Here is a 55,287-nt window from a genome sequence, read left to right as displayed (position 1 = left end):
AACTGGAGCGGGCTGACCTTGGCGACGGTGGCCAGGAGCAGCGGGTAGACGCCGAACAGCACGATGGCGCAGCCGATGTAGACGTCGGCGGTGAACGTCGCGTACTTGCCGATGAGGTCCCAGCCGTAGTCGGCGATGGCGTAGCCGATGAGGCCGACGGTGCCGATCGGGGCCAGCCGGATGACCCACCACAGGGCCTTCTGGAGCAGCTCCAGGACCGCCTGGCTGAGGGTGAGGATCGGCTTGGCCTTCTCGCCGAGCTTGAGCGCGGCGACACCGGCGACGGCGGCCATGAAGACGATCTGGAGCACGTTCAGCTCGGTGAACGGCGTGATCACGCTGTCCGGGACGATGCCGGTCAGGAAGTCGATCCAGCTGCCCTTGGTCTCGGAGAGCTTGCCGTCCTTCGGCGTGAGGCCGGTGCCGGAGCCCGGGTTGGTGACCAGGCCGATCGTGAGGCCGATGGCGACCGCGATCAGCGAGGTGATCATGAACCAGAGCAGGGTGCGGGTCGCCAGCCGGGCGGCGTTGTTGACCTGGCGCAGGTTCGTGATCGACACGAGGATCGCGAAGAAGACCAGCGGGGCGACGGCCAGCTTCAGCAGCTGGACGAAGAGCGAGCCGATCTCGTCGAGGGTGGTGACGAGCCAGCCGAGCTCCTGGCTGCGGGCCAGCCAGCCGAGCAGCACACCGAGCACCAGACCGGCGACGATCTGGGCCCAGAACGGGACCTTGGGTATGCGGAAACCGGGGCCGGAGCCGGTGGACGGCTGCTCGGCCTCGGGGGTGGCGGACGCGGGATTCGCGGACACGGACACACTCCAGTTAAGGACGCATCGGGACGCACGGATGCAGTCCGTGCGGTCGTGCGGTGGAACGGGGACGGGGTCGCGGCGCCCGCGTCGAGGGCGGCGCCGCTGCATGATGCCGTATCAGACCTTGCGGCAACAGACCGCGGACATACAGCGGCAGAGATCGACATGCAGGCGCGCCACGAGCGGGATGCTCGCGGCATGGCGGATGCGCACAGCTGTCTTCATGTCGAATACGTTAACACTTGAACTTTGAGAACCTCAAAGCTTTTCTTTGGCTCACGGGCGGCCCTGCAGCCGGTGCACCTGGCCGGAAAACGCCGAGAACCCCGTACCGGAGCGGCTTGCTCCGGTACGGGGTCCGGCGGAAGAGAAGGAGACGCGCGGCACGCGTGTGAGGAACCTTACTGAACGACGTCCTCACGGGTGCGGTTGGCGTCGAGGCGCGCCTTGGTCCGGTCGACCGTGGAGACGATCTGCTCGGACAGCTCGTCGCGCTGCCTGCGCAGCAGCACATAGCTGAGCGGGGCGGAGAGGACGAGGCCGAGGAGGATCACCCAGACCACGTTGGAGCCGCCGAGCCCTGCGGGGATCAGCCCGAAGTGGACGGCCACGCCGGCGACGAAGAAGCAGCCGACGAAGATCAACAGGCGCAACGCGGTGTACCGGATCATCGCGCTCGGCTTGGCAGCGGACACGGCTGGCCTCTCTTCCCATGGACTCTCGGCACGCTTCTGCCCGTCCAGTGAAGCATGGCCCGAATTCTCTCGGTTCAGGGGGTTGCCGGGGCTCCCAGCGGAAGCAGCATGATGATGTCGTCGCGGTCGTCGCCGGGCGAGACCCGGATGGCGTCCGGAACGCGGCCGACCTCCTTGTAGCCGCAGGCGGTGTAGAAGCGGTCGGCGCCGGTGCCGCCCCGGCAGGTGAGCCGGATGGCCTCGATGCCCTCGATGGAGCGCGCGGCGTCGGCGGCGGCCGCCATGAGGTCGCGACCGTACCCCTGACCCTGGAGGCGGGGGTGGACCATCACCGTGTAGAGCATCAGCCAGTGCTGGAGCAGCCGGTGGTCGTTGAGGCTGAGGAAGGCGGTGGCGGCGACGGAGCCGTCCTCGTCCCGGCCGACCAGCAGCCGGACCCGGCCGCGCTCCATGGCGGCGAGGTGCTTGAGCAGGTCGGGCCGGGTCTCCTCGGGCGTGACGGGCGCGACGAAGCCGACGGCCCCGCCCGCGTTGGTGACGTCCGCCCACAGCGTGGTGATGCCGTCGCGGAGGGCAGGGGTGAACGAGGGGTCCAGCTCAAATGTAAGTGCCATAATGCGAGAGTAACTATTACCCGCCGACCGGCTCAACCCTGTCCGGAACATGAGAAAGCCCCGGCCGGGGACGGCGGCCGGGGCTCACACGGGACACGGGAAGCGCGTCAGACGCGCATCGGCTGCGGCGACTCGCGCCGGTCCGCCTCCGGACCCGGGTACTCGCGCAGGATCTCGTACCGGGTGTTCCGCTCGACCGGCCGGAAACCGGCGTCGCGGATCAGGTCCAGCAGATCCTCGCGGCCGAGCTTGTTCGGCGTACCGAAGTCGTCCGCGTCGTGCGTGATCTTGTACTCGACGACCGAGCCGTCCATGTCGTCCGCGCCGTGCTGCAGCGCGAGCTGGGCGGTCTGCACCCCGTGCATCACCCAGAACACCTTGACGTGCGGCACGTTGTCGAAGAGCAGCCGGGAGACCGCGAAGGTCTTCAGCGCCTCGGCGCCGGTCGCCATCGTGGTGCGCGCCTGGAGCTTGTTGCGGACCTTGCCGTCCTTCATGTCCACGAAGTCGTGCTGGTAGCGCAGCGGGATGAAGACCTGGAAGCCGCCGGTCTCGTCCTGCATCTCCCGCAGCCGCAGCACGTGGTCGACGCGGTGACGGGGCTCCTCGATGTGCCCGTACAGCATCGTCGCGGGGGTCTTGAGCCCCTTCTCGTGCGCGAGGCGGTGGATGCGCGACCAGTCCTCCCAGTGGGTGCGGTGGTCGACGATGTGCTGGCGGACCTCCCAGTCGAAGATCTCCGCGCCGCCGCCGGTCAGCGATTCGAGACCGGCCTCGATCAGCTCGTCGAGGATCTCGGAGGCCGAGAGGCCGGAGATCGTCTCGAAGTGGTGGATCTCCGTCGCCGTGAACGCCTTCAGCGCCACGTCCGGCAGGGCTTCCTTCAGCGCGCTGAGCGAGCGCGGGTAGTAGCGCCACGGGAGGGTCGGGTGGAGTCCGTTGACGATGTGGAGCTCGGTGAGGTTCTCGTTCTCCATCGCCTTGGCGAGCCGGACGGCCTCCTCGATGCGCATCGTGTACGCGTCCTTCTCGCCCGGCTTGCGCTGGAACGAGCAGTACGCGCACGAGGCGGTGCACACGTTCGTCATGTTGAGGTGGCGGTTGACGTTGAAGTGCACCACGTCGCCGTTCTTGCGCGTACGCACCTCGTGCGCAAGACCGCCCAGCCACGCCAGGTCGTCGGACTCGTAGAGGGCGACCCCGTCCTCGCGGGTCAGCCGCTCGCCGGCCCGGACCTTCTCCTCCAGCTCGCGCTTGAGTCCCGCGTCCACTAGGCCGCCTCCCATTTCTCCGTGTATCAGACTCCGACCAACCGTACTCCCCCACCCTTCGGGCGGGAGGGGCCCCCTTTACGGCGCTTCGCGCCTACGCCTCTTCCGGAAGCTCTCCGACCCGGTTCTCCCACTTGGTGGAGAGCACGATCGTGGTCCGGGTCCGGGAGACGCCCTTCGTACCGCTGAGGCGGCGGATCGTCTTCTCCAGGCCGTCCACGTCACCGACGCGCACCTTGAGCATGTACGAGTCGTCGCCCGCGATGAACCAGCAGTCCTCGATCTCCGCGAGGTCCTTCAGCCGGCGCGCAACGTCCTCGTGGTCCGCCGCGTCCGAGAGCGAGATCCCGATCAGCGCGGTCACCCCGAGGCCGAGCGAAGCGGAGTCGACGGTGGCGCGGTAGCCGGTGATGACCCCGGCGGTTTCCAGCCGGTTGATGCGGTCGGTGACGCTGGGCCCGGAGAGCCCCACGAGCCGCCCCAGCTCGGCGTACGAGGCCCTGCCGTTCTCTCTGAGGGCCTGGATGAGCTGCCTGTCCACCGCGTCCATATGACTGAAACCTTCCATTGTTCAGCAGTACCGCGAGTTTACGTGTAGAATCTAAGGCACGCAGGGTCGACACCCTGCAAATCTTCTAGAACATCCAAGAAACGCTTTCGAATCTTCAGGAGTGAACTTCACCGTGTACACGATCGAGATGGCCTACGCCCGGATGCGCGAGCTGCAGGACCTGGCCAACCGCTCGCGTGCCCACCAGCCCGCCGCCGCCCACCGCGTCGACAAGACCCGCACCCCGCGCGCGCACAAGAAGCGCTGACCAGCGGCCTAGCGGTCCTGCGGACCCCGGGAGCCACCGAGCTCTCCTTCCCACCGGCGGTACAAGCGGTGCGGCACACCTGCCGCGTCCAGCACCCGCCCCGCGACGAAATCCACCAGGTCCTGGATGTGCGTCGCACCCGCGTAGAACGCCGGAGAGGCGGGCAGCACGACCGCGCCCGCCTCGTCCAGGGCCACCATCTGCTTCAGCGTCTGGCCGCTCAGCGGGGTCTCGCGCACCGCGACGACGAGCGGGCGGCGCTCCTTGAGCGTCACGCTCGCGGCCCGCTGGAGCAGATCCTTCGACAGACCGAGCGCCACTCCGGCCACACAGGCCGTCGAGGCCGGCACGATCAGCATCCCCTTCGCCGGATACGACCCGGAGGACGGCCCGGCGGCCAGATCACCGGCCGGCCAATGGCGTACGCGCTCCAGCTCCGCGTCGCCCACCGCGAACGCGTCCGGCTTCCCGTCGGCGCCACGATCCAGCCAACCGCGCAGATCCTCGCGCCAGTGCCCGTCCCGGAACGCGATGCCGGTCTCGTCCAGCAGGGTGAGCCGCGAGGCCCGGCTCACCACCAGGTCCACGCTCTCACCGGCCGCCAGGAGCCCGCGCAGAACGGCGGCCGCGAACGGGGTACCCGAAGCACCGGACACCCCGACAATCCAAGGCCGCCGCTGCTGATGAGTCACTGAAGTCCTGGATTCCACACCTGCGAGCCTATCCGGCACGCCCCCGCACCCGGCACCCGGAACCGGGCAGGCGCCCCGGACGTTCTCCGGGTGACGGGCAACCCGGGGGCAGGGGCAGACCATGGGCGATTACTGGACCACCGACCGCACCGCGGACAACGGCACCACCGGCAGCGCGCGGGCCCTGACCGCAGGGCTCCTGATGGCGGGCTGGGTGGCCCTCCTGTGGATCCTCGAAGGCATCGACACGGCCTCGGGCCACGCCCTGGACACGTACGGCATCAGCCCGCGCGAGCTCTCCGAGCTGCGGGACGTGGTGCCCGCCGCCTTCCTGCACAGCGGCTGGGAGCACGTGGCCTCCAACAGCGTCCCGCTGCTGGTCCTCGGCTTCATCACCGCCCTCGCGGGGCTGCGCAGGTTCGCCGCCGTCGTCGTGACGATCATCCTCGCCAGCGGTCTCGGCGTCTGGCTGACCGCCCCGGCGAACACGATCACGCTCGGCGCGTCCGGCGTGGTCTTCGGGCTGCTCGGCTATCTGCTGGTCCGCGGTTTCGTGGACCGCCGGCCCCGGGACGTCCTCATAGGCATCGGCGTCGCCGTGGTCTACGGCTCGCTGCTGTGGGGCGTCCTGCCCACCCAGTCGGGCGTCAGCTGGCAGGGGCACCTGTTCGGGCTGATCGGCGGGGTGGCGGCGGCGTTCCTCTTCCGCCGGCCGTCCACGCGTCGAGGCCCGGACAACCTGGTCACGGTCTGACCCCTGATCCGCCCGGGACTCCGGTCCTCGCGGGGATCACGGAGTCAGGCCGCGCGACAGCAGATCCAGCAGCGCGCAGGCGAACAGCGCGATGCCGATGAAGCCGTTCACCGAGAAGAACGCCCGGTTCAGCCGGGACAGATCGTGCGGCCGCACCACACGGTGCTCATAGACGAACGCCACCGCGACGACCGTCATACCGATCCAGTAGAAGACCTCGGCGTCCGTCGCCAGCCCGAACCACACCAGCAGCCCGGTCGTGACCGCGTGGCACACCCGCGCGCCCCACAGCGCGGCCGGAATGCCGAAGCGCGCCGGGAAGGAGAACACCCCGTGGGCCCGGTCCGCAGCCACGTCCTGGCAGGCGAAGATCAGGTCGAAGCCGCCGATCCAGATGCCCACGGCGAGCCCGAGGATCACCGCGTCCCACGACCAGCTGCCGGTCACCGCGAGCCAGGCGCCGACCGGGCCGATGGCCTGCGCCAGGCCCAGGATCGCGTGCGGGAAGTTCGTGAACCGCTTGCCGTACGGGTAGACCACCATCGGCACGACGGCCAGCGGTGCGAGGGCCAGGCACAGCGGGTTGAGCAGGGCCGCCGCGCCCAGGAAGACCGCCAGCGCGACGATCGCGCCGGTCCACGCGGACCGCACCGACACCGCGCCGGTCACCAGCTCGCGGCCGGCGGTGCGCGGGTTCCGGGCGTCGATCTCCCGGTCGATGATCCGGTTGGCGGCCATCGCGAAGGTCCGCAGCCCCACCATCGCCAGCGTGACGAGGAGCAGGACGCCCCAGTGGATGGTGCCGTCCAGCAGGAACATCGCGGTCAGCGCGGCGATGTACGCGAAGGGCAGCGCGAAGACCGAGTGTTCGATCATCACGAGCCGCAGGAAGGCCTTGACCTTGCTGCTGGAGGGTGCGGGGCCCTGGACGGACGCCGCTTCTGCCGCACTGCTCACAGCCCGTATTCCTTCCACCGGCGGTCGACCTTCGCCGCCGTCTCCGGATCGGAGACGACCATCTCCGGCCAGCCCCCGTCCCGCGTGTAGCCCTCCGTGGGCAGCTTCTTCGTGGCGTCGATGCCGGCCTTGCCGCCCCAGAACTGCTGGTACGAGGCGTGGTCCAGGTGATCGACGGGCCCCTCGGTGACCACCAGGTCGCGGGCGTAGTCGGTGTTGCCGAGCGCCCGCCAGGCGACCTCGTGCAGATCGTGGACGTCGCAGTCGGAGTCGACGACCACGATCAGCTTGGTCAGCGACATCATGTGCGCGCCCCAGATCGCGCTCATCACCTTCTGGGCGTGCTTCGGGTACTTCTTGTCGATCGAGACGATCGCGCAGTTGTGGAAGCCGCCCGACTCCGGCAGGTGGTAGTCCACGATGTCCGGCACGATGATCTTCAGCAGCGGCAGGAAGAACCGTTCCGTGGCCCGGCCCAGCGGCCCGTCCTCGGTCGGCGGGCGGCCCACCACGATGGACTGGAGCAGCGGCCGCTTCCGCATGGTGACGCAGTCGATGGTCAGTGCGGGGAACGGTTCCTGCGGGGTGTAGAAGCCGGTGTGGTCCCCGAACGGGCCCTCCGGCAGCATCTCGCCCGGCTCCAGCCAGCCCTCGATGACGACCTCCGCCTGCGCGGGAACCTGGAGCGGCACGGTCTTGCAGTCGACCATCTCGATCCGCTTGCCCTGGATGAACCCGGCGAACAGATACTCGTCGATGTCTCCGGGCAGCGGCGCGGTGGAGGCGTACGTCACGGCGGGCGGTGCGCCGAAGGCGATGGCGACGGGCAGCCGCTCACCGCGCCGCGCCGCGACCTGGTAGTGGTTGGCGCTGTCCTTGTGGATCTGCCAGTGCATCCCGATGGTGCGCTTGTCGTGGCGCTGGAGCCGGTAGAGGCCCAGGTTCCGGACGCCGTTCTCGGGGTGCTTGGTGTGGGTGAGGCCGAGGTTGAAGAACGAGCCGCCGTCCTCGGGCCAGGTGAACAGCGCGGGCAGCTTGTCCAGGTCGACGTCGTCGCCGGTCAGCACCACTTCCTGGACGGGCGCGTCGCCGGACTTCACCTTCTTCGGCGGCACGTGCACCATCGAGCCGAGCTTCCCGAAGGCCTCCCGTACGCCGACGAAGCCCTGCGGCAGCTCCGGCTTGAGGAGCCCGCCGATCTTGTCGCTGATGTCGCTGTACGACGTGAGGCCCAGGGCTTTCAGGAGCCGCCGGTCGGTACCGAAGACGTTCATGGCCAGGGGCATCGAGGACCCCTTGACGTTCTCGAACAGCAGGGCGGGGCCGCCGGCCTTGTTGACCCGGTCGACGATCTCACCGACCTCCAGGTGGGGGTCGACCTCGACCTTGACGCGCTTGAGATCACCATCGCGCTCAAGAGCCCGGAGCAGGGAGCGAAGATCGTCGTAAGCCATGCCGTCCAGTTTGTCATCCCCGCCCCCGCGGCCCCGCCGGGGCTCCCCCGTCCCGCGCCCCGGTTCCTTCATGCCGAGCCGGTACCCTGGCCGCGATACGGGGCAATCGTCCCGCCCGCCGCCACTTCCTGGGGGACGCACCATGAGAGCCCTGATGTTCATCGTGCCGCTGGCTCTGACGATCTACGCGTTCATCGACTGCCTGAACACCTCGGAAGAGGACACCAAGCACCTGCCGAAGATCGCCTGGGTCTTCATCATCCTGCTGTTCTGGATCGTCGGCCCGGTCGTCTGGCTCATCGCGGGCAAGGTCCGCCACACCACGGCCGAAGGCGCCGGGCCCTCCTCGTGGCAGCGCAACAGGCGGCAGCAGTGGGTGGCCCCGGACGACAACCCGGACTTCCTGAAGTCCCTCAAGGACAACCGGAAGCCCGAGGCGGAGGCCGAGGAGGAGCCGGGCCGTCGCGACGGCGGCACGGGCCCCGACGACAAGACCCCGCCCACGTCCTGACGGCGCACCACCCCATGCGAAAGGCTCCCCGGACGGGATTCCGTCCGGGGAGCCTTCGCGTCGTGCCCGGGTCGCTCAGACTCCCGCGTAGGAGTGCAGGCCGGAGACGAAGATGTTCACGCCGTAGTAGTTGAACAGCCAGCAGGCGAAGGCGACGAGCGCCAGGTAGGCGGCCTTGCGGCCCTTCCAGCCGGCGGTGGCGCGGGCGTGCAAATAGGCGGCGTAGGCGACCCAGGTGATGAAGGACCAGACCTCCTTGGGGTCCCAGCCCCAGTACCGGCCCCAGGCGTCGCCCGCCCAGATCGCGCCCGCGATGATCGTGAACGTCCACAGCGGGAAGACGGCCGCGTTGATCCGGTACGCGAACTTGTCCAGCGAGGACGCCGAGGGCAGCCGCTCCAGGACGGAAGAGGCGAACTTCCCGGGCTCGCCGCCGGACGCGAGCTTGTTCTCGTAGCTGTCGCGGAAGAGGTAGAGGACCGTGCCGACCGCGCCGAGGTAGAAGACGGCGCCGCAGATGATCGCGGTCGAGACGTGGATCCACAGCCAGTACGAGTGCAGCGCGGGCACCAGCTGGTCGCTGTCGGTGTAGAGCGTCGTGACCGCGATGCCGAGGTCGAGCAGGACCGTGGTGACCAGCGGCAGCCCGATCCAGCGGACGTTCTTCTTCAGCGCGAGCAGCACCAGGTAGGAGCCGACCGCCACCGTGGAGAAGGTGATGGAGAACTCGTACATGTTGGCCCAGGGGGCGCGCTGCACGGACAGGGCGCGGGTGACGACCCCGCCCGCCTCGACGAGGAACGCCACCACGGTCAGCGAGACCGCGATCCGGCCCCACAGGTCGCCCTTGAACGTGCCGCCGGCCGCGCCCGGGCCGTCGGGCACATCACGCGTACCGGCGGCGGAGCGCGTGACGACCTCGGGCCGCTCCAGCACGGCGGTGCCGCCGGCCTGGGTCTTCACCACCGGGGCGGTGGCGGAGGCGGCCGTTCCGGAGGCGGACAGTGCGGCGGCCGTACGGCCGACCTTGCTGCGGCTGCCGAGGACCCACTCCGCGATGTGCGCGAAGAAGGCCAGGGTGTAGACGGCCATCGACGAATAGATCAGCACATTGCTGGTGTGCGCCAGGCTCTCGTTGGTTGCGGCGGCGAGATTCACTTCTCAGCCCCTTCGGCAGGTGCTTCGGCAGGGTGTACGGGCCGGCTCCCGGCCTCGTTGGTGGCATCGGGTCCGTCCGTGGACGTGGACGCGGACGCCGCAGGTTTCTCCGGCGCGACCGGCGCGGTGGTGACGAGAGCGGCCGCGAGGTCGCCCAGTTCCTCGGGGAGCTTCGCGGACTCGCTGCGGCCCAGGCCCGCCATCTCCACGACCGTGACGCCGTCGGCGCCCCGGACCGCCCGCACCCACACGCGGCGGCGCTGGATGAACAGCGATCCGGCGAGTCCGGCGATGGCGGCGACGGCTCCGGCGAGCGCCCAGCCGGTGCCCGGCTGCTGCGAGATCTGGAAGCTGGCCCACTCCTCGACGCCGTCGAAGGTGATCGATCCGGCGCCGTCGGGCAGATCCAGCTTCTCGCCGGGCATCAGCATCTTCTTGAGCAGCTCGCCGTCCTTGTCCTTGAACTCCTTCATCTTGGACGTGTCGAGCTGGTAGACGTTCTGCGCCAGCCCGGAGTCGACGCCGAGGGAGCCCTGGTAGGCGCTGAGCGCCAGCACCGGGAAGTCCAGACCGGGGAACTGCGAGAACATCTGGCCCTTGCCGTGACCGGCGAAGGTCGGCACGAAGAACGCCTTGAAGCCCAGCTGGGTCTTGACGCCCTTCTTGTCCTTGTAGCCGTCCATCACCTTGATCGCGCCGGACGAGGTGATGTTGTTGTCGATCGGCAGCAGCGGCACGGCGGACTTCGAGACGACCTTGCCCGAGCCGTCCCGGACGGTGACGACGGGCGCGTAACCGTGGGCGATCAGATAGACCTTGGTGCCGTCCACGACGAGCGGTTCGTTGACCTTGATGACGCCCTTGCGCTCCGCCCCGTCGGCCCCCTCGGTGTACGTCACCCGGGCCTCGAAGGTGCGCGGGGTGCCGCGCTGCGGGCCGCTCTTCTCGTACGTACCGACGAAGTCGTCCAGCACGAAGCTGAACGGGGCCAGCGAGTCGGAGTCGTAGAGCGAGCCCGACCTGAAGTCGTCGTACTGGGTGAGCGTGTTGGAGAAGCCGTCACCCTCGACGACCAGCTTGCCGCCCTCGGACTTGAAGAGCTGCCCGGAGGCGAAGGCGATCAGCATCACGATCAGGGCGATGTGGAAGACCAGGTTCCCGGCCTCGCGGAGGTAGCCCTTCTCGGCGGCGACCGCGTCGTCCACCTCGTGCGTACGGAAGCGGCGCTTGCGCAGCACGGCGAGGGCCGCCTCGCGGACCTTCTCGGGCTCGGCCTCGGTGCGCCAGGTGGTGTGGGCGGGCAGCCGCGTCAGCCGCTTCGGCGCGCCCGGCGGGCGGCTGCGCAGCTGGCCGACGAACTGGCCGGTGCGCGGCACGATGCAGCCGATGAGCGAGACGAACAGCAGGATGTAGATCGCGGAGAACCACACCGAGCTGTAGACGTCGAAGAGCTGGAGCTTCTCGTAGACCGGGGTGAGGGTGGTGTGCTGGTCCTTGAAGGCCTGCACCTTCATGTCGTCGACGCTGTTCTGCGGGATCAGCGACCCCGGGATCGCGCCGAGGGAGAGCAGGAACAGCAGGATCAGCGCCACCCGCATCGAGGTGAGCTGCCGCCAGAACCAGCGGATCCAGCCGATCACGCCCATCGCGGGCACGGCCGCCCCGGTGTCGGGGCGCTCCTCGCGGGGTGCGGTGGAGAGCCGGTCGCCGGCCGCGCCGTGGGCGGAGCCCTGCGCCGACTCGTCCGCGCGCAGCCGCGTCCCGGTGCTGTTCGCCTTGCTCATTGGACTCAGATCCCTACAACGAAGCCGCTGGACCAGCTCTGCATGTGCTGCATGAGCGTGGCCCACGCACCGGTCAGCAGCAGGATTCCGGTCACGATCATCATGCCGCCGCCGATCCGCATCACCCATGCGTAGTGGCGCTTGACCCAGCCGAACGCGCCGAGCGCCTTGCGGAAGGCGACAGCGGCCAGGACGAACGGGACACCGAGTCCGAGACAGTACGCGACGGTCAGTATCGCGCCACGTCCGGCGGTGGCGCTCTCGGTCGACAGCGCCAGTACCGAGGCGAGGGTCGGGCCGATGCACGGCGTCCAGCCGATCCCGAAGAGCGCGCCGAGCAGCGGCGCGCCGGCCAGTCCGGCCGCCGGCCGCTTGTGGAGGCGGAACTCGCGCTGCGTCACGCCCGGCAGGAGCCCCATGAAGAAGACGCCCATGAGGATCATCAGCACGCCGAGGACCTTGTTGAGCACCTCGGCGTGCATCTGGAGCTCTTGGCCGAAGTAGCCGAAGAGCGCGCCGGTGGAGGCGAAGACCACGGTGAAGCCGAGGACGAACAGCGAGGCGCCCGCCACCACCCGGCCCCGGCGCGCGTCGGCCAGGTCGGTGCCGCTGACTCCGGTGACGTAACTGAGGTAGCCGGGGACGAGGGGCAGGACGCAGGGGGAGAAGAAGGAGATGAGACCGGCCAGCAGGGCGAGCGGCAGAGCGACCAGCAGGGCCCCGCTCAGGACGGTGTCGTTGTACGCGGCCAGCGTGACGGTCTCGTGGTGGGCGGCGAGCAGGGTCACCGGATCACTTCTCCGCGATGATCGGGTCGATCATCTTGCGCAGCTCGTCCGCGTTCAGCGCCTGGAGCGTGCGGGCCGCGATCTTCCCGTCCCGGTCGATGACCACGGTGGACGGGATGGCCTGCGGGTTCAGGGTGCCCTTGGGGAAGCGCAGGATGAGCTTGCCGATCGGGTCGTAGAAGCTGGGGTACTTCACCCCGTAGTCCTTCTCGAAGTTGATCGCCTTGTCCCGCTCGGGGTCCCGGGTGTTTATCCCGACGAACTGGACGCCCTGATCCTTCGTCTCCTCGGAGACCTTCGCGAAGTACTTCGCCTCCAGGCGGCAGGGGCCGCACCAGGAGCCCCAGGCGTTGAGCACGACGACCTTGCCCTTGTAGTCCGCGACGTCGAGCGGCTTGCCGTCCAGCCCCTCACCGTCGAGCTTCGGCGCGGCCACCCGGTCCGCCTTCGCGACCGTGGAGATGCCGCCGCTGCCGGTGATGAAGTTGGTGTTGCCGCCGCCCCCGGCCTTGTTGCCGCCGCCGCACGCGGACAGCGTCAGGGCACCGGCCACAGCGGTGGCGGCGAGCAGGGTGAAGCGGCGTCGGGACGCGCGGCCAAAGCTCATGTGAAAAGTTTCGCATGGCAGTTTCCGGGCCTTGCCGCGCCCCCCTCGCTGCCCGTAAAGCCCCTTGTCAAGCCTGATTAAAGAAGGAGTTCCAGCCGCCCGCGGGCGCCTGCCCGACGTCCAGCGTGCGGAGCTTGGCGAGAACGGCGGGATCCTGTGCGTCGAGCCAGTCGACGTACTGCCGGAACGAGACGAGGCGCACGTCGTCCTTGTCCGCCACCTTCTTGATCACTTCTTCCACGGCGTCCATATAGATGCCGCCGTTCCACTCCTCGAAGTGGTTGCCGATGTAGAACGGCGCACGATTCGAGTCGTAGGCGCGCTGGAAACCGGCGAGATAGGCGTCGGTCGCCTGCTTGCGCCAGCCCGGATAACGCGAGGGCATGCCCTTGGTCGAATTCTGCGACTGGTTGGCGAGGATGTTGTAGTCCATCGAGAGCACCTCGAAGGAGTGCCCCGGGAACGGCATCGCCTGCAGCGGCAGATCCCAGACGCCGCCGCGCTTCACGGGCCAGGTCTGACGGCCGCCGGGCGAGCTGGCGTCGTAGCGCCAGCCCAGCTTGCTCGCGGTCGGCAGGAGATTGTCCTGGCCGAGCAGACAGGGGGTGCGGCCGCCGACCAGTTCCTTGCGATAGTCGAACGGGAGCGGGTCCTCGTTCTCCCAGCCGGTGTTGGTCCGCCATTCCGTGACGAAGGACACAGCCTGATTGATCTCGCTGTGCCATTGGGCCGGAGTCCAGCGCTCCACGGATCCGGAACCGCCGCAGAAATGCCCGTTGAAGTGGGTGCCGATCTCATGGCCGTCCAGCCATGCCTGGCGCACGTACTTCAGCGTGTCCTTGACGTGGCCGTCGGTGAGATAGCCGATGTCGGAGGCGCCGCGGGGGTTGTTCGGCGGACGGTAGAGGGATTTCTTCGACTCGGGCAGCAGATAGATCCCGGAGAGGAAGAACGTCATCGCCGCGTCGTGTTCCTTGGCGAGTTCGAGAAAGCGCGGGAAGAGCCCGTTGCCGACCTCGCCCGCACCGTCCCAGGAAAAGATCACGAACTGCGGGGGCTTCTGGCCGGGTTCGAGCGGGACGGGTGCCGGCGGCTGGTGGGGCTGCTTGCCGGTGTCGGCGGTCGAGCCGTCACCGATCAGCCGGACCTTGTTCTTCGGCGAGCCGTTTCCGCTTCCGTTGCCGCCGGTCCCGGCGTCGCCCTTGCCGCCCTGTCCGGACCCTCCGTCGCCGGAGGAGCCCGAGGCGCCACAGCCGGCGAGTCCGATCGCGGCTGCGGCCCCGAGACCCGCCCCGAGCAGGCCCCTTCGATTGATGTCGCGCATACCGTCCCCATCTGCGGTCGTTTTATCTCAAGCCCATACAAACTACTGAAGGGTTAGATGAGGCGCGTAACACGTCGGTTCCGTGCATTTGGGGACTTTCTTTACGCTTTACCTTGCCGGCCGACGGCCGATCTTGGCGCTACGTCCGTACGGTGTTCGCACGCCCTTACGAGCAACTCTGCTGAGGGACGCGCGGACGGCCCTCCGCAGTTCTGCCGTCGGCCGGCGGATCGCCGGCCGACGGGTCGGATTCCCTGAAACCTCGAACTCATGCGCGGGCGTGAAGACCGCCCGCCGGCCGTTCCTGCCGGAAGGTCTCCACCAGGGCGTCGGCCAGGAGTCCCTGCCAGCAGGCGTGGTCGCGGCCGCCGTTGTGGACGGTGCGGAGGACCCGGTGCCCCCGGGCGCGCAACACCGCGACGAGGGCCTCACCGTGCTCGGCGGCCGCGGCCCCGTCGTGCAGGCCGAGGCCGAGATGGACGACGGGCCGGGCGCCCGCGCCGCCGCCCGTACGCGGCCCGAAGCCGCCCGTGGGCAGCTTCCCGCCGTCCGAACGCCGCTCCCCGCCGTCCGAACGCCGCTCCCCGCCGGGCGACCGTCCCGGCGACGGCGACCGGACGAGCACCCGGCCGAAGCGTTCGGGCCGGGTGAGACCGGCGTACAGCGCCGCCGCACCGCCGGACCCCTGGCCGGAGACGGCGGTACGGTCCGCGTCGGCGGTCAGCGGCCACCGGGCGCGCGCCCAGGGCAGCGTTCACCGCTGCCGCAGTGATCACGACGGCCACCGCCGCCGCCCGCACGACCGGGCCCGATGGGACGCCGTCCCGCCCACCTGAGGTCAACTTAGCTTAGCCTAAGCTAACTAAAAGGGAGCTTGGCTTTCCATGATCCGGCCAGACTCTGACGGCCCGGCACATCGCCCTCGTACCAAGGGGACGGGACCGGCCGCCGTTGCTTCGGCGGCCGGTCCCGTCATGTCCCGCATGTTCGTTTCAACGGCCACGGCCGCTGCTGGAGCTACGGCTGCGGCTATGCGCCGAACGCCTTGGACTGCCCCGGCTTCCCCTTCACCGGCTTGGCCCCGGCCAGCAGGTGCGCGGGCACCAGGTCCCGGGCCGGTTCCGAGTAGCCGACCGAGACGATCGTGTCGCCCCGGTAGGTGAAGGTGGTCAGCGAGGCCAGCGTGCACTGCCGCTTGCGCGGGTCGTGCCAGAGGCGACGACGCTCCACGAAGGAGCGCAGGATCCAGATCGGCAGCTGGTGGCTGACACAGACCGCCTCGTGCCCGCGCGCCGCGTCCCGGGCGGCGTCGATCGCGCCCATCATCCGCACGACCTGCTCGACGTACGGCTCGCCCCAGGACGGCTTGAACGGGTTGGTGAGGTGCTTCCAGTTGTCCGGCTTGCGCAGCGCGCCGTCGCCGACGCCGAAGGTCTTGCCCTCGAAGACGTTGGCGGCCTCGATCAGCCGGGCGTCGGTGGCCAGGTCCAGGCCGTGTGCCTTGGCGATGGGCGCGGCCGTCTCCTGGGCGCGCTCCAGCGGGGAGGCGACGACATGGGCGATGTCGCGCTTCTCCAGGTGCTCGGCGACCCGGTCGGCCATCTGCCGGCCGAGGTCGGAGAGGTGGTAGCCGGGGCGGCGGCCGTAGAGCACACCGTCCGGGTTGTGGACCTCGCCGTGCCGGACCACGTGCACCACGGTCAGCTGCTCGTCGCGGTCGACGCTTTCGGGGCCGGTGTTCTTCCCGCTCATGCGGTGGCCTCCGATGCGGCGCGGGCGGCGGCGGGCAGGGCGGCCGCGATGCGCTCGATCGCCCGCTCGTCGTGGGCCGTGGAGACGAACCAGGACTCGAACGCCGAGGGCGGCAGATAGACGCCCTGCTCCAGCATGGAGTGGAAGAACGCGGTGAAGCGGAAGACGTCCTGCTTCTTGGCGTCGTCGTAGTCGCGCACCGGCTGATCGGTGAAGAAGACCGAGAACATGTTGCTCGCGGCGGACACGGTGTGCGCGACGCCCTCCTTGGCGAGCGCCGCGCCCACCAGGGAGCGCAGCTCGGCGGAGACCGCGTCGATCTTCGCGTACGCCGCGTCGTCCAGCAGCCGCAGCTGGGCGAGCCCGGCGGCGGTGGCGACCGGGTTACCGGAGAGGGTGCCCGCCTGGTAGACCGGGCCGGCCGGGGCCAGGTGCGCCATCACGTCGCCGCGACCGCCGAAGGCCGCGGCGGGGAAGCCGCCGCCCATCACCTTGCCGAAGGTCATCAGGTCGGGCCGGACGCCGTCGACGCCGTACCAGCCGGCCTTCGACGTACGGAAGCCCGTCATGACCTCGTCGGAGATGTACAGGGCGCCGTTGGCGGCGCACAGCTCCTTGAGCCCGGCGTTGAAGCCGTCCGCGGGCGGGACGACGCCCATGTTGCCGGGCGAGGCCTCGGTGATCACGCAGGCGATCTCGCCCGGGTGCGCGGCGAACGCGGCGCGGACCGCGTCCAGGTCGTTGTACGGCAGCACGACGGTGTCGCCGGCCGTGGCGCCCGTGACGCCCGGGGTGTCGGGCAGCCCGAAGGTGGCCACGCCCGAACCGGCGGCGGCGAGCAGCGCGTCCACGTGCCCGTGGTAGCAGCCGGCGAACTTCACGACCTTGGCCCGGCCCGTGAAACCGCGGGCCAGCCGGATCGCCGACATGGTCGCCTCGGTGCCCGAGGAGACCAGGCGGACCTGCTCGACGGGCTCGATCCGCGCCACGATCTCCTCGGCGAGCGCGACCTCGCCCTCACCCGGCGTACCGAAGGAGGTACCCCGGGAGACCGCCTCCTGGACGGCGGCGATGACCTCGGGGTGGGAGTGGCCGAGAATCATCGGCCCCCACGAGCACACGAGGTCGACATATTCACGGCCGTCGGCGTCGGTGAGGTACGGACCGGTGCCGGACACCATGAACCGGGGCGTACCGCCCACGGCCCGGAAGGCACGCACGGGTGAGTTCACGCCGCCGGGCGTCACGACGGACGCCCGGTCGAACAGCGACTGCGAAACTGGGGCTTCGTATGAATACGCCACTTTGGTCCTGATCTGCGATTCGGGTATCGGGAGGCCGGGCCGGAAATCAACGCTCAATCCCGGCCACCGGTGAGCAGGGAGCGCGCTTCCCTCGTATCACGAAAGAGCGTCGGCACCCTCACGTCTGCGAAACTGGGGCGACATAGGGAAAGCTCACACATGCCATGGTGTCAGAGGCACGGACGGTCTTGCGGACAGGTGTTTCACCGCACGCCCGCGGGGGAGGTCACTGACACGATGATCGGGTTGCGCGGCGGGGGCTGTGTCTCCTAAGAAGTAGTCGGGTGGATGAGATATGCATCGCGGTGGCGGAGTGGGCGAAGGGACCGACGGCCTGGGGCCCGAGCCTGCCCGGCGAGGGCGGCACCGGCGCAGGGCCGAGCGCGCCCAGAGCAGGGGCGCGGAGAGCACGCCGCCCCCCGGGACCAGGAGCGGGGGCGGGATGGGCGTGACGTACAAGTACTTCGGCGCCCCGGACGGCGCCACCGCCGCCCGTGTGCCCATCTCGATGCGCCCGGAGGAGCTCGGCGGTGACGAGCTGGGCATGGGCGGCATGTTCACCAAGATCAAGCCGGAGACCGTGGCCGCCATGGTCCTGACCGGAATCCAGGGCATACCCCTGCACAAGGTCCCCCCGCTGGAACTGGTCGTCCTCCACCCCGACTACGCCGTGGTCAAGCTCCCGATGACCGTCGTCGACCCGCTGCGCGGCGTCGGCGAGGAGTCGGTCGGCGCGGCGGCCTTCATCTGGTCCACGGTCCCCGACCGCGGCGGCCCGCGCGACGCCTTCAACGTCTACCAGCTGCTCCACGAGTGGCAGGACTTCTCCCACCGCCTGCACGACGCGGGGCACCAGGCGTACTGCCTGGTGTGGCCCTGACACGGCGTCCTCGGAGGCCCGAATCCGGCCGTACAGCCGGTCGAAGCGTTCAGACAGGCGCTCCCACGTGCAGGTATTCGGTCGGATCGAGCCATGTACCACGGCGAGTTTGGCCGAAGCCGGTCTTCAGTGCCACCACCTCGCGCGCCGATGCACAGGACACCGACCATCGAGGAGGTCCGCCGTGGGCGACGTTCTGCTGGCCCTGTCCATCCCCGTGCTCGTCTTCGGCGGCGGCATCTACGCGGCCTGCGACTGCTGGTGGCGCCGCAGGCACCCGGCGCCACCGTCCCCGTACACCCACCGGGCCGCCCGGCTGGCGGAGCAGGACATGCTGGTCCTGGCCGCGGACATCGTCGACGACGCGTACGCCGCCCTCGGCCCCCTCTACGACGCCCCGGCCATCACCCCGTGCCCCGCCGGACCGCCCGCCGGGCTCGCCGGACCGCCCGCCGGGTTCAGCCCCCGCTCGTCCCGGCCGGACGCCAGCCCGGATCGCGCCCCGTCACCGCCAGCAGCCGCTCGAAGGCGCTAGCCCCCTCACGCACCGGGAACGGCTCGCCGAACACCTTCATCGCGCGGGCCTGCGGGGCCATCGCCGCGAGCCCGGGGCCCACCTCGTCGAGCACGCTCTGGTCCGGCTCGAAGTCCGTGCCGGTCGCCCGCGCCAGGTCCCAGGCGTGCACGGTCAGGTCGCCGAGCACCATGAGCCCCACCGTCCGGGCCGGCAGCCCCATCTGCCCGGTCGTGCCCTCCTCGGCGCCCGGCGCGTCCCACGCCGCCACCAGCCGGTCGGTCTCCTCGGCGAACCCGGCCCGCCAGTCGCCCGTCACGAACTCCGGCTCCTGGCCGAAGTCCACCTCCTCGCGGGCCGCGAGCGCCTGGAAGTTCACCACCACCAGGAACAGGTGGTTCAGCAGCGCCCGTACGTCGTACTCGGCGCACGGCGTAGGGTCGCCCAGCCGGCTCTCGTCGATGCCCCGGACCACGGGCAGCGCCCGGGCCGCGGCGGCTTCCAGCAGTTCACTGATCTTCTGCGTCATGCCGTCCAGCCTGCGCCCGCGCCCGCCCCATGTCTTGAACAAACACGACAGGCACGCGCGGGACCCGCCGCCTAGGATCGTGGTCATGGCCGCCGGACCCCGCCGCGACACCCGGGGCATCGTCGACGCCCCGGACCTCTTCGCCCACGTACGCTTCCGCCGCCGCGAGCCCGCCGCCGCGCTGCGCCCGTACCTGGAGCACTACTGGCTGATCGACTGGGACCTCGCCGAGCCGTACGCCGCCCATGTCGTCCCGCATCCGTCGGTGAACCTGGTCCTCCAGCGCTACGAGGCCGGGGCGACCGCCGAGGAGCGGTCCGGGTACGCCGAGGTCGCGGGCGTCGACCCGGGGCTCTTCACCCGGAAGCTGGCCGGGCGCGGGCGGGTCTGCGGGGTGCAGTTCCGGCCCGGCGGCTTCCGTCCGTTCGCGCCGGAGCACGACGTATGCGACCTCACCGGACGCCGGGTTCCCGCCGCCGGGGTGCTGCGGTCGCCGCCGCCCGTCGACGCGGTCCTGGGCCCGGACGACGAGGACGCGCGGGTCGCGGCGCTGGACGCCTTCCTGCTGGGCCTGGAGCCCCGCCCCGACCCCCGGGCGACGCTGGCGATGACCGCCGTCGACCGGGCGCGCACCGACCGCACGGTGCGCCGGGCCGACCGGCTCGCCCAGGACACGGGGCTCTCCGCCCGCTCCCTGCAACGGCTCTTCGCCGCGTACGTCGGCGTCGGCCCCAAGTGGGTCATCCTCCGCTACCGCATCCACGAGGCGCTGGAGCGCGCCGGATCCGACCCGGCCGTCGACTGGGCCCGGCTCGCGACGGACCTCGGCTACAGCGACCAGGCCCATCTGGTGCGGGACTTCACCGCGACGGTCGGCGTCCCCCCGACCGCGTTCGCCCCGCGCTGACGGCGCGCGGTCGCGCACCCGCACGCCCCCCGGGCCCGCGCCCGCCCCCTGCCACATACCTGGCCGCCCGTCCCGCCCCGGTGGCATCCTGGCCGGGTGAACGGACCCGAGATCACCCTCGAAGTAGCGTCTGAGCTGCGGCTCTTCGTCCCGCACGACCGCCGTGGCGGGCCCACGCCCCTCGTCACGGACGGCTCCTCGACCCTCGGCCATGTCATCGAGTCCCTCGGCGTCCCGCTCACCGAGGCCGGAACGCTGCTGGTGAACGGCGGCCCGGTGGCCCGCTCGCATGTGCCGGGCCCCGGCGAGCACGTCGAGGTGCGTGCCGTGGAACGCCCGCAGCGGGTGCCCGGCGCGCCTCTGCGCTTCCTCCTCGACGTCCATCTCGGCACACTGGCGCGCCGGTTGCGGCTCCTGGGCGTCGACGCGGCGTACGAGAGCGAGGACATCGGCGACCCCGCCCTGGCCACCCTCTCGGCACGGGAGCGGCGCGTCCTGCTCTCCCGGGACCGCGGGCTGCTGCGCCGCCGCGAGATCTGGGCGGGCGCATACGTCTACAGCGACCGCCCCAAGGAGCAACTCCGCGACGTCCTCCGCCGGTTCGCTCCGGTTCTGGACCCGTGGACCCGCTGCACCGCGTGCAACGGCACACTGACCGGGGCCACCAAGGACTCCGTGAGCGCACTGCTGGAGCACGGCACGCAGCAGGCGTACGACGTGTTCGCCCAGTGCACGGAGTGCGACCGGGTGTACTGGCGCGGCGCCCATCACGGCCACCTGGAGACGATCGTGTCCGAGGCGGTCCGCGAGTTCGGGGGCGCGGCGGCGTAGCGGCATGACCGCGTGACGGCGAAGGCCCGCCACACTGAAGACGCCGGAAGGCGTCAGAAGGCGTACGGGTCACCCGTCGAAGGCGCCAGCACCGTGTGCGTGTCGTTCCCGGTGTCCGCGTCGCGCGCCCCGCCGCTCCACACCGTGTCGACCCGCACGACCACCTCGGCCGGGCGGCCGGCCAGCCGCAGGTCCAGCGCGGTCCGCCGGGTCTGCCCGCCCTTGGCCAGCGCGCCCGTCCCGCACAGCACCGCCGCCCTGCCGCCCCACAGGCAGCCCGGCGGAAGCTGCTGCCGCACGGCCAGCGGCTCGGAGAACCGCAGCCGCACCGTCGAGGCGGACACGTCGACGGGCCCCCGGTTCGCGGTCCGCAGCCGGATCTCCAGCTGGTCGCTCCAGAAGGCGACGTGCCCGTGATGGGCGATGTCCGCCTTGGACGCCTCGGACGCGGCGGACACGGCAGGCGCGGCGGGCCCGGCAGGGGCGACGGGTGCAGCCGGGGCCGCGGGCTCGGCGGCGAAGGTGACGGGGTCGGTGTCCGCCACCACCGCCGGCCGCGGCGCCGGCATCCGCGCCGGCACCGCCGTCGCGGCCGGCACGGTCGTCGCCGCGGCCACGGCGACGGCGACGGACAGCGGCATCAACAGTCTTCGGCTCAGCATCAGCATGCCCGGAACATACCGACCACCCCGATTAGTCCGATGAACGTACCGCCCTGACGCGCTCTCCCCCACCCGCACAGCCCACGGCCGCCCCGCGCGCCCGGCCGCCCCGCGACGCCTGCCTATCCTTTCCCCGTACCCGATCAGCTGTCCGAGGAGATCGCCATGGCCGCCACCCCCATCGCCGTCATCACCGGCGCGAGCAGCGGCATCGGCGCCGCGACCGCCCGTACGCTGGCCGCCGCCGGCTTCCGGGTCGTGCTGACCGCCCGCCGCAAGGACCGCATCGAGGCGCTCGCCGCCGAGCTCACCGAGGCCGGTCTCCAGGCGACGGCCTACGCGCTGGACGTCACCGACCGGGCGGCGGTCGACGAGTTCGCCACCGCGTTCCGCTCCCTGGCCGTCCTCGTCAACAACGCGGGCGGGGCGCTCGGGGCCGACCCGGTCGCGACCGGCGACCCCGCCGACTGGCGCCAGATGTACGAGACCAACGTCATCGGCACCCTCAACGTCACCCAGGCCCTGCTGCCCGCCCTCACCGCGAGCGGCGACGGCACGATCGTGATCCTCTCCTCGACCGCGGCGCTGTCCTCGTACGAGGGCGGCGGCGGTTACGTGGCGGCCAAGCACGGCGAACACGTCCTGGCCGAAACCCTGCGCCTGGAGATCGTCGGCACCCCGGTCCGCGTCATCGAGGTGGCCCCCGGCATGGTCAGGACCGAGGAGTTCGCCACCACCCGCTTCCGCGGCGACGCCGAGAAGGCCGCCAAGGTCTACGCGGGCGTCGACGCCCCGCTGACCGCCGAGGACGTGGCCGACACGATCGGCTGGGCCGTCACCCGCCCCAGCCACGTCAACATCGACCTCCTGGTGGTCCGCCCGCGCGCCCAGGCCTCCAACACGAAGGTCCACCGCACCCCGTGAGCGAAGGGCCCGGGACCGGCGTACCGGTCCCGGGCCCCCGCCGAACGGGCCTCAGCCCACCGTGAACGTCGTCAGGACCGCCGCGTGGTCCGTGGGCCACACGTTGCCCGCCTGGTCCGGGACCGGCTTCGGGTCGCCGTCGACGAAGGACACCGACTCCTTCACGGTCAGCTTGCCGCCCGCGTAGTCGATGAAGTCGATCCGGTCCTGCGGCTCGTCGACGCCCGTGGAGCCCTCGTGCTTCGGGTAGACCGGCGACCAGGTGGTGCCGGGCACCGCCGCCGGGTCCGGGTTGGCCTCCCGGAAGGAGTCCTTCAGACCGGCGCCCTCGAAGATCTTGGTGACGGGCCAGTCGACCTGTCCGTAACCGCAGTGGCTGTCCTTGGTCGCCTCGGTCCAGTCCAGGTGCGAGGGCGTGTTGAAGTCGCCGACGAGCAGCACCGGCGTCTCGTCCGCGGCGGCGATCTTCGGCACGAGGTCCTTGGCGATGGCCTCGGCCTGCGGGGTGCGCCCGGACTGCGCCTCCCGCAGGAAGATCTCCTCGACCGGCATCTCGTCGAAGCAGGCGTCGTACGGGCCGTACGGGTCGTAGCCGAGGTGCGCCGTCCAGAGTTCGACCTCCTGGCCGGTGGCCTCGTCGATCCGGATGCGGACGCCCGCCGCCGCCTGGCTGGTCTCCACCTCCGAGCTGAACGGGAAGCGGCTGATGATGCCCAGGTCGGCATCGGACTGCCAGTGGTCCCAGCCCAGCTCCTCCGCCAGCTCCTTCGCGGAGTGCCCGGAGGTCTCCTGGAGTCCGACCACATCGGGCCGGTGCTTCTCGATCACGGCGATCTGCTTGGCCAGACCGTCGTCGACCTTGGCCCCGCCGTGCCACAGGTTCAGGGTCATGACGCGCAGCTCGCCCGCGGCGGCCGGCCTGCCGGGCTTCGTGGCCTCGTCGGGCCCGCCCGCCGGGCCGGCGACCGCCACGGCCGCGGTCGCGGCGAGGGCGACGGCCGCTCCGGTGGCGGACAGGAACACACGGCGCTTGGCACTCACTGTTTGCTCACTCCTTCACTTACACCTTCGGGGACGGGACGACGGCGCGCTCGGCGACGAGCACGGGGTTCTCGTGCGGGGTGATCGTGCAGCGTGCTCCCGGCGCCAGTGCGGTCGCCTCCCAGCTGGGCAGGTCGGCCTTGCACCCGACGCCGGAGTCGGTGGTGAGGTGCAGCCGGGTGGTGGGCCCGAGGAAGGTCGCCACCCGTACGGTCGCGGGGGTGCCCGCCGTGTCGTCGGCGGCGCCGACCGCCAGCCCCTCGGGGCGCAGCAGTACGTCGACCTCCGCGCCGGCGGCGGGGGTCGCGCCGTGGATGGGCAGCCGCCGCCCGAACAGCTCGACGATCCCGCCGTCCCGCACGGTGCCCGGCAGCCGGTTCATGGTCCCGACGAACTCGGCGACGAAAGGCGTGGCCGGGCGGTCGTACAACTCACCGGGCGCGGCGCACTGTTCGAGCCGGCCGTCCTTCATCACGGCGACGCGGTCCGCCATGGACAGCGCCTCCTCCTGGTCATGGGTGACGAAGACGGTGGTGATGCCGAGGTCCAGCTGGATGCGCCGGATCTCCTCGCGCAGATTCAGCCGCACCTTGGCGTCCAGCGCGGACAGCGGCTCGTCCAGGAGCAGCACCTTGGGCGAGATCGCCAGCGCGCGGGCGAGCGCCACACGCTGCTGCTGGCCGCCGGACAGCTGGTGCGGGTAGTGGCCCTCGCGGCCGGGCAGGCCGACCAGCTCCAGCAGCTCCCCCGCCCGCCGCTTGCGCTCCGCGGCGCCCCGGCCCCGTACCCGCAGGCCGTACGCGATGTTCTCGGCGGCCGTCATGTTCGGGAAGAGGCTGTACGACTGGAAGACCATGCCGATGTCACGGCGGTGGGCCGGTACGGAGGTGACGTCCTGGCCGTCCATCAGCAGTTCGCCGCCGTCGGCGCTCTCGAACCCGGCGATGATGCGCAGCGCGGTGGTCTTGCCGCAGCCGGACGGGCCCAGCAGGGCCACCATCTCGCCCGGGGCGATGTCCAGATCGAGTCCGTCGAGAGCGACCGTGGAGCCGAACTTCCGGCGCAGTTGCTTGAGTTGCACGGGGACGGTCATGACACGGTCTTCTTTCGGTTCTCGCGGACGGAGCCCGGGCGCGTACGACGGCGGCTGCGGCCACCGGCCAGGGTGGTGAGCAGGAGCAGCAGCCCCCAGGTGATCAGCAGGCTGAGCATCGCGGCCGCCACCGACAGCTGGGCCTCGGAGTCCTTGATCTCCACCATCCACACGGAGAACGGGCGGTAGGAGAGCACGGAGGCGACGGTGTACTCGCCGAGCACCATGGCCAGGCTGAGCACGGCCCCGCCCACCACGGCGGTCCGCAGGTTCGGCACGATCACCTGCCACAGCGTCTGCAGGCGGGACGCGCCCAGGCTGCGGGCGGCCTCGACGAGGGTGCGCAGGTCGACGGCGCGCAGCCCGGCGTCCAGCGAGCGGTACAGGAACGGCAGGGACATGACCGTGTAGACGAGCACGAGGATCAGCGGGAAGTCCTCGTCCCGGAGGACCTGGAAGGTCATGTACAGGGGCGTGTCGGCCAGGTCCTGTTCCCAGGACAGCACCGTGGTGACGCCCGCGACCAACGCGATCGGCGGCACGACCAGCGGCATCATGCAGAGGATCTCGACGATCCGGCGCAGCCTCGGCAGATAGAGCGAGATCGCGACCAGCGTCGGCACCATCAGCAGCAGTCCGCAGACGATGGTGGCCAGCCCCAGACGTACCGAGAGCATCAGGCTGGTGGTCAGCCCCTCGGTGCCGAGCCCCTTGGTGTACGCGTCGAAGCTGATGCCCTCGACCTCGTTGACGCTGAACCAGACCGAGGCCCCGATCGGGACCAGGAAATACAGCGCGGCGAGCGGCAGGACGACGCCCCGCGAGGTGAACTTCATCCGAGCCATCGGGTGCTCCTGCGCTGCAGCGGTATCTGTACGGCCATCACGAGCAGCGCGATCACGACCATGTTGAGGCTCATGGCGAGAGCGAGGTTCTCCTGGCCCACCAGGACGTTGCCGTTGAGGGCGTTGGCGATCTGGATGGTGATCAGCGGCTGCGAGGAGCCGACCATCACGGCGGCGGTGGCGTGCGAGGCGAACGCCGTGCCGAACATCAGCACCGCGCCGCCGAGCAGCGACGGGGTCAGCACCGGGATGCCGACGTGCCGCCAGTACTGCCCCCGGGTCGCCCCGCAGGACGCGGCGGCCTCCTGCCACTGGGAGCGCAGACCGTCCAGCGCGGGCAGGACGGTCACCACCATCAGCGGCACCATGAAGTAGAGGTAGGCCAGCACCAGGCCGGTGAAGCTGTAGAGGCTGAAGCCCGTCCGGTCCAGGTGGAGCAGCTGGGTCACCGTGCCGGTGGTGCCGAGCGTCGCGATGAAGGCGAAGGCGAGCGGCGCACCGGAGAAGTTGGCGAGCACCCCGCTGGCCGAGACGACGACGCCCCGCAGCGCCGGGCGCGGGGAGCTGACGACGGCCTGCGCGATCAGGGTGCCGATCACGGTCGCCAGCAGCGCGGTCACGAGCGAGAGTTCGACGCTGCCGGTGAGCCCGGTCGCGTACGCCCCCGACAGCGATCCGCCGACGTTCTCCGTGGAGAACCGGCCCTCACCGCTCACCGGGTCGACGACGGTGAACGCCCCGTACACCATGGTCCCGGCGGGCAGCCCGAAGCACACCGCGAGAAACGCGAAGAAGGGAACGACGACGGGCCACCGGTGCCGCCGCGCGCCACGGCGGCGGCCACCGCCGTCCCGTACCGGAGGCGCGGAGCCGGCGGGGGCGGCCGGGCCCGCCGCGGGCGCGGAGGCCGCCAGGACGGCGGCTCCGCTGCCCGCGGGGGGAGGTGCGGTCTTGTCGGCCATGCTCAGCTGACCGCCTTGCCCCAGCCCTGCACGACCGTCTCCTTGGCCTTGGCCTCCTGCTCCGCGGTCGGCTCCTTCGGCGTTCCGTGGACCTCGGGAATCTTGGCCAGGGCGGCGTTGTCGGCGGTGCCGTCCTTCTTCATCGCGTCCAGAAGCGCCGGGCGGGAGAAGCCCTTGAGCCAGATGTTCTGGCCCTCGGGGCTGTAGATGAACTCCAGCCACAGACGGGCGGCGGCCGGGTGCGGGGCGTACTTGTTGACGCCCTGGTTGTAGTAGCGCGAGTACAGACCGTCGGAGGGCACCGCGACCTGCCAGTCGACGCCCTTGGCCGCCAGCTTCTGGCCGTACCCCAGGTTGAGGTAGTCCCAGTCGATCGAGATCGGCGTCTCGCCCTGCTGGATGGTGGCGAGCGTCGACTTCGCGGGCACGAAGTTGCCCTTCTTCTTCAGCTGCTGGAAGAAGTCGAGACCGGGCTGCGCGTCGTCCAGGGAACCGCCGTTGGCCAGCGAAGCGGCGATGACCGCGGCCAGTGCGGAGCCGGACTCGGTCGGGTCGCCGTTGAGGGCGACCTTGTTCCGGTACTCGGGCTTGAGGAGGTCCGCGAACGTCTCGGGGCAGTTCTTCACGGCCTTGGCGTCACAGCCGATGGACATGAAGCCGCCGTAGTTGTTCATGAAGGAGGCGTCCGGCTGCTTCTGCGCGTCCGGGATGTCGTCCCAGCCCTTGACCTTGTACGGCGCGAGGAGGTCCTGCTTCTTGGCCTCCTGCATGTACGAGGTGCCCAGGTCCAGCGCGTCGACGGCCCGGTCCTGGCCCTTGCGCTTGGCTGCGGCGTTCAGCGCGCCCTGGCTGCTGCCGCCCGGATCCTCGTTGTTGACCTCGATGGCGTACTTCTTCTCGAAGGCCGCGATCATCTCGCCGTAGTTGGCCCAGTCCGGCGCGAGGGCGTAGACGTTGAGCTTGCCCTCCTTCTCCGCCGCCGCGACGAGCTTCTCCATGCCGCCGAGAGCCGCGGCCGACTCCGCCTTCGCGGCCTTGCTGTTCTTCGCACCTTCGTCGTCGGGTGCGGAGCCACAGCCGGTGGCCACCAGCGCGGTGAGGCCGGCGAGGGCCGCGGCGGTCAGGACGCGGCGGGGATGATGTGCCTTCACGATGCGTACTCCTGGGTCTGCGGCGAGCCACCTGTATGGACAAGCCATCGTCAGTAAGCCAGGTGAAGCTAGCAGCCAAGTGAGCGGCGGGTAAAGCTTTGTGGAGGTAAAAAGTGCAGGTCAGAAGCGTTATCAAGACGTAGGTTTACCTACTCCCAAACCGGTTAGACGCAGGGTTCGCACTTCGCGCCCCACCGCCCACGGAACGTCGATTGCGCGCAGTTCCAAGATGCGTCGCACCCCGTGCGGATGACATGATCGTCCCTGCTCACCCGGACCGCGCCGCGCGTCCGGCGCACCCCACGGAAGCCCCAAGGAGAGACGTGACCCGACGGCACCAGCAGATCGCCGAGGAGCTGCGCCGCGCCATCGCCGAAGGCATCCATCCCGTGGGCTCCGAGCTGCCGTCCGAGTCCGAACTCGCCCTGGCCCACGGCGTGTCCCGGGGCACCCTCCGCCAGGCCTTCGGCACGCTCCAGTCGGAGGGCCTGATCGGCTCCCGGCAGGGCGCCCGCCGGACCGTCCTGTCCACCACACCCAGCCAGAGCTTCACCGAGCTGCGCAGCTTCGCCGAGTGGGCCAGGGCCGGCGACCGCACCCCCGGCGGCCTGGTGCTCCGCTCCCGCCGGGGAAAGGCCACCGAGGCACAGGCCGCCCTGCTCCAACTCCCGCCCGGCGACCCGGTCCTGCACATTCTGCGGGTACGCACCCTGGACGGCGAACCCGCCCTCCTGGAGCGCACGGTGTACGCCGGGTGGGCGGCGGCCGCCGTCGAACGGCTGCCGGACGACTGCGAGTCGGTCACCCGGAGCCTGTACGAGGAGGCCGGCATCGTCATGAGCAACGGCGAGCACCACCTGGACGCGGTCGCCGCGGGCACCACGGACGCCCGCGAGCTGGGCGTCCGGCGCGGCTCCCCGCTGCTGCGGGTGCGCCGCACCACGACCACCTCCGAGGGCCGCCCCGTGGAGACCTCGGAGGACCGCTACCGGCCCGGCTCGGTCGTCTTCACCGTCCGCAACTCGGTACAGGCCAACCCCCTGGTCCGCACCGCCGCCGACTGACCCGCCACCGGCCCGCCCCACCCCGGACCGGCAGGCCGCCCCCGGCCTGCCGGACATCCCCGTCCGGCCGAACACCCCCCTCACCCCCCTTCCGCCGGCGGTCCGCCCCGGCGCAGCCCACCCCCAGGAACAGCGAGCCCCGTATGCCTCCGCTCCCCCGCCCCGCCGCCCTGCTGTGCGACATGGACGGCACCCTCGTCGACACCGAGCACGCCTGGCTGGACACCGTCGCCGGGTTCCTGCGGACACAGGGCTCCCCGGCCGGCACCGGCACCCTCGCCCCGTTCGCGGGCGCGCCGGTGGCCGACGCGGCGGCCCGGCTCGTACGCGACGGCCTCACCGCCCTGTCGGAGCCGGAGACGGCCGCCCGGCTCGACCAGGAGTTCACCGCACGGGTCGCGGCCGGAGTGGCCGTCCAGCCGGGCGCCCTCCGCCTCCTGGACCGGGCGCGCGCCCTCGGCGTACCGACGGCCCTGGTCACCGCGTCCGAGCGGCACGTGGCCGACCTGGTCCTCGAAACCCTGGGCCGCCACCGGTTCGACACCTCGGTCGCCTCGGGCGAGACCGCACGCGGAAAGCCGCACCCCGACCCGTACCTGGCCGCCGCCGCCGCGCTCGGCGTGGCCCCGCAGGACTGCCTGGCCGTCGAGGACACCCCCACGGGCGCCGCCGCGGCGCTGGCCGCGGGGTGCCGCCTGCTCGCCGTCCCGTCGGTGCCCGGCATCGAACCGGGCCCGCGCACGGTCCTGGTCACCTCGCTCACGGAGGCGGACCTGGCGGGCGCGGCGTAAGGAGTACGGGGCCCGGCCGCGCGTGCCGGGAAGGACGGGAAGGGCCCGTCGTACCGGCCGGAAAGTCCCCACGCAGAGGAGTGCCGCGATGAAGCTGGTGGTGCAGGAGTTCCTGACGCTCGACAGCGTCTCCCAGGGCCCGGGGACGCCGGACGAGGACACCAGCGACGGGTTCACCCGGGGCGGCTGGTTCGTGCCGCACCTGGACGAGGCGTTCGAGGCCCTGGCCGCCGAAGGGCCGGCCGAGGCGGACGCGTTCCTCTTCGGCCGCCGCACCTACGAGGACTCCGCCCGGGACCGCCCCCGGGCGACCGGCCGGCGGACGACCCTGGCCGGCGTCTCCGCCCACGTCTTCACGGTGGCGGGAACGCCGGACCACGCGACGTACGGGGGCGGGGCGTAGCGGGGTCCGGCTTCCCGCGGCTGAGCACGACACCCCGAAGACGCTCCGCCCGGCGCGTAAGCGTCCCGGTAGGCCGGTGAGGGGCGCGCCGCCATCGGCGGCGACGCCCCTCACTCAGCCCTTGATGCAGATGACCTGCTTGAGCTTCGCGACGACCTCGACCAGGTCCCGCTGCTGCTCCATCACCTGCTCGATCGGCTTGTACGCGGCCGGGATCTCGTCCAGGACGCCGGAGTCCTTGCGGCACTCCACGCCGCGCGTCTGCTCCTCCAGGTCACGCACCGTGAAGCGGCGCTTGGCCGCGTTCCGGCTCATCCGGCGACCGGCTCCGTGGGACGCCGAGTTGAACGCCTTCTCGTTGCCGAGGCCCTTCACGATGTACGAACTGGTGCCCATCGAGCCGGGGATGATGCCGAACTCGCCGGAACCGGCGCGGATCGCTCCCTTGCGGGTGACCAGCAGGTCCGCTCCGTCGTACCGCTCCTCCGCCACGTAGTTGTGGTGGCAGGAGATCTCCTGCTCGAAGGCCGGCCTCGCCTTCTTGAACTCCTTGCGGACCACGTCCTTGAAGAGCGCCATCATGATCGCGCGGTTGTACTTGGCGTACTCCTGCGCCCAGTACAGATCGTTCCGGTAGGCGGCCATCTGCGGGGTGTCCGCGACGAAGACGGCAAGGTCCCGGTCGACGAGGCTCTGGTTGTGCGGCAGCTTCTGGGCGATGCCGATGTGGTGCTCGGCGAGTTCCTTGCCGATGTTGCGGGAGCCCGAGTGCAGCATCAGCCACACCGCGCCATCGCTGTCGAGACAGAACTCGATCATGTGGTTGCCCGAGCCCAGCGTTCCCATCTGCTTCGTGGCACGTTCCTGACGGAATTTGACCGCGTCGGCGATCCCCCCGAACCGCCCCCAGAAGTCGTCCCATCCCGCCGTCGGGAACCCGTGCAGCTTCCCCGGGTCCACCACGTCGCCGTGCATGCCCCGGCCCACCGGAATCGCCTGCTCGATCTTGGAGCGCAGCCGTGACAGGTCGCCGGGAAGATCGTTCGCGGTGAGGGACGTCCTGACTGCGGACATCCCGCAGCCGATGTCCACCCCGACCGCGGCCGGGCACACCGCGCCCTGCATCGCGATCACCGACCCGACCGTCGCCCCCTTGCCGAAGTGGACGTCCGGCATGACGGCGAGACCCCTGATCCACGGCAGCGTGGAGACGTTGCGCAGCTGCTGCATCGCCCCGTCCTCGACCGACGCGGGGTCCGCCCACATCCGGATGGGAACCTTCGCTCCCGGTACCTCCACGTACGACATAACTCCTCGATTCCCCCGAAAAGACTGAAAGCGCAAAACCGGTGCCAAGGTCGGCAAACCTGTCGGCCGACCGGCATTCACAGCGGCGCGTGCGATACACATTGTGTCCATCGGCCGCCTTCGAGCGGCAACCCGTTTTCCGTACCGAAGGGAGCCTGGGACGGTGCGACACATGGCGTACGTACCCGGCGTCGCGCTTCTCGCAGCGCTCGTCGTCGGCTGCAGCGCCGACGCCGACAGCAGCGCGAACGGCGCCGACAGCAAGGCGGGCAGCCCGACCGTCACCCCCGCTCCTCCCGGCAAGTACCGGACACTGCCCGCACCTTGCCGTGCCGTGCCGCGCTCCACGCTGAAGGACCTGCTGCCCGGCGCCGCGGAACTGCCCGGGGACCAGCAGGAGAAGGTGTTCCGGGGCACGGCGGCCGTCACGTACGACACCGACCGCAAGGTCGGCTGCAGCTGGAAGTCCGACGCGCCGAACGCCACGCGGAGCCTTTCCATCGACTTCGAGCGCGTCGTCTCCTACGACCCGGCGGTCAGCGACGACGACCGGGCCGACACGGTGTACGCGAAGAAGGAGAAGGCCGCCGGACTGTCGTCCTCGACGCCCCCCGGGCCGGACGCGGAGAAGAACTCCGGAACCCCGGACGAGAAGGATGAGGAGGGGGAGAAGGGCGAGGGCGACAAGGGCAAGGGGAAGGGCATCGCCTCCTCGGGGCCCTCGTCCACCGCCTCGCCCTCCAAGCCCCCCGGCGGAGGCGGCAGCGCGAGCAGCGGCGGCGGGCCGGACGACCTCCTCCCGTCGCGCATCCTCGACAACCTCGGAGATGCCGCATTTCTGCACGATCTGCCCAAACGGTCAGGTTCCACCGCACAGAACCACACGGTGAGCGTGGTATTCCGCACATCGAACGTGGTCGTGACCGTCCGGTACGCCGAGCAGCCGGCCCTCGTCACCCAGGAGCCCGACGGCGCGGAACTCCAGGAGAAGGCCCAGGCACTGGCCCGGAAGCTGGCCGAGACGCTCAGCGAGTAGACCCCGTCCGACGGGGCCCCGACCGGCCGGATTCCGGCCTTCGGGGGCTCCCGGCGGCGGCACATGCCGGCCGCCGCCCGTCGTACCGTGGCTGTCCGGAAGACGTACCGACCCGCGACCGAGCCCGCCCGTACACCGCACGAACCGAGACCTCCCGCACCGAGAGCTCCGTGCCATCCGAGTGAAGGAACCATGCACCGATCCGCCCCGCGCCTGTCCCGCATCCTCGCCTGCGCCGCCGTTCCGGTGATGCTCGTAGCCGGCGGCTGCTCGTCGGACTCCGGCTCCGACGGCAAGAAGAACGCGGGCTCCTCGTCGTCCGGCTCCCCCAGCACCAAGCCCTCGGAGCCCACCGTCGAGGCGGCGAAGTTCGCCGACCTGCCCGACCCGTGCGGCTCGATCGCCAAGAAGACGATCGAGGACCTGGTGCCCTCGGCCAAGAAGAAGAACGGCACGGCCGGCCGGTCCAACGACCTGGCGGCCAGGAGCAGCTGCTCCTGGAACGGCCTGGACGACAAGGGCGTCAAGGGCTCGCAGTACCGCTGGCTGGACGTCGGCTTCACCCGGTTCGACTCGGACCAGTCGCTGGGCAGCGGCGCCAAGCGCGCCACCGAGGACTACGCGAAGCAGATCACCAAGACGAAGGCCACCGAGGGCGCCGAGAAGCTCGCCGCGAAGCCCGCCGCCGGCATCGGCGAGGAGGCCACCCTCGTCACCTACGGCCTCAGCAAGACGGACGAGGACTTCGCGTACGCCACCGTCGTGGCGCGTACGGGCAATGTCGTCGTCACCCTGACGTACAACGGCGCGGGCTACGCGGGCGCGAAGACCCCCTCCTCCGCGGACATCGTCAAGGGCGCCCAGAAGGCCGCGAAGGAAGCGGTCGCTGCGGTCGCCGACACCGCCGGGGACGCCAAGGGCACGCCGCCGGCGAAGGGCGACGAGAAGGACGACGCCAAGGACGGCAAGAAGGAGACGGCCAAGGGCACGTCCACGTCGAAGTCGAAGTCGAAGTCGAGCTGACGCCGGCGCGCGAACACGCCGACACCCGCTCCCAGCACCGCTTCTCCGGAACCCGGTCCTCCCCGAGGGCCGGGTTCCGCGCGTTCGGCATGCCCCGGCGGCATGTGCCTGTCACCTTCCTGCCAACCCTCTCCCGGTTCCGTTCCGGGCCCCGCGAACGCCGTTACGCTCCACGGCGAACCCCGAGGAAAGGCAAGGGAATTGCGCAATCGAATCGCACTCGCCGCAGCGCTCACGACCGGCCTGTTCGCGCTCACCGCCACCGCCGCGACCACCGCCACCGCGGCTCCGGCCGAACAGCGGGCCACGGCTTCGGGCGACGCCCGCGCGTGCGCGGACGTGAAGCTGTCCGGCGCCCTGCCCGTACCGCCCGAGGGCATGGCCGTGCGGCAGGACGTCTCCATCGGCCCCGACTGCGAGCCGGTGCTCGGCCCCGCACGGCTGGTGGCGAAGGCCGGCCCGGCCGCGAACGCGCGGACGGCCGCTGCCGCCGCCCAGGGCGACCGTCAGGTCCGCAGCTGGTCCGAGATGTACGACTGTTGCAACATCCGGATGACCGGGCTCTACACGACCTCCGACTGGAGCTCCGACGGCACGGCGGTCACCGCCTCGTCCACCGACGCGACCCAGCAGTGGAACCGTGAGCCGTGGAACGCGGGCTGGTCGCTGAAGTCCTCGGGCAAGTCCGCCGGCTGCGTGGCGAATTGCGCGGTCTCCACCCATGTGGCCGACGCCTCGTTCACGTACAAGGGGATCTTCGACCCGACGGGCAACGTGTACGCGAACACGCACCGCTCCACCGTGGCCCTCAAGGCCGACGGGACCGCGTCCTGCGAGTTCGAGGTCGACCTGAAGAACACGTTCATCGGCTGGAACTGGCAGCGCGGCTGCGAGTGACCCTCCGGCGGTGGCGGCCCCCCCCTCGCCGCCACCGCCAAAAGCCCGCACCGGACCAGGAAACAGCCCCACAACTCCGCCCCGCGCAACGAAACTCGCACGCATGTGCCAGGCTGTGCCATCGCCGGGCGTCTCAGGCCTGGCCGAAAATCAAGGCCGGGCGCATACGCCGGGTCCGGGCAGCAGAGGTCGGGGAGGGGATCGCGCGTGGCCGCGATGCAGCTGACACGCACGCACCGCATACTCATCGGGGTCGTCGTCGCGGGTGCGGTGGTCATCGCCGCGATCGGGTTCGCGGGTTCCTACGCCGCCGTGCGCGAGCTGGCGGAGGAGAAGGGCTTCGGGTCGTTCTCCCTGGTCTTCCCGATCGGCATCGACGCGGGCATCTGCGTCCTGCTCGCGCTGGACCTCCTGCTCACCTGGATGCGGATCCCGTTCCCGATGCTGCGCCAGACGGCGTGGCTGCTGACGGCGGCGACGATCGCGTTCAACGGCGCGGCCTCCTGGCCCGACCCGCTGGGCACCGCGATGCACGCGGTGATCCCGGTGCTGTTCGTCGTCTCCGTCGAGGCCGCCCGGCACGCGGTGGGCCGGATCGCGGACATCACGGCGGACAAGCACATGGAGGGCGTCCGCCTCACCCGCTGGCTGCTCTCGCCGATCCCGACGTTCAAGCTGTGGCGGCGGATGAAGCTGTGGGAGCTGCGCAGTTACGAGCAGGTCATCAAGCTCGAACAGGACCGGCTGATCTACCAGGCCCGCCTCCAGGCCCGTTTCGGCCGCAGCTGGCGGCGCAAGGCCCCGGTCGAGTCGATGATGCCGCTGCGGCTGGCGAAGTACGGCGTACCGCTCTCCGAGACCGGCCCGGCCGGGCTGGCCGCCGCCGGGATCGAACCGGCCCTGCTGCCGCCGGTGCCCGTCGAGGCCGACCGCCCGAAGGCCGAGCTGGCGTACGGGCCCCAGCAGGACCACCGGGGCCAGGAGCACCCGGGCCACCAGGAGCACCAGGGGCACGGGCCTCAGCAGCCGCTGGGCCAGGACCTGGCCCAACCCCACCCCCAGCAGCAACAGCCCCACCCCGGCTCGCTGCAGCAGCAGGTTCCGCCGGGCCCGCCCACCCACGACAGCCCCTGGTTCGCCGCCCAGAAGCTGCCGGACAACGTCCACGAGAGCGCGTACGACCCGCAGTACGTCGAGGGGCTCGAACCCACCCCGGTCCAGATCCCCGCGGGCCCCGGCCGCACCCGTCCGCTGGGTGACGTCGGCACCATCGGCGCGGTCCCGCACCCCCGCCACGAGGAGCCGTCGCCGGAGCTGCCCCAGGTTCCGGCCCCCGAGGAGGCCCCGCAGGTGGAGGAGTGGCCCATGGAGGACACCGACTTCGCGCGGGAGGCGTACGAGGTGTTCAGCGACTACACCGACGAGCAGGGGCAGCACCCGTCCCTGGAGGTCCTGGACATCCATCTGGCCGATACGCGCAACGTCCGCCACCCGCGCTCCACGCAGCTGCTCCAGCAGCTGATGCCGCAGTTCAGGGACGCGTACGCGCAGCAGGCGACCGCCGACCAGCCCGCCTGAGGCGCGGACGTCCAGCACGTCGGCGTACGGCACGCGGAACGGCACGCGAAAGGGCCGTCGCCCGGGAGGGATTCCCGGGCGGCGGCCCTGCGTCGTGCGTGTCCCGTTACGCGCCCAGCAGCCTGCGCACCCGGTCCGCCCCCACCGCGAGCAGCAGCGTGGGCAGCCGCGGGCCCGTGTCGCGGCTGACGAGCAGCCGGTAGAGCAGGGCGAAGAAGGACCGCTGGGCGGCCTTCAGCTCGGGCGTCGGCTTGGCGTCCGGCTCCAGGCCCGCCAGCACCTTCGGCACGCCGTAGACGAGCGTGGTGAGGCCGTCCAGCGACCAGTGCGTGTCCAGGCCCTCCAGGAGGAGGCGCAGCGACTCGCGGCCCTGGTCGTCGAGCGAGCCCAGCAGCTCCTTGTCGGGCTCGTCCCGGACGATGGTGCGGGCCTCGGCCGGGACCTGGGTGGTGATCCAGTTCTCGGCGCGGTCCAGGCGCGGGCGCGCCTCGTCCAGCGAGGTCAGCGGGTTGTCCGGGTCCAGCTCGCTGAGGATGCGCAGCGTCTGGTCCTCGGCTCCGGCGGTGATGTCGGCGACCGAGGCGAGCGTCCGGTACGGCAGCGGGTGCGGGGTGCTCGGAAGCTCCCCGGCGGCCGTGCGGACGGCACGGGAGTGCGCGGCGGCGTCGGCGGGCAGCACCGTGCCGTCGGCGACCTTGCGGCCCAGCGAGTCCCACTCGTCGTACAGCCGCTGGATCTCCTGGTCGAAGGCGATCTTGAACGACTGGTTGGGCCTGCGGCGGGCGTAGAGCCAGCGCAGCAGCGGCGCCTCCATGATCTTCAGCGCGTCGGCCGGGGTGGGCACTCCGCCCTTGCTGGAGGACATCTTGGCCATGCCGGAGATGCCGACGAAGGCGTACATGGGCCCGATGGGCTGCACGCCGTCGAAGACCTCGCGGACGATCTGGCCGCCGACGACGAAGGAGGAGCCGGGCGAGGAGTGGTCGACGCCGCTGGGCTCGAAGATCACGCCCTCGTAGGCCCAGCGCATCGGCCAGTCGACCTTCCACACCAGCTTGCCGCGGTTGAACTCGCTGAGGCGGACCGTCTCGGCGTAGCCGCACGCCGAGCAGGTGTAGTTCAGCTCGGTGGTGTCGTCGTCGTAGGCGGTGACGACGGTGAGGTCCTTCTCGCAGTTGCCACAGTAGGGCTTGTACGGGAAGTAGCCGGCGCTGTTGCCGCTGCCGTCGTCCTCGTCGGCGGCGCCGGAGCCCTCGGCGGCCTCCAGCTCGGCCTCGTCGACCTTCTTCTGCTGCTGCGGCTTCTTGCCGCCCTTGCCCTGGGCCGCCGGGTCCTTCTTGGTCCGGTAGCGGTCGAGGACGGCGTCGATGTCGGCGCGGTGCTTCATCGCGTGCAGGATCTGCTCGCGATAGGTCCCGGCGGTGTACTGCTCCGTCTGGCTGATGCCGTCGTACTCGACGCCCAGCTCGTCCAGAGCCGCCGTCATGGCGGCCTTGAAGTGCTCGGCCCAGTTCGGGTACGAGGAGCCGGCCGGGGCGGGCACCGAGGTCAGCGGCTTGCCGATGTGCTCGGCCCAGGTCTCGTCCACACCCGGGACGCCGTTCGGCACCTTGCGGTAGCGGTCGTAGTCGTCCCAGGAGATCAGGTGGCGCACGGTGTGTCCGCGGCGGCGGATCTCGTCGGCGACCAGGTGCGGGGTCATGACCTCGCGGAGGTTGCCGAGGTGGATCGGGCCGGACGGGGAGAGCCCGGAGGCGACGACGACCGGTTTGCCAGGCGCACGACGCTCCGATTCGGCGATGACATCGTCCGCGAAGCGGGAGACCCAGTCGGTCTCGGTGCTGGTCTGACTCTCGGCCACGGTCGGCACGTCCTTCTCTCGTCTGTCGTTTCCCGATGGGGTACGGACCATTCTCCCAGCTACCACCCGCAGCGCGAAAACGGCTTTACGCCCCATGGGATACTGGGCAGATCCCTTGCACTTCTACGGAAACGGCAGCCGGACATGGCCTCGGTCCCTTCCCTCGCTTCCACGCTCCAGCAGCAGCTGGCGGACGCCCTGACGGCAGCTCTGCCGGATGCCGGCACCGCGGACCCGCTGCTGCGCCGAAGCGACCGGGCCGATTTCCAGGCCAACGGCATCCTCGCGCTCGCCAAGAAGCTCAAGGGCAACCCCCGCGAGCTGGCCGCCCAGGTCACCGCCGCCCTTCCGGCGGGTGAGCTGATCAAGGACATCGAGGTCTCCGGGCCCGGCTTCCTCAACATCACGCTCGCGGACCGGGCGATCGTCGAGACGCTGGCCGCCCGGGCCGCCGACACCGAGGGCCGGCTCGGCGTGCCGCTGAAGGCCGAGGCCGGCACCACGGTCATCGACTACGCCCAGCCGAACGTGGCCAAGGAGATGCACGTCGGCCACCTGCGGTCGGCGGTCATCGGCGACGCCATGGTCAAGATCATGGAGTTCACCGGCGAGAACGTCGTCCGGCGGCACCACATCGGCGACTGGGGCACCCAGTTCGGCATGCTCATCCAGTATCTGATCGAGCACCCGGGCGCCCTGGAGCACGAGGGCGGCGCGAGCGACGGCGAGGCGGCGATGTCGACGCTGAACCGGGTCTACAAGGAGTCGCGGGCCCTGTTCGACTCCGACGAGGAGTTCAAGGCCCGGTCCCGGGACCGGGTGGTGGCGCTCCAGGCCGGTGACCCGGAGACGCTGGAGCTGTGGCAGGGCTTCGTCGACGAGTCGAAGATCTACTTCCACTCGGTGTTCGACAAGCTCGACATGGAGATCGTCGACGCGGACATCGTCGGCGAGTCCGGCTACAACGACATGCTGGAGGAGACCTGCCGGATCCTGGAGGAGACGGGTGTCGCCGTCCGCTCCGAGGGTGCGCTGTGCGTGTTCTTCGACGATGTGAAGGGCCCGGACGGCAACAAGGTCCCGCTCATCGTGAAGAAGACGAACGGCGGCTACGGCTACGCGGCCACCGACCTCTCCGCGATCCGCAACCGGGTCCAGGACCTCAAGGCCGACACCCTGGTGTACGTGGTGGACGCCCGGCAGTCGCTGCACTTCAAGATGGTCTTCGAGACGGCCCGGCGGGCGGGCTGGCTGAACGAGGACGTCAAGGCGGTGCAGCTCGCGTTCGGCACGGTCCTCGGCAAGGACGGCAAGCCGTTCAAGACCCGTGAGGGCGAGACCGTGCGGCTGGAGGACCTCCTCGACGAGGCGGTCTCGCGGGCCACGGCGGTCGTCCGGGAGAAGGCCGAGAAGGTGGGCCTGTCCGAGGAGGAGATCGTCGAGAACGGCCGGTACGTCGGCGTCGGCGCCGTGAAGTACGCGGACCTGTCGACCTCCGCCGTACGGGACTACAAGTTCGACCTGGACCAGATGGTGTCGCTGCACGGCGACACGTCGGTCTACCTCCAGTACGCCTACGCCCGGATCCGGTCGATCCTGCGCAAGGCCGGGGACGCGGTCCCGGCCGCCCACCCGGAGCTGGAGCTGGCCCCGGCCGAGCGGGCGCTCGGTCTGCACCTGGACCAGTTCGGCGAGGTGCTCGCCGAGGTCGCGTCGGGCTACGAGCCGCACAAGCTGGCCGCGTATCTCTACCAGCTGGCCTCGCACCTGACCACGTTCTACGACCAGTGCCAGGTGCTCAGCCCGGACAACGCCCCGGAGGTCGTCGAGAACCGGCTCTTCCTGGTCGAGCTGACCGCCCGCACCCTGCACCGGGGGATGGCGCTGCTGGGCATCCGGACGCCCGAGCGGCTCTGATCCCGCACCCGGCTGTACGTACGTCGGCCCCGGCACCGTCACAGGTGCCGGGGCCGACGCGCGTAGGGGCCGGGTCAGGGCGCGGTGAGTTCCACGACGACGTCGTAGACGGCCGGGTTCGGGGTGACCGGCTGCTTCGTCTCCTCGCGCGCGGCCCGGGTCAGGGAGGCGAAGCCGGGGTCGGCGGTGGCGGCCTCCCACGCCTCCTGGCTCGCCCAGTGGGAGACGTTGACGAGCTGGAAGCGGGCGTCGGACGAGCGGGCCCGGTGCATGCGGGAGTCGATGAAGCCCGGCTTGTCCCGCATGAGGCGGGCCCGCTCCTCCCACTTCTCGACGAACGCGTCGAGTTCGTCGGCGGCGACCTCGAAGACGTTGATGAAGGTGACGGACGAATCCGGAGTGCCGGCGGTCAAGCCGTTCTCTGTGGTCATGCGGCAACCCTAGGAAGCCGTCGGCTCAGAGGAAGCGGCGGATCGGTGCGACGGCCTTCTCCCGGGCCCGCTGGAGGAGGTCGCGGCGCTTCCACCGGCCGTGCTCGATCAGCACGCTCTTCGCCCGGTCCTCCTCGAAGTGGCCGTCGAGCGTGGCGGTGAAGTCCCGGTCGAGGACGGCGAGCATGACTTCCTCGTCGTGGTCGAGGGAGCGCCGGTTGAAGTTGGTGGAGCCGATGAGCGAGGCGACCCGGTCGACGGTGAGGGTCTTGGTGTGCAGCATCGTCGGCTGGTACTGGTGGATCTTCACACCGCAGCCGGTCAGTTCCTCGTAGAAGCGCTGCCCGGCGAGCTGGCAGACCCGCTTGTCGGTGTACGGGCCCGGCAAAAGGATCTCGACCTCCACCCCGCGCCGGGCAGCGGCGCAGAGCAGCCCGGTGAAGTAGGCGTCGGGGGCGAAGTAGGCGGTGGTGAGGCGGACACGTTCCTCGGCGGACTCCAGGACGACCCGGATCAGGGTCTGCATGTCCTGCCAGCCGAAGGAGGCCGAACCGCGCACCACCTGGACGACGGCGTCTCCGTGGTGCTCCTCGGTGATGAACCGGTCGCGCTCGTCGAACAGCTCGTCGTGGCACTCGGCCCAGTTCTGGGCGAACGCGGCGGCCAGGCCGTCGACGGCGGGCCCGGTGACCTGGACGTGGGTGTCACGCCATTCGTGCTCGTTGCGGGCGTCGCCGCACCATTCCTCGGCTATCCCGACGCCGCCGGTGAACGCGGTGCGCTCGTCCACGACGAGGACCTTGCGGTGGCAGCGGTGGTTCTGCTTGAGCGGCGAGAGGTAGAGGGGCTTGCGGAACCAGGTGACGGTGACCCCGGCCGCGTCCATCAGGTCCAGTTGATCCTGCTCGATGAGCCGCGACCCGAACCCGTCGAGCATGAGCCGCACCCGGACCCCGGCACGGGCGCGGTCGGCCAGCGCCTCGGCGAACCGGAGAGCGATGTCCCCCCGCCAGTACACGAACGTCATCAGGTCGACGGTGTGCTCCGCGCCCCGGATCGCCTCCAGCATCGCGCCGAAGATCGCGTCGCCGTTACGGAGCGGAACGAGGGCGTTCCCCTCGGTGGCGGCGATGCCGATCAGCCGCTCCAGTCTGCGTCTGAGCCGCAGGGACCGCTCCTCGCAGGTGCGGTCGTCCAGGGCCGGCCGGTCGTCCGGGGCCGGTCGGTCGGTGGCTTCGGCAGGAGTGGCGGACATGTGTCACCTGGTGGGGACGGGAGCGGGGCGGCAGCCAGTCGTCGCGCGGCGGGCTGCCAGGGCCTCGCAGACTGTACTCCCGAGTTCCGTACGCGTGTACGGCCGCTCCCGGCCGGGAGACGGATGCGGGGGCGCCCTCACGGCTGCCCGGCGGGCTCCCAGCCGTAACCGGGGCCGCCGTACACATACTCCGGCCGCCCCTTCATCCCGCTCAGACGGAACGGCTTCCCGTGGTCGTCGACCCGCAGCGTCCCCTCGTTCCCGCCACTGCTCCACTCCAGCTCCAGGAACCAGGTGACGTCGTAGTTCACGGCCTCCATATCGAGGTTGAAGACCTCCACGTCCTCGGACGTCACCTTGTACGGGAAGTCCACGGCCGGCACCTCGACGTCCCCCTGCCTCCCCGGCACCGGCCGGAGGGTGGGGTGACCGGCATCGAGGTGGGCCGCGAAGGTCTGCGGCGTGATCCCGCTGCCGCAGCCGTTGCCCATCTTGTACGCCGACCAGGGCAGCGGAGCGTTACGGGAGAGCACGCGGACGTTCATGCCCTTGAGGACGACCGCCTCGCGCGAGGTGCCCTGCACGGTGAGCTGGAGCAGCGTGTTCCCCGCCTCGACCCCGCCGTACGACTCCGCCCAGCCGCGCCGGTCCTGCGGTGCGGGCGGCGGATCGAGCTTGTCGGGGCCCTGGTTGACCAGATAGTGCTGCCCGCAGGGTTCTTCCCAGTTGTACGAGGTGATGGTGACGGTCGGCGGAGCCCCGAGGCCCGTACCGCCGCCCCCGCTCCGGGACTGACCGGGCCCGGAGCCGCTGCCCGCCGAGGGCTTCCCGGACGGGGACCCGGAGGCGCTCGCCGAAGAACCGGACGGGCTCGGGCTCGCGGAGGGCCGGGGCGTACCCGAAGCGGAGCCTTCCGGGGCCGCCGCGAGGTCCCCGCCCGCGTCCTCCACCCGGTCGGCGGCGCTCCCGCCGCCCTCCTTCCCCGCTCCGACGAGATCCACGGCGACGACGGTGCCGGGCACGAGGAGCGCGGCGACCCCGGCGGCGGCGATGAGCACCCGCGTACGCCGGGAGAGCCGGGACCACCGGGAGCCGGGGCCCGGCCGATCGTCACCGCCGGCACCACCTGACGTGACGGACAGCTCAGACGCATCGGCCACCTCGGGCGGCTCCGGTGCCCTACTCGCCTCAACCGTCTCGACCGTCTCAGCCGCCTCAACCGCCTCCGGCACCGCATCAGGAGCGGCGGCAGGAGCGGCGGAAGGGGCAACGGCAGGCGCGGCGGCCCCCGCCGGAGGCCGCCGCCGGGCCGCGTCCGCCACGATCCACCGCCGGTGCACCTCCACCAGCTCGTCGCCGCTCGCCCCGCACAGCCGCGCGAACCGCTCCACCGGAGTGAACTCGTTCGGCACCGCGTCACCGTTGCAGTACCGGTGGAGCGTCGACGTACTGACGTGCAGTCTCCCGGCCAGCACCCCGTAGCTACGCCCCGAACGGTCCTTCAGTTCCTTCAGCAGGGCCGCGAAATGCTCGGCCTCCGGCGTCGCCACGACGGCGTTCCCCTTCCTCGTGCGTCCCGGAACGACGTTCCAGGGACGCGGAATTCCCGCAGGTCACCGTACGCGTAGACGTTCCAGCATCCCCAATGGTTCTGCGGGCGTTGCGGCCGGAATCCGCCACCCCGCAAGCTCGGACCAGACCACAGCAGCACCGCAGATCAACCGAGTACGGGGAGTACCAACGACATGCGCATCAACCGCATCCGCACCACCGCCATCGCCGCCACCGCCCTCGCGGCCGCCCTCTCGCTCACCGCCTGCGGCGGCGAGGACAAGGCCATGGGCACCAAGCCGGCCGGCACCGCCGAGACGGCCGCCCCCGCGGCGTCGGGCACCGACGGCGAGGCACAGCAGGACGCGCCGGAGGCCGGCGCACCGGAGACGCAGACCGTCCCCGCCGGGGGCAAGCACGCCGGGGGCAACGCCAAGAAGCCGGAGGCCGCGCCGAACGCGGAGGCGGCGGCCTCGATCCCGGCCTGCACGCCCACGAACTCCACGGTCACGGTCTCCAAGGTGAGCCGCCCGATCAACCACCTGCTGCTCACGGTGACCAACACCGGCTCCAAGGACTGCGCCGCGTACCACGCGCCGTTCCTCCGCTTCGACGACGCGCAGGCGGTGTACCCGATCCTCGACGACAGCAAGCCGCAGGCCGTCGTCGTGCTCTCTCCGGGCGAGAAGGCGTACGCGGGCATCGGCCTGCTCGGCCAGCCCGGCGAGGGCGAGCCGGTCAAGAGCGACAGCCTCGGCGTGATCATGGTCGACAAGAACAACAAGGCCAAGGGCGAGGCCACGCTGAAGCTCCCGGCGGAGACGTACACGGACAGCCTGGGCTTCGTCACCTACTGGCAGTCGGACGTCGAGACCGCGTTGATGTTCTGAGCCGCGGAGCACCCTCTCGGGAACACCTCGGGCCACCGCCTGACGTGCCGTGACCATGCGCGACCCGTACAGATGTGTTGTACGGGTCGCGCATGCGTGAAGCGGGTTCCGGGGTGGGAGGGGGAACCGCATGCACCCCAGAAAGCGGCAGCGTAAAAACGCGTCGACGATGAAGCTCGTGGGCAAGCTCCTGGCCCGGTTCCGCGCCGAGGCGGGCATGACCCAGGTCGAACTGGCCCTGGCGGCAGGCGTACAGGAGGACACGATCGCCTCCATCGAGCAGGGCAGACGCTCGCTCGTGCCGGTATTCCGGCATGTTGTCGACCGCCGTCGCCAACGCGCCCTTGGTGTCCAGCAGATCGTCGATCGTCTCCGCCAGATCTCTCTTGAGGCCCTGCGCTGCTGGCCCGTTTACTGAGAGAGACATGAGCACCGGACTGAACTGGTTCAAGTCGAGCTACAGCGGCGACGAAGGCGGCGCGTGCCTCGAAGTCGCGTACGACTGGCGGAAGTCGAGCTACAGCTCCGATCAGGGCGGGCAGTGCGTCGAGATCGCCGCGCACCCCGCCGCCGTCCACGTCCGTGACTCGAAGGACATCGAGGGCCCGACGTTCACCGTCGCGCCCTCCGCCCGGTCGGCGTTCGCCGTCTACGCGGCCACCGCCTGACCCCTCATCACCGTAAGCCTCATGCCCGGACCGTCTCGTAACGGAGCATCGCCACCCCGTTCCCGAAGGTCCGGGTCTCCAGCAGCCGGAGCCTCTGCCGGTCCTCGGTGTCCCGGAAGAAGCGGCGGCCCCGGCCGAGGATGACGGGGTGGATGTAGATCCGGTACTCGTCGATCAGATCGGCCTGCCGGAACGACTCCAGCAGATCCGCCCCGCCGACCGCCAGATCCCCCGAGGCGGCGTCCCGCAGGCCGCGCACCTGCTCGGGGTCGACCTCGTGCAGCAGGGTCGCGTTCGGCCCCACGCTCTCCAGCGTCCGCGAGAAGACGAACTTCGGCATGTCCCGCCAGATGCCCGCGAATTCGGCCATCGGGCCCTCGTTGTGCGGGTCCTGATCGGCGGTCGGCCAGAACTCCTCCATCAGCTCGTAGGTGACACGTCCTTCCACGAACCCGCCCATGGTCCGGAAGTAGTCGTTGAAGTGCTGGTGCACCTCCTCGTCGACCGTGTGCCAGTCGATGTCCTGGTCGGGCCCTTCGAAGAAGCCGTCGAGGGAGAGCGAGATGGACGTGACGATCCTGTTCACGGGAACTCCTGGGGGTTCGTTAGGTGACTCGTCAGGTGGCTCGTTGGGTGACTCGCGGGGTGGTCGTCAGGTGGCTCGCGAAGTGGCTTCTTCCTGGCGTCGCACCATCTCGGCGATCCAGGCGGGCGCGTACGGGGACGTGCAGTTCGGCGGGGTCGGGTAGTCCTTGAGGACCTCCAGACGCTCACCGACGGCGATGGCACGGGCGCGGTGTCCGGGGTGCTGGATGCCGATCTGTGCCAGGCAGTGGTTCATCGCCCACTGGAGCCGGTCCGGGGCGTCCTTCATCTCCGCCTCGACGGTGTCCAGCAGCCCGGCGAGGTCCAGCCCTTCGGGCTTCTTCGCCACCCGCTCGGTGGTCAGCGCCCACCCGGCGCTCGCGACCACGGGGTCGGGGTCCTCGGTCCAGGCGAGGCGCAGTTCCTCGGCGTGCGGGCTCTTCTTCACGACGTAGTTGACCAGCCAGTCGTGCACCTTGGGGGCGCGCGCCTCACGCAGCACGGCGTCCAGCTCCTCGCGTCCGAAGGCCTTCGGGCGGCAGATCAGGATCGCCAGCAGCCGGGCCGCGGTGTCGTCGGTGGCCCAGAGGTCGCGGGCGAGGTCCTGCTGCGTCTTGAGCCGCTTGGCCAGCGCGCGCAGCTTGCCGAGGTTCACGCCGTGGTCGTCGCCGTGCCGCTCGTTGACCGCGCGCGCCTTCGGGTCCTCCAGCCCGGCCAGCTCCTCCATGACCTGCGCCGCAGTCGTCCTGGCCGTACCTGACTTCCCGGCCGTACCGGACTTCGCGGTCCCCGCTGTCATCGCGGTCTCCTTCCCGTGGCCGTGGTCGCGTCGCACGGCAGTTTTCAGCCTATGACCGACGGAGGCCGCCCGCTCCCGCTCGGTACCCGTGCGGCATCCGGTCGGCACCCGCTGTCCGTGCCCGTTGTCAGTGCCCCGGCCTAGAGTCACCACCATGGCGACGCTCCCGAATCCTCTGCCCTCCCTGGCCTCCTCAGGCCTGGATCTCCCGCCCGGCTCCCTGGTGGACGCCACGCTGGACGGCCCCGGGCACGAGCCGCTGCTCTGGTACGCGGACGGCCCGGCGGACCTGCGCGGCTGGTCGGCCCTGCGGGCGGACGGACGGCGGCTCGGGCTGCTGCCGGTGCTGGTCACCGGCGGCTCGCGCGACCAGTGGCCCGAGGACTGGGACCTCTGCCCGGACGGCACCTCGTATCCCGGCGACCACGACGCCGACGAGGTCCTCGCGGGCTACTGGACGGACTACGCGGACGACGAGCTGGGCGACGGCACGGCGGCCGACGAACCCTGCGGGACCGGCAAGGCGAGCGAGCAGGACGAGGAGGGCGGTGAGCGGTCCGGCGGTGCGGGCTCCTGGCCCGGCCTCGCGCCCGTCCCCGCCCGGGAGGCCCCCGAGGACCCGGACGCGGTGGCCGCGGGGCTCGTGGGCGTGATCACCGCCGATGCGGACGACTGGCTCGGCGGGGCCAGGATCGCCCTCGTCCCGGCCCGCCGCAGCGCCGACATACCGGCGGCGATCGGCTGGTCGGGCCCGATGAACCACGAGAACGACGTGGCCCGGCTCTGCGCGGTGCTCCGCTCCTGGGAGGACCGCTACGACGCCCGGGTCGTGGTGCTCGGCTTCGACACGATGATCGTCTCCGTGGGCCGGCCGCCCGCCACGATCGAGGAGGCCCGCGCCCTGGCCGCCGAGCACTACGCGTTCTGCCCGGACAACATCGACCAGTCCCCGCCGTACGACCTCGACGTCTACGCCGAAAAGGCCGTACTCAACCAGGAAGCGTGGTCCTTCTGGTGGGACTGAGAACGGACCTCAGCAGGATCACGACCTGGTGGCGCACGCTCGGCGGAGACCGCTTCGCCGTCCTGCCTCCCCCCCACCCGTGGCCGCTACACCCAGTCCGACGGCCACGAGGACGCGGCGGAGATGTTCGCGACCCGGGGCATCGCCACCGACACCTCCTTCGCCTACTGGCACTGGCAGTCCCACGACGCCTTCGCCCGCTCCGGCGAACTGACCGGCGTGCTCCACCTGCACTGGGGCGGCGACCACGCCACGGTCGCCGCCGGTCTCGGGGATGGCCCGCCCGGCTACCGGATCGTCAACGGCGGTCCGCAGGGGGCCTTTCAGCTGGACAAGGTCACGGCGACGGACGCCGACGGGCTGCCCGACCCCGAAGACACCGCGGGCGTACGCCAGTTCCTCGCCCGCGTCGACGAGCCCCGCAGCCGGAAGACCCGCGCGCGGGAGTACGACCCGCTGACCGCCGCCGAGGAACGCTGGCTCCACGACCGGCTGGCGGGCCCCGTGGACCTGGCCGCCGCCGACCGCTTCGCCGGCCCGCTGGAACGCCGGCGGGCGCTGACCCCGGACGAGACGGCCCGGCTGCTGTCCGCCTGGCGGGAGACGTACGCCGGACGGCTCACGGCCTGGCGCGGCTGGCGTTCCGTGCTCCTCGCGCTGCTGCGCCAGGAGCACCCGGAGGCCTGGGAAGTGGCCGCCGAGCTGGGAGCCGACGCGTCCCACGCCCTCGCCGCGCATCCGTCCCCGCACTCGCTGGAGCTGCTCCGTGCGTGGGCGCTGACCGGTGACGACGGTGCCGTACGCGGCTGGTTCCGCGCCCACCACGCCCTGCGCGAACCGGACCCGGTGCGCGCCGCCGCCGCGCTCTCCGAGGAGCTGACGGCCCACACCGCGCCCGAGACCGCGCAGACAAGCCTCCTCCACGCGCTGCGGGAAGCCGTCACGGACGAGCCCGGCACCCGCCCCCTCGCCGCCGACGCGTTCTTCCCGCTCCTCCTCGCCACCGTCCGGTTCGCCACGGACGACCGGCTGCCGCGCCCGCTGCGGGTCGCCGCCGCGAAGGCCGCCGCCGACACGGCCGGCCGTGTGCGCGAAGCGGCCGGCCGCCTCACCGACGCCGCCGAAGCGGCCGATGCGCTGGCCGCCGTGGAGCGGTACGAGACCGTCCGCGACGACCTGCTCGCCGGCACCGGCCCCGACCTCACCGGCTACGAGGGCAGCCTCGGCGACATCTGGCACCACTACCGCACCCTCACCCCGTCCGACGTCCAGTGGCTCCGCGACCGGCTCGCCGACCCGTCCACCGGAGTCCAGGGCATCGCGTTCTGCCTGGAGTTGCTCTACGCCCACGGCGAGGCCACGGAGACGGAACTGCAGGCGCTCCTCCCCCGCTGGAAGAAGGAGCTGACCAAGCAGTACCGCACCACGTACACCGAGTGGCGCCACCCGCTGGTCACCCTGACCTGCCTCGCCCAGGACCTGGGTCACCCGGCCGCCGAAGCACTGGCGGCCTGGTGGGCGAAGCCCAAGCCGCTCTGGAAGGGCCCGGTCCGGCTGCTCACCCACCTCGGCGCCCCCGACGAGGCGAAGGCCGCCGAACTGTGGGAGTTCATCGTCTCCGGCGGACACGACACCGGGCACCTGATGACCTGGGTGCTGCTCCGCGCCCGCCTCGACGGCGTCCACCCGCTGCACGTCGCGGAGAAGCTGATCGCGGAACCGGGCGTCCGCGCATACGTCCTGGAGCGCGTCCTGATCGGGGTCGCCGACCCCGCCCAGCCGCTGTGGCACTACGCGATCGACCCGCGCAGCCACAGCTGGTTGCGGCGCGCCCAGGAAGTGGCGGACGACCGGCGCCTGACCGCCGATGCCCGCGCGATCGGGCTGAAGGCGGCCCGCGAGCACTACGTCACGCGCTACCCGGACCAGGTGCGCCCGGCCCTCACGGAAGGCGAGGTGAACACGGCACGCGCCTGGCTGGAGGCCCGCGCCGACCGGACCGCCGGCGGCTGAGCCCTCGTACTCATGCGGGCGGCCCCACGCGGTTCACTCGGAGACATGAGCGACGAGGGGCCCGGGACCGCCCCCGCACCCTCCGCCGACGAGACATCCGACCCCCGCGCCTGGATCGCCCCGCTGATCTCCACGGTCGTCACCGTGCCGCTGGGGCTGCTCGCCCTGCTTTACGGGGCGCTCTCGCCCATGGAGTGCGACTCCTGCAACGGCGAGGTGGCCGACCGCTTCCACGACAGCTGGACGGTCGGGTGGACCGTCCTGTGGATCGGCCTGCTCATCGCCCTGATCGTGCTGATCGCGAGCTGGGCCCTCCCGCACCGGCTCCGCCACGCGGCCCGGCGCGTGAGCCTGGCACTCGCCGCACCCGCCACCGTGGGGGTCGCTTTCGTAGCATTCATGGCACTGGTCGACTGGCCCTGACAGAAAGTGTCCACCCCCATGAACGACACGAACGTCCCGACCACGACGGAAGCCGCCTCCGCGACGGAAGCGGCGGAAGTCGCCGAACGCCTGATAGCCGAGTTCCGCGCGCTGCCGCCGGGCAGCGACCGCAAGCGCGAGATCATCACCGAGCTGGACGCCAACGCCCAGGCGCTGCCGTTCCTCGTCTCGGTCGTCGCGGACCCGGGCGAATACGACCTCGCCCGGGTCGAGAGCGCCACCGTCCTGCGCCTGTGGCCCCCGGCCGACCCCGTCCTGCGCCACGAGGCGGGCCGCGCCCTGCTCACCGCGCTGCGCGACCCGGAGGAGGACCTGGTCCGCCAGTACGCGGCGATGTCGCTGGCGCCCTACACCGACGACCCGATCGTCGCCACGGTCCTCGACACCACCGCACGGGCCGACCAGGACCCGCTCGTCCGGGACAGCGCCCGCTTCTCCATCGAGGAGGCCCACCGGCTCCAGGAGACCGGAGCGGGTGGGCCGTGATCACGCGGGGGCTCAGCCCCCGTCGTGTCCGAGCCACTGGGCGGCCTCGGTCGCCCAGTAGGTGAGGATCATCTGCGCCCCGGCCCGCCGGATCCCGGTCAGGCTCTCCAGGATCGCCTTGTCGCGGTCGATCCAGCCCTTCTCGGCGGCGGCCTCGATCATCGCGTACTCACCGCTGATCTGGTACGCCGCGACCGGCACGTCCACGGACTCCGCGACCTTGGCGAGGATGTCCAGATACGGTCCGGCGGGCTTCACCATCACCATGTCCGCGCCCTCCGCCAGGTCCAGCGCCAGCTCCCGCAGCGACTCGCGGGCGTTGGCCGGGTCCTGCTGGTAGGTCTTGCGGTCGCCGGTGAGCGAGGAGCCGACGGCCTCGCGGAAGGGGCCGTAGAAGGCGGAGCTGTACTTCACGGTGTAGGCGAGGATCGACACGTCCTCGTGGCCGGTCTGGTCCAGGGCGTCCCGGATCACGCCGACCTGACCGTCCATCATCCCGCTGGGGCCCACCACATGGGCCCCGGCGTCCGCCTGGACCTGGGCCATCTCCGCGTACCGCTCCAGCGTCGCGTCGTTGTCCACCCGGCCGTCCGCCGTCAGGACACCGCAGTGGCCGTGGTCGGTGAACTCGTCCAGGCACAGGTCCGACATCACGACGAGGTCGTCGCCGACCTCCTCGCGGACCGCGCGCAGGGCGACCTGGAGGATGCCGTCCGGGTCGGTGCCCACCGTGCCCCGGGCGTCCTTCTTCGCGTCCTCCGGCACCCCGAAGAGCATGATCCCCGAGACCCCGGCCGAGACCGCCTCGACGGCCGCCTTCCGCAGGGTGTCCAGGGTGTGCTGGTGCACGCCGGGCATGGCCGAGATGGCCACCGGGGCGTCGATGCCCTCGCGGACGAACGCGGGCAGGATCAGGTTCGCGGGGTCGAGCCGTGTCTCGGCGACCATCCGCCGCATCGCCGGGGTCGTCCGCAGCCGCCGTGGGCGGGAGCCGGGGAAGTTTCCGTACGCAGTCATCCTTCGACGATAGACCCGTACGCCGCACGGTCTTACCGACACCGACGCCGGGAAAGGCCCCCTGACAGGCCCAGGCGCCGGCCCGGAAAGGACGGCGGGCCCGGCCGCCGAAGCGACCGGGCCCGCTCACCCTCGTAACTGCTACGTCGTCGTCCGACGCCGGCGCGCACCCGGGCGCCGCTCGCTCGGCCGGGTCACCGGGTCGCCGGCCTCCTTCGCCGCGTCCCGGCGCTGCGCGCCGAAGGCGGCGAGCGCCTCGGCGAGCTTGTGCACCGACGGCTCCGGGGACAGCACGTCCACCCGCAGACCGTGCTCCTCGGCGGTCTTCGCGGTGGCCGGGCCGATACACGCGATCACGGTCACGTTGTGCGGCTTGCCCGCGATGCCGACCAGGTTGCGCACCGTCGAGGACGAGGTGAACAGGACCGCGTCGAAGCCGCCGCCCTTGATCGCCTCGCGGGTGTCGGCCGGCGGCGGCGAGGCGCGGACCGTGCGGTACGCGGTGACGTCGTCGACCTCCCAGCCCAGCTCGATCAGCCCGGCCACCAGGGTCTCGGTGGCGATGTCGGCGCGCGGCAGGAACACCCGGTCGATCGGGTCGAAGACCGGGTCGTAGGGCGGCCAGTCCTCCAGCAGCCCGGCGGCGGACTGCTCGCCGGAGGGCACCAGATCCGGCTTGACGCCGAAGTCGATCAGCGCGGCGGCGGTCTGCTCGCCGACCGCGGCGACCTTGATCCCGGCGAAGGCGCGGGCGTCGAGACCGTACTCCTCGAACTTCTCCCGGACCGCCTTGACGGCGTTCACGCTGGTGAAGGCGATCCACTCGTAGCGGCCGGTGACCAGGCCCTTGACCGCGCGCTCCATCTGCTGGGGCGTGCGCGGCGGTTCGACGGCGATCGTCGGGACCTCGTGCGGCACCGCGCCGTAGGAACGCAGCTGGTCGGAGAGCGACGCGGCCTGCTCCTTCGTGCGCGGGACGAGCACCCTCCAGCCGAACAGCGGCTTGGACTCGAACCACGCGAGCTGGTCGCGCTGGGCGGCGGAGCTGCGCTCTCCGACCACGGCTATGACCGGCCGGTGGCCCTCGGGCGAGGGCAGCACCTTGGCCTGCTTGAGGGTCTGGGCGATCGTCCCGAGGGTCGCCGTCCAGGTGCGCTGGCGGGTGGTGGTGCCCGCGATCGTCACGGTGAGCGGGGTGTCGGGCTTGCGGCCCGCCGAGACCAGCTCACCGGCGGCGGCCGCGACCGCGTCCAGCGTGGTGGAGACGACGGCGGTCGCGTCGCTCGCGCCGACCTCGCCCCAGCACCGGTCGGAGGCCGTACGGGCGTCGACGAAGCGGACGTCCGCGCCCTGCGCGTCACGCAGCGGCACACCGGCGTACGCGGGCACGCCGACGGCGTTCGCGATGCCCGGGACGACCTCGAAGGGCACCCCGGCGGCGGCGCAGGCGAGCATTTCCGCCCCCGCGTCCCCGTCCAGGCCCGGGTCGCCCGCGACAGCACGGACCACCCGCCTGCCGCCCTTCGCGGCCTCCATGACAAGATTGGCCGCATCCCTGAGAACGGGTACACCGGCGGCTGTTGACGAGACGTCAACAACCGTCAGCTCAGGCGTGCTCACGCCTGCTCGCGCATGGCTGCGAACGACGTCGAGCACCTCGGGCTCGGCGACAAGGACGTCCGCGCTCGCCAGCGCCTCGACGGCGCGCAGGGTCAGCAGTCCCGGGTCGCCGGGACCGGCGCCGAGAAAGGTGACCTGACCTTGGGCGGACAGGGCAGGAAAGTCGGATGCGGCGGGGCCGGTGGGGCTCAAAGTGCTCGCTCCCCCATAAGACCGGCCGCACCCTTGGCGAGCATCTCGGCCGCGAGTTCGCGACCGAGGGCCGCCGCGTCGTCGTGCGACGTGGGGACGGGACCGGTGGTGGACAGCTGTACGAGCGAGGAACCGTCGGTGGTACCGACGACTCCGCGCAGGCGCAGTTCGTTGACAACCTGTCCGTCGACCAGGAGGTCGGCCAGCGCACCCACAGGTGCGGAGCAGCCGGCCTCCAGGGCGGCGAGCAGGGCACGCTCGGCGGTCACGGCGACCCGGGTGTACGGGTCGTCGAGCTCGGCGAGCGCGGCGGCGAGGTCGGCGCTGGACGCGGCGCACTCGATCGCCAGTGCTCCCTGGCCGGGAGCGGGCAGGACGGTGTCGACCGGCAGGAAGTCGGTCACCTCACCGCTCCGGCCGAGACGGCTGAGCCCGGCGGCGGCGAGAACCACCGCGTCGAGCTTCCCGTCACGCACGAACCCGATCCGCGTGTCGACGTTGCCCCGGATGGGGACGGTCTCGATCCGCAGACCGCGGGAACGGGCGTACGCGTTGAGCTGCGCCATGCGGCGCGGCGAACCGGTGCCGATGCGAGCGCCGTCGGGCAGCTGCTCGAAGCTCAGCCCGTCCCGGGCGACCAGCGCGTCGCGCGGGTCCTCGCGCTGCGGCACGGCCGCCAGCACGAGGTCGTCGGGCTGGCTGGTCGGCAGGTCCTTGAGCGAGTGGACGGCGAAGTCCACCTCGCCGCGCGCCAGCGCCTCGCGCAGGGCCGCGACGAACACGCCGGTGCCGCCGATCTGCGCCAGGTGCTCGCGGGAGGTGTCCCCGTACGTGGTGATCTCGACGAGCTCGACGGCGCGCCCGGTCACCTCGCGAACCGCCTCGGCGACGAGTCCGGACTGGGCCATGGCGAGCTTGGAGCGCCGGGTGCCCAGCCGGAGCGGCGCGGCGCCTCGCGCGTCCGGCGATGAGTTGTCGGTCATGACCGCCCTCTATTCGGGTCGTTCAGGTCGGCCCGGGAGACGGCGGCCACCGTCTGCGGGTCGAGGTCGAAGAGTTCGCGCAGCGCGTCCGCGTACCCGGCGCCGCCGGGCTCGCTGGCGAGCTGCTTGACCCGCACGGTGGGCGCGTGCAGGAGTTTGTCGACGACGCGGCGCACCGTCTGGGTGATCTCGGCGCGCTGCTTCTCGTCCAGGTCGGGAAGGCGGCCGTCCAGCCGGGCGATCTCGCCGGCGACCACGTCGGCGGCCATGGTGCGCAGGGCGACCACGGTCGGGGCGACGTGCGCGGCGCGCTGGGCGGCGCCGAAGGCGGCCACCTCGTCGGACACGATGGTGCGGACCCGGTCCACATCGGCGGCCATCGGGGCGTCGGCGGACGCCTCCGCGAGCGACTCGATGTCGACGAGGCGCACACCGTCGATGCGGTGGGCCGCGCCGTCGATGTCGCGCGGCATGGCGAGGTCGAGCAGGGCGAGCCGGACGGGTCCGGTGGACTGGGCGGGCACGGTGACCCGGCGCAGCGCGGTCGCCGGACCGGCGTGCGCGGCGGAGGTGGCGGAACCGTTCTCCACCCAGGCGGCGTGCTGGTCGACGTCGGCCGGGGCCGGGGTGACGGTGGCCGCGGGCTTCTCGGGCGCGGCGTCCAGCGTCACGCCCAGGGCGTCGGCGAGGGCGTCGGCGGTGAGCACGAGGCCGGTGGAACCGGTGCAGGAGACGACGATGTCGGCACGTGTCAGTTCGTCGCCGACCGCGGACATCTCGACCGCGTGCGCGCGCACCTCCGTGTCGTCGCCCTGCTGGAGGATCTCCACCAGGCGGTCCGCGCGGGAGCGGGTCCGGTTGGCGACGACGACCTCGGCGCAGCCGGTGCGGGCGAGGGTCGCGGCGGCCAGCGAGGACATCGATCCGGCGCCGATGACCAGGGCGCGCTTGCCGCGGGCCCAGCGCTCGGGGTCGGCGCCGGCGGCGAGCTGCTGGAGCCCGAAGGTGACGAGCGACTGCCCGGCCCGGTCGATGCCGGTCTCGCTGTGGGCGCGCTTGCCGACCCGCAGGGCCTGCTGGAAGAGGTCGTTCAGCAGCCGGCCGGCGGTGTGCAGCTCCTGGCCGCGCGCGAGCGCGTCCTTGATCTGGCCGAGGATCTGCCCCTCGCCGACGACCATCGAGTCCAGCCCGCAGGCCACCGAGAAGAGGTGGTGGACGGCCCGGTCCTCGTAGTGCACATAGAGATACGGAGTGAGCTCCTCCAGCCCGACGCCGCTGTGCTGGGCGAGCAGGGTGGACAGCTCGGCGACGCCCGCGTGGAACTTGTCCACGTCGGCGTACAGCTCGATGCGGTTGCAGGTGGCCAGCACGGTGGCCTCGGTCGCGGGTTCCGCGGCGAGGGTGTCCTGGAGCAGCTTGGCCTGAGTCTCGGCAGCGAGCGAGGCCCGCTCCAGTACGGAGACGGGGGCGCTGCGGTGGCTCAGTCCGACGACGAGGAGGCTCATGCCGGCATCACGGCGGGCATGTCCCCGTCGGGTCCCTTCCGGCTGGCGGGCGTGGCACGCATCGGGGGCGCGCCCTCGTCCTCGGCGGCGGAGTCCTCGCCGGCCTTGCGCTGCTCGTGGAACGCGAGGATCTGGAGCTCGATGGAGAGGTCGACCTTGCGTACGTCGACACCCTCGGGCACCGACAGCACGGTCGGCGCGAAGTTCAGGATGGAGGTCACACCGGCGGCGACGAGCCGGTCGCAGACCTGCTGGGCCGCGCCGGGCGGGGTGGTGATCACGCCGATGGACACACCGTTGTCGCTGATG

Annotated in this window: 57 protein-coding genes and 1 pseudogene (2 of these 58 running past the window's edge); 23 read left to right on the top strand and 35 right to left on the bottom strand. The window is 71.2% G+C overall.

The window, feature by feature from the left end:
• The 5 genes from AC0VY3_RS02875 to AC0VY3_RS02855 all read right to left on the bottom strand — a co-directional run.
• Positions 1–812, bottom strand: the 5' portion of a protein-coding gene (locus AC0VY3_RS02875; protein ID WP_103507516.1) for a dicarboxylate/amino acid:cation symporter. It extends 571 nt beyond the left edge of the window; only the first 812 of its 1,383 coding nucleotides appear in the window; the start codon lies at positions 810–812; its stop codon lies beyond the left edge, outside the window.
• Positions 813–1,216: 404 nt separating this feature from the next.
• Positions 1,217–1,510, bottom strand: a complete 294-nt coding sequence (locus AC0VY3_RS02870) for a DUF4229 domain-containing protein (RefSeq protein WP_103507517.1) — start codon at positions 1,508–1,510, stop codon at positions 1,217–1,219.
• Between the two features lie 74 nt (positions 1,511–1,584).
• Positions 1,585–2,124: an N-acetyltransferase family protein gene (locus tag AC0VY3_RS02865; RefSeq protein WP_475548820.1), complete on the bottom strand. Its 540-nt coding sequence runs from the start codon at positions 2,122–2,124 to the stop codon at positions 1,585–1,587.
• Between the two features lie 107 nt (positions 2,125–2,231).
• Positions 2,232–3,395: an aminofutalosine synthase MqnE gene (mqnE, locus tag AC0VY3_RS02860; RefSeq protein WP_103507519.1), complete on the bottom strand. Its 1,164-nt coding sequence runs from the start codon at positions 3,393–3,395 to the stop codon at positions 2,232–2,234.
• A 94-nt stretch (positions 3,396–3,489) separates the two neighbouring features.
• Complete coding sequence (locus AC0VY3_RS02855) at positions 3,490–3,945, bottom strand: Lrp/AsnC family transcriptional regulator (RefSeq protein WP_018961621.1); 456 nt, start codon at positions 3,943–3,945, stop codon at positions 3,490–3,492.
• 121 nt (positions 3,946–4,066) lie between these two features.
• Here AC0VY3_RS02855 and AC0VY3_RS02850 point away from each other — a divergent pair, with 121 nt between their 5' ends.
• Positions 4,067–4,213: a hypothetical protein gene (locus AC0VY3_RS02850; RefSeq protein WP_007460445.1), complete on the top strand. Its 147-nt coding sequence runs from the start codon at positions 4,067–4,069 to the stop codon at positions 4,211–4,213.
• A gap of 8 nt (positions 4,214–4,221) precedes the next feature.
• Here the strand turns inward: AC0VY3_RS02850 and AC0VY3_RS02845 are convergent, their stop codons facing one another.
• Positions 4,222–4,905, bottom strand: coding sequence for a UbiX family flavin prenyltransferase (locus AC0VY3_RS02845; RefSeq protein WP_137234180.1), 684 nt, complete (start codon positions 4,903–4,905; stop codon positions 4,222–4,224).
• Between the two features lie 121 nt (positions 4,906–5,026).
• Here AC0VY3_RS02845 and AC0VY3_RS02840 point away from each other — a divergent pair, with 121 nt between their 5' ends.
• Entirely contained in the window at positions 5,027–5,659 is a 633-nt protein-coding gene (locus AC0VY3_RS02840; RefSeq protein WP_103507521.1) for a rhomboid family intramembrane serine protease, read from the top strand.
• A gap of 36 nt (positions 5,660–5,695) precedes the next feature.
• On the opposite strand, the gene mqnP is transcribed toward AC0VY3_RS02840, so the two are convergent.
• Positions 5,696–6,616, bottom strand: a complete 921-nt coding sequence (gene mqnP / locus AC0VY3_RS02835) for a menaquinone biosynthesis prenyltransferase MqnP (protein WP_103507522.1) — start codon at positions 6,614–6,616, stop codon at positions 5,696–5,698.
• Positions 6,613–8,070 (bottom strand): menaquinone biosynthesis decarboxylase, encoded by a 1,458-nt coding sequence (locus AC0VY3_RS02830; protein WP_103507536.1) that lies wholly within the window; start codon positions 8,068–8,070, stop codon positions 6,613–6,615. The genes mqnP and AC0VY3_RS02830 overlap by 4 nt, the downstream gene beginning before the upstream one ends.
• Before the next feature lie 154 nt (positions 8,071–8,224).
• Between AC0VY3_RS02830 and AC0VY3_RS02825 the strand changes: the two genes are divergently transcribed.
• The gene (locus AC0VY3_RS02825) at positions 8,225–8,581 is read left to right on the top strand and encodes a PLD nuclease N-terminal domain-containing protein (protein WP_475551624.1); all 357 of its coding nucleotides are present in this window, start codon (positions 8,225–8,227) and stop codon (positions 8,579–8,581) included.
• A 75-nt stretch (positions 8,582–8,656) separates the two neighbouring features.
• Here the strand turns inward: AC0VY3_RS02825 and ccsB are convergent, their stop codons facing one another.
• The 8 genes from ccsB to hemL all read right to left on the bottom strand — a co-directional run bounded on the left by ccsB (position 8,657) and on the right by hemL (position 17,262).
• A complete protein-coding gene (gene ccsB, locus AC0VY3_RS02820; protein WP_103507524.1) occupies positions 8,657–9,739 on the bottom strand; it encodes a c-type cytochrome biogenesis protein CcsB in 1,083 nt (360 codons plus the stop codon).
• A complete protein-coding gene (gene resB, locus AC0VY3_RS02815) occupies positions 9,736–11,523 on the bottom strand; it encodes a cytochrome c biogenesis protein ResB (protein ID WP_475548819.1) in 1,788 nt (595 codons plus the stop codon). Before resB ends, ccsB begins: the two co-directional genes overlap by 4 nt.
• 5 nt (positions 11,524–11,528) lie before the next feature.
• Positions 11,529–12,311 carry a cytochrome c biogenesis CcdA family protein gene (locus AC0VY3_RS02810; RefSeq protein ID WP_103507526.1) on the bottom strand — a complete coding sequence of 261 codons (783 nt, stop codon included), beginning with the start codon at positions 12,309–12,311 and terminating at the stop codon, positions 11,529–11,531.
• A 4-nt stretch (positions 12,312–12,315) separates the two neighbouring features.
• A complete protein-coding gene (locus AC0VY3_RS02805; RefSeq protein ID WP_103507527.1) occupies positions 12,316–12,918 on the bottom strand; it encodes a TlpA family protein disulfide reductase in 603 nt (200 codons plus the stop codon).
• Positions 12,919–12,985: 67 nt separating this feature from the next.
• The gene (locus tag AC0VY3_RS02800; protein ID WP_103507528.1) at positions 12,986–14,242 is read right to left on the bottom strand and encodes a polysaccharide deacetylase family protein; all 1,257 of its coding nucleotides are present in this window, start codon (positions 14,240–14,242) and stop codon (positions 12,986–12,988) included.
• A gap of 268 nt (positions 14,243–14,510) precedes the next feature.
• Positions 14,511–14,966: an alpha/beta hydrolase-fold protein gene (locus AC0VY3_RS02795; RefSeq protein ID WP_475551623.1), complete on the bottom strand. Its 456-nt coding sequence runs from the start codon at positions 14,964–14,966 to the stop codon at positions 14,511–14,513.
• Positions 14,967–15,271: 305 nt separating this feature from the next.
• Positions 15,272–15,994 (bottom strand): histidine phosphatase family protein, encoded by a 723-nt coding sequence (locus AC0VY3_RS02790; protein ID WP_475548818.1) that lies wholly within the window; start codon positions 15,992–15,994, stop codon positions 15,272–15,274.
• A complete protein-coding gene (hemL, locus tag AC0VY3_RS02785) occupies positions 15,991–17,262 on the bottom strand; it encodes a glutamate-1-semialdehyde 2,1-aminomutase (protein ID WP_103507537.1) in 1,272 nt (423 codons plus the stop codon). Before hemL ends, AC0VY3_RS02790 begins: the two co-directional genes overlap by 4 nt.
• Before the next feature lie 331 nt (positions 17,263–17,593).
• Between hemL and AC0VY3_RS02780 the strand changes: the two genes are divergently transcribed.
• Entirely contained in the window at positions 17,594–18,178 is a 585-nt protein-coding gene (locus tag AC0VY3_RS02780; protein ID WP_103507530.1) for a hypothetical protein, read from the top strand.
• A gap of 184 nt (positions 18,179–18,362) precedes the next feature.
• On the top strand, positions 18,363–18,713 hold the full coding sequence (locus AC0VY3_RS02775) for a hypothetical protein (protein WP_103507531.1): 351 nt from the start codon (positions 18,363–18,365) through the stop codon (positions 18,711–18,713).
• Here the strand turns inward: AC0VY3_RS02775 and AC0VY3_RS02770 are convergent.
• Positions 18,637–19,221, bottom strand: a complete 585-nt coding sequence (locus tag AC0VY3_RS02770; protein WP_475548817.1) for a TIGR03086 family metal-binding protein — start codon at positions 19,219–19,221, stop codon at positions 18,637–18,639. The genes AC0VY3_RS02775 and AC0VY3_RS02770 overlap by 77 nt on opposite strands.
• Positions 19,222–19,306: 85 nt before the next feature.
• Here AC0VY3_RS02770 and AC0VY3_RS02765 point away from each other — a divergent pair, with 85 nt between their 5' ends.
• Together AC0VY3_RS02765 and AC0VY3_RS02760 are read left to right on the top strand one after the other, a co-directional pair.
• Positions 19,307–20,128 (top strand): DUF6597 domain-containing transcriptional factor, encoded by an 822-nt coding sequence (locus AC0VY3_RS02765; RefSeq protein WP_475548816.1) that lies wholly within the window; start codon positions 19,307–19,309, stop codon positions 20,126–20,128.
• A 96-nt stretch (positions 20,129–20,224) separates the two neighbouring features.
• Complete coding sequence (locus tag AC0VY3_RS02760; protein ID WP_475548815.1) at positions 20,225–20,959, top strand: Mut7-C RNAse domain-containing protein; 735 nt, start codon at positions 20,225–20,227, stop codon at positions 20,957–20,959.
• Positions 20,960–21,012: 53 nt separating this feature from the next.
• Here the strand turns inward: AC0VY3_RS02760 and AC0VY3_RS02755 are convergent, their stop codons facing one another.
• Complete coding sequence (locus AC0VY3_RS02755) at positions 21,013–21,627, bottom strand: hypothetical protein (protein WP_475548814.1); 615 nt, start codon at positions 21,625–21,627, stop codon at positions 21,013–21,015.
• A gap of 159 nt (positions 21,628–21,786) precedes the next feature.
• Between AC0VY3_RS02755 and AC0VY3_RS02750 the strand changes: the two genes are divergently transcribed.
• A complete protein-coding gene (locus tag AC0VY3_RS02750; RefSeq protein WP_475548813.1) occupies positions 21,787–22,545 on the top strand; it encodes an SDR family NAD(P)-dependent oxidoreductase in 759 nt (252 codons plus the stop codon).
• A 51-nt stretch (positions 22,546–22,596) separates the two neighbouring features.
• Here AC0VY3_RS02750 and AC0VY3_RS02745 read toward each other — a convergent pair whose 3' ends face one another.
• The 5 genes from AC0VY3_RS02745 to AC0VY3_RS02725 are packed head-to-tail and all read right to left on the bottom strand — an operon-like array spanning position 22,597 to position 27,637.
• A complete protein-coding gene (locus AC0VY3_RS02745) occupies positions 22,597–23,586 on the bottom strand; it encodes an endonuclease/exonuclease/phosphatase family protein (RefSeq protein ID WP_475548812.1) in 990 nt (329 codons plus the stop codon).
• A 19-nt stretch (positions 23,587–23,605) separates the two neighbouring features.
• Entirely contained in the window at positions 23,606–24,679 is a 1,074-nt protein-coding gene (locus AC0VY3_RS02740; protein WP_475548811.1) for an ABC transporter ATP-binding protein, read from the bottom strand.
• Positions 24,676–25,524, bottom strand: coding sequence for an ABC transporter permease (locus AC0VY3_RS02735; RefSeq protein ID WP_242735062.1), 849 nt, complete (start codon positions 25,522–25,524; stop codon positions 24,676–24,678). The genes AC0VY3_RS02740 and AC0VY3_RS02735 overlap by 4 nt, the downstream gene beginning before the upstream one ends.
• On the bottom strand, positions 25,512–26,486 hold the full coding sequence (locus AC0VY3_RS02730) for an ABC transporter permease (protein ID WP_475548810.1): 975 nt from the start codon (positions 26,484–26,486) through the stop codon (positions 25,512–25,514). The genes AC0VY3_RS02735 and AC0VY3_RS02730 overlap by 13 nt, the downstream gene beginning before the upstream one ends.
• Positions 26,487–26,488: 2 nt before the next feature.
• Complete coding sequence (locus AC0VY3_RS02725) at positions 26,489–27,637, bottom strand: extracellular solute-binding protein (RefSeq protein ID WP_242735058.1); 1,149 nt, start codon at positions 27,635–27,637, stop codon at positions 26,489–26,491.
• Between the two features lie 323 nt (positions 27,638–27,960).
• On the opposite strand from AC0VY3_RS02725, the gene AC0VY3_RS02720 reads away from it, so the two are divergent.
• The 3 genes from AC0VY3_RS02720 (at position 27,961) to AC0VY3_RS02710 (ending at position 29,895) form a co-directional block, all read left to right on the top strand.
• Complete coding sequence (locus AC0VY3_RS02720) at positions 27,961–28,701, top strand: GntR family transcriptional regulator (protein WP_242735056.1); 741 nt, start codon at positions 27,961–27,963, stop codon at positions 28,699–28,701.
• 143 nt (positions 28,702–28,844) lie between these two features.
• Complete coding sequence (locus AC0VY3_RS02715) at positions 28,845–29,492, top strand: HAD family hydrolase (protein WP_103507754.1); 648 nt, start codon at positions 28,845–28,847, stop codon at positions 29,490–29,492.
• A gap of 88 nt (positions 29,493–29,580) precedes the next feature.
• Positions 29,581–29,895, top strand: a complete 315-nt coding sequence (locus AC0VY3_RS02710) for a dihydrofolate reductase family protein (RefSeq protein ID WP_475548809.1) — start codon at positions 29,581–29,583, stop codon at positions 29,893–29,895.
• 114 nt (positions 29,896–30,009) lie between these two features.
• On the opposite strand, the gene AC0VY3_RS02705 is transcribed toward AC0VY3_RS02710, so the two are convergent.
• Complete coding sequence (locus tag AC0VY3_RS02705) at positions 30,010–31,203, bottom strand: RtcB family protein (RefSeq protein ID WP_103507753.1); 1,194 nt, start codon at positions 31,201–31,203, stop codon at positions 30,010–30,012.
• A gap of 172 nt (positions 31,204–31,375) precedes the next feature.
• Between AC0VY3_RS02705 and AC0VY3_RS02700 the strand changes: the two genes are divergently transcribed.
• The 4 genes from AC0VY3_RS02700 to AC0VY3_RS02685 all read left to right on the top strand — a co-directional run bounded on the left by AC0VY3_RS02700 (position 31,376) and on the right by AC0VY3_RS02685 (position 35,737).
• Positions 31,376–32,239 carry a DUF3558 domain-containing protein gene (locus AC0VY3_RS02700; protein WP_475548808.1) on the top strand — a complete coding sequence of 288 codons (864 nt, stop codon included), beginning with the start codon at positions 31,376–31,378 and terminating at the stop codon, positions 32,237–32,239.
• Between the two features lie 192 nt (positions 32,240–32,431).
• Positions 32,432–33,262, top strand: coding sequence for a DUF3558 domain-containing protein (locus AC0VY3_RS02695; RefSeq protein ID WP_103507751.1), 831 nt, complete (start codon positions 32,432–32,434; stop codon positions 33,260–33,262).
• 201 nt (positions 33,263–33,463) lie between these two features.
• Entirely contained in the window at positions 33,464–34,159 is a 696-nt protein-coding gene (locus tag AC0VY3_RS02690) for a hypothetical protein (RefSeq protein WP_475548807.1), read from the top strand.
• Between the two features lie 207 nt (positions 34,160–34,366).
• Entirely contained in the window at positions 34,367–35,737 is a 1,371-nt protein-coding gene (locus AC0VY3_RS02685) for a DUF2637 domain-containing protein (RefSeq protein WP_475548806.1), read from the top strand.
• A 106-nt stretch (positions 35,738–35,843) separates the two neighbouring features.
• On the opposite strand, the gene lysS is transcribed toward AC0VY3_RS02685, so the two are convergent.
• A complete protein-coding gene (gene lysS, locus AC0VY3_RS02680) occupies positions 35,844–37,607 on the bottom strand; it encodes a lysine--tRNA ligase (protein ID WP_181010743.1) in 1,764 nt (587 codons plus the stop codon).
• 135 nt (positions 37,608–37,742) lie between these two features.
• Here lysS and argS point away from each other — a divergent pair, with 135 nt between their 5' ends.
• On the top strand, positions 37,743–39,515 hold the full coding sequence (gene argS, locus AC0VY3_RS02675; protein WP_103507748.1) for an arginine--tRNA ligase: 1,773 nt from the start codon (positions 37,743–37,745) through the stop codon (positions 39,513–39,515).
• A gap of 74 nt (positions 39,516–39,589) precedes the next feature.
• Here argS and AC0VY3_RS02670 read toward each other — a convergent pair whose 3' ends face one another.
• The 3 genes from AC0VY3_RS02670 to AC0VY3_RS02660 all read right to left on the bottom strand — a co-directional run bounded on the left by AC0VY3_RS02670 (position 39,590) and on the right by AC0VY3_RS02660 (position 42,751).
• Positions 39,590–39,946: an antibiotic biosynthesis monooxygenase family protein gene (locus AC0VY3_RS02670; protein WP_103507747.1), complete on the bottom strand. Its 357-nt coding sequence runs from the start codon at positions 39,944–39,946 to the stop codon at positions 39,590–39,592.
• A 25-nt stretch (positions 39,947–39,971) separates the two neighbouring features.
• Positions 39,972–41,201: a phospholipase D-like domain-containing protein gene (locus tag AC0VY3_RS02665; protein WP_475548805.1), complete on the bottom strand. Its 1,230-nt coding sequence runs from the start codon at positions 41,199–41,201 to the stop codon at positions 39,972–39,974.
• Between the two features lie 137 nt (positions 41,202–41,338).
• Complete coding sequence (locus AC0VY3_RS02660; RefSeq protein WP_475548804.1) at positions 41,339–42,751, bottom strand: helix-turn-helix domain-containing protein; 1,413 nt, start codon at positions 42,749–42,751, stop codon at positions 41,339–41,341.
• A gap of 195 nt (positions 42,752–42,946) precedes the next feature.
• Between AC0VY3_RS02660 and AC0VY3_RS02655 the strand changes: the two genes are divergently transcribed.
• From AC0VY3_RS02655 to AC0VY3_RS02645, 3 genes are all read left to right on the top strand, one after another.
• Positions 42,947–43,642, top strand: coding sequence for a DUF4232 domain-containing protein (locus AC0VY3_RS02655; protein WP_475548803.1), 696 nt, complete (start codon positions 42,947–42,949; stop codon positions 43,640–43,642).
• Positions 43,643–43,772: 130 nt separating this feature from the next.
• On the top strand, positions 43,773–44,060 hold the full coding sequence (locus AC0VY3_RS02650; protein ID WP_475548802.1) for a helix-turn-helix transcriptional regulator: 288 nt from the start codon (positions 43,773–43,775) through the stop codon (positions 44,058–44,060).
• Positions 44,061–44,067: 7 nt separating this feature from the next.
• Positions 44,068–44,310 carry a DUF397 domain-containing protein gene (locus AC0VY3_RS02645; protein WP_475548801.1) on the top strand — a complete coding sequence of 81 codons (243 nt, stop codon included), beginning with the start codon at positions 44,068–44,070 and terminating at the stop codon, positions 44,308–44,310.
• Between the two features lie 19 nt (positions 44,311–44,329).
• Here the strand turns inward: AC0VY3_RS02645 and AC0VY3_RS02640 are convergent, their stop codons facing one another.
• Positions 44,330–44,896: a dihydrofolate reductase family protein gene (locus tag AC0VY3_RS02640; protein ID WP_475548800.1), complete on the bottom strand. Its 567-nt coding sequence runs from the start codon at positions 44,894–44,896 to the stop codon at positions 44,330–44,332.
• 66 nt (positions 44,897–44,962) lie between these two features.
• Entirely contained in the window at positions 44,963–45,694 is a 732-nt protein-coding gene (locus AC0VY3_RS02635; RefSeq protein ID WP_475548799.1) for a DNA alkylation repair protein, read from the bottom strand.
• Positions 45,695–45,848: 154 nt separating this feature from the next.
• Here AC0VY3_RS02635 and AC0VY3_RS02630 point away from each other — a divergent pair, with 154 nt between their 5' ends.
• The 4 genes and pseudogenes from AC0VY3_RS02630 (at position 45,849) to AC0VY3_RS02615 (ending at position 49,661) form a co-directional block, all read left to right on the top strand.
• The gene (locus tag AC0VY3_RS02630; RefSeq protein WP_103507741.1) at positions 45,849–46,718 is read left to right on the top strand and encodes a DUF4253 domain-containing protein; all 870 of its coding nucleotides are present in this window, start codon (positions 45,849–45,851) and stop codon (positions 46,716–46,718) included.
• Positions 46,697–48,731, top strand: a pseudogene (locus AC0VY3_RS02625) (hypothetical protein). The gene AC0VY3_RS02630 and the pseudogene AC0VY3_RS02625 overlap by 22 nt, the downstream one beginning before the upstream one ends.
• Before the next feature lie 45 nt (positions 48,732–48,776).
• Complete coding sequence (locus tag AC0VY3_RS02620; RefSeq protein ID WP_475548798.1) at positions 48,777–49,154, top strand: hypothetical protein; 378 nt, start codon at positions 48,777–48,779, stop codon at positions 49,152–49,154.
• A gap of 18 nt (positions 49,155–49,172) precedes the next feature.
• A complete protein-coding gene (locus AC0VY3_RS02615) occupies positions 49,173–49,661 on the top strand; it encodes a hypothetical protein (RefSeq protein ID WP_475548797.1) in 489 nt (162 codons plus the stop codon).
• Between the two features lie 12 nt (positions 49,662–49,673).
• Here AC0VY3_RS02615 and hemB read toward each other — a convergent pair whose 3' ends face one another.
• From hemB to AC0VY3_RS02590, 5 genes are all read right to left on the bottom strand, one after another.
• Positions 49,674–50,678 carry a porphobilinogen synthase gene (gene hemB, locus AC0VY3_RS02610; RefSeq protein ID WP_242735003.1) on the bottom strand — a complete coding sequence of 335 codons (1,005 nt, stop codon included), beginning with the start codon at positions 50,676–50,678 and terminating at the stop codon, positions 49,674–49,676.
• 141 nt (positions 50,679–50,819) lie between these two features.
• Positions 50,820–52,490, bottom strand: coding sequence for a bifunctional uroporphyrinogen-III C-methyltransferase/uroporphyrinogen-III synthase (locus tag AC0VY3_RS02605; protein ID WP_103507737.1), 1,671 nt, complete (start codon positions 52,488–52,490; stop codon positions 50,820–50,822).
• A complete protein-coding gene (gene hemC, locus AC0VY3_RS02600) occupies positions 52,487–53,473 on the bottom strand; it encodes a hydroxymethylbilane synthase (RefSeq protein ID WP_475548796.1) in 987 nt (328 codons plus the stop codon). The genes AC0VY3_RS02605 and hemC overlap by 4 nt, the downstream gene beginning before the upstream one ends.
• A complete protein-coding gene (locus AC0VY3_RS02595) occupies positions 53,470–54,978 on the bottom strand; it encodes a glutamyl-tRNA reductase (RefSeq protein WP_103507735.1) in 1,509 nt (502 codons plus the stop codon). The genes hemC and AC0VY3_RS02595 overlap by 4 nt, the downstream gene beginning before the upstream one ends.
• On the bottom strand, positions 54,975–55,287 hold the final stretch of the coding sequence (locus AC0VY3_RS02590) for a redox-sensing transcriptional repressor Rex (RefSeq protein ID WP_003968336.1). 449 nt of this gene lie beyond the right edge of the window; the window shows 313 of its 762 coding nt (coding positions 450–762); its start codon lies off the right edge, out of view; it ends in the stop codon at positions 54,975–54,977. Before AC0VY3_RS02590 ends, AC0VY3_RS02595 begins: the two co-directional genes overlap by 4 nt.

This window comes from Streptomyces sp. iso_384, from assembly GCF_056172905.1.
This window is presented reverse-complemented; position numbering and strand designations above follow the sequence as displayed.

Coding starts and splice junctions, on each gene's coding strand:
- AC0VY3_RS02865 (WP_475548820.1), bottom strand. CDS start 2,124: ATGGCACTTACATTTGAGCTGGACCCCTCGTTCACCCCTGCCCTCCGC.
- AC0VY3_RS02855 (WP_018961621.1), bottom strand. CDS start 3,945: ATGGACGCGGTGGACAGGCAGCTCATCCAGGCCCTCAGAGAGAACGGC.
- AC0VY3_RS02840 (WP_103507521.1), top strand. CDS start 5,027: ATGGGCGATTACTGGACCACCGACCGCACCGCGGACAACGGCACCACC.
- AC0VY3_RS02830 (WP_103507536.1), bottom strand. CDS start 8,070: ATGGCTTACGACGATCTTCGCTCCCTGCTCCGGGCTCTTGAGCGCGAT.
- AC0VY3_RS02825 (WP_475551624.1), top strand. CDS start 8,225: ATGTTCATCGTGCCGCTGGCTCTGACGATCTACGCGTTCATCGACTGC.
- resB (WP_475548819.1), bottom strand. CDS start 11,523: ATGAGCAAGGCGAACAGCACCGGGACGCGGCTGCGCGCGGACGAGTCG.
- AC0VY3_RS02805 (WP_103507527.1), bottom strand. CDS start 12,918: ATGAGCTTTGGCCGCGCGTCCCGACGCCGCTTCACCCTGCTCGCCGCC.
- AC0VY3_RS02800 (WP_103507528.1), bottom strand. CDS start 14,242: ATGCGCGACATCAATCGAAGGGGCCTGCTCGGGGCGGGTCTCGGGGCC.
- AC0VY3_RS02790 (WP_475548818.1), bottom strand. CDS start 15,994: ATGAGCGGGAAGAACACCGGCCCCGAAAGCGTCGACCGCGACGAGCAG.
- AC0VY3_RS02780 (WP_103507530.1), top strand. CDS start 17,594: ATGCATCGCGGTGGCGGAGTGGGCGAAGGGACCGACGGCCTGGGGCCC.
- AC0VY3_RS02770 (WP_475548817.1), bottom strand. CDS start 19,221: ATGACGCAGAAGATCAGTGAACTGCTGGAAGCCGCCGCGGCCCGGGCG.
- AC0VY3_RS02765 (WP_475548816.1), top strand. CDS start 19,307: ATGGCCGCCGGACCCCGCCGCGACACCCGGGGCATCGTCGACGCCCCG.
- AC0VY3_RS02755 (WP_475548814.1), bottom strand. CDS start 21,627: ATGCTGATGCTGAGCCGAAGACTGTTGATGCCGCTGTCCGTCGCCGTC.
- AC0VY3_RS02750 (WP_475548813.1), top strand. CDS start 21,787: ATGGCCGCCACCCCCATCGCCGTCATCACCGGCGCGAGCAGCGGCATC.
- AC0VY3_RS02740 (WP_475548811.1), bottom strand. CDS start 24,679: ATGACCGTCCCCGTGCAACTCAAGCAACTGCGCCGGAAGTTCGGCTCC.
- AC0VY3_RS02735 (WP_242735062.1), bottom strand. CDS start 25,524: ATGGCTCGGATGAAGTTCACCTCGCGGGGCGTCGTCCTGCCGCTCGCC.
- AC0VY3_RS02730 (WP_475548810.1), bottom strand. CDS start 26,486: ATGGCCGACAAGACCGCACCTCCCCCCGCGGGCAGCGGAGCCGCCGTC.
- AC0VY3_RS02715 (WP_103507754.1), top strand. CDS start 28,845: ATGCCTCCGCTCCCCCGCCCCGCCGCCCTGCTGTGCGACATGGACGGC.
- AC0VY3_RS02710 (WP_475548809.1), top strand. CDS start 29,581: ATGAAGCTGGTGGTGCAGGAGTTCCTGACGCTCGACAGCGTCTCCCAG.
- AC0VY3_RS02705 (WP_103507753.1), bottom strand. CDS start 31,203: ATGTCGTACGTGGAGGTACCGGGAGCGAAGGTTCCCATCCGGATGTGG.
- AC0VY3_RS02700 (WP_475548808.1), top strand. CDS start 31,376: ATGGCGTACGTACCCGGCGTCGCGCTTCTCGCAGCGCTCGTCGTCGGC.
- AC0VY3_RS02695 (WP_103507751.1), top strand. CDS start 32,432: ATGCACCGATCCGCCCCGCGCCTGTCCCGCATCCTCGCCTGCGCCGCC.
- argS (WP_103507748.1), top strand. CDS start 37,743: ATGGCCTCGGTCCCTTCCCTCGCTTCCACGCTCCAGCAGCAGCTGGCG.
- AC0VY3_RS02670 (WP_103507747.1), bottom strand. CDS start 39,946: ATGACCACAGAGAACGGCTTGACCGCCGGCACTCCGGATTCGTCCGTC.
- AC0VY3_RS02665 (WP_475548805.1), bottom strand. CDS start 41,201: ATGTCCGCCACTCCTGCCGAAGCCACCGACCGACCGGCCCCGGACGAC.
- AC0VY3_RS02655 (WP_475548803.1), top strand. CDS start 42,947: ATGCGCATCAACCGCATCCGCACCACCGCCATCGCCGCCACCGCCCTC.
- AC0VY3_RS02650 (WP_475548802.1), top strand. CDS start 43,773: ATGCACCCCAGAAAGCGGCAGCGTAAAAACGCGTCGACGATGAAGCTC.
- AC0VY3_RS02645 (WP_475548801.1), top strand. CDS start 44,068: ATGAGCACCGGACTGAACTGGTTCAAGTCGAGCTACAGCGGCGACGAA.
- AC0VY3_RS02635 (WP_475548799.1), bottom strand. CDS start 45,694: ATGACAGCGGGGACCGCGAAGTCCGGTACGGCCGGGAAGTCAGGTACG.
- AC0VY3_RS02630 (WP_103507741.1), top strand. CDS start 45,849: ATGGCGACGCTCCCGAATCCTCTGCCCTCCCTGGCCTCCTCAGGCCTG.
- AC0VY3_RS02620 (WP_475548798.1), top strand. CDS start 48,777: ATGAGCGACGAGGGGCCCGGGACCGCCCCCGCACCCTCCGCCGACGAG.
- AC0VY3_RS02615 (WP_475548797.1), top strand. CDS start 49,173: ATGAACGACACGAACGTCCCGACCACGACGGAAGCCGCCTCCGCGACG.
- hemB (WP_242735003.1), bottom strand. CDS start 50,678: ATGACTGCGTACGGAAACTTCCCCGGCTCCCGCCCACGGCGGCTGCGG.
- hemC (WP_475548796.1), bottom strand. CDS start 53,473: ATGACCGACAACTCATCGCCGGACGCGCGAGGCGCCGCGCCGCTCCGG.
- AC0VY3_RS02595 (WP_103507735.1), bottom strand. CDS start 54,978: ATGAGCCTCCTCGTCGTCGGACTGAGCCACCGCAGCGCCCCCGTCTCC.